At 63.1% G+C, this 57,010-nt stretch carries 52 protein-coding genes and 1 riboswitch (1 of these 53 only partly in view); of the genes, 42 read left to right on the top strand and 10 right to left on the bottom strand.

What is annotated here, in order from left to right; all coding sequences use genetic code 11:
- Positions 1-91 precede the first annotated feature (91 nt).
- A complete protein-coding gene (locus F3G95_RS03540) occupies positions 92-1,138 on the top strand; it encodes a hypothetical protein (RefSeq protein WP_243130257.1) in 1,047 nt (348 codons plus the stop codon).
- A gap of 59 nt (positions 1,139-1,197) precedes the next feature.
- Here F3G95_RS03540 and F3G95_RS03535 read toward each other — a convergent pair whose 3' ends face one another.
- Positions 1,198-2,208, bottom strand: coding sequence for a SpoIID/LytB domain-containing protein (locus F3G95_RS03535; RefSeq protein ID WP_149793839.1), 1,011 nt, complete (start codon positions 2,206-2,208; stop codon positions 1,198-1,200).
- A gap of 165 nt (positions 2,209-2,373) precedes the next feature.
- Here F3G95_RS03535 and F3G95_RS03530 point away from each other — a divergent pair, with 165 nt between their 5' ends.
- The 5 genes from F3G95_RS03530 to gpmI all read left to right on the top strand — a co-directional run bounded on the left by F3G95_RS03530 (position 2,374) and on the right by gpmI (position 8,544).
- On the top strand, positions 2,374-3,156 hold the full coding sequence (locus F3G95_RS03530; protein ID WP_149793838.1) for a hypothetical protein: 783 nt from the start codon (positions 2,374-2,376) through the stop codon (positions 3,154-3,156).
- A 196-nt stretch (positions 3,157-3,352) separates the two neighbouring features.
- Complete coding sequence (gene gap, locus F3G95_RS03525; RefSeq protein ID WP_149793837.1) at positions 3,353-4,384, top strand: type I glyceraldehyde-3-phosphate dehydrogenase; 1,032 nt, start codon at positions 3,353-3,355, stop codon at positions 4,382-4,384.
- A gap of 470 nt (positions 4,385-4,854) precedes the next feature.
- The gene (locus F3G95_RS03520; protein ID WP_015563697.1) at positions 4,855-6,063 is read left to right on the top strand and encodes a phosphoglycerate kinase; all 1,209 of its coding nucleotides are present in this window, start codon (positions 4,855-4,857) and stop codon (positions 6,061-6,063) included.
- 83 nt (positions 6,064-6,146) lie between these two features.
- Positions 6,147-6,917, top strand: coding sequence for a triose-phosphate isomerase (gene tpiA, locus F3G95_RS03515; protein ID WP_015563698.1), 771 nt, complete (start codon positions 6,147-6,149; stop codon positions 6,915-6,917).
- A gap of 100 nt (positions 6,918-7,017) precedes the next feature.
- Positions 7,018-8,544, top strand: coding sequence for a 2,3-bisphosphoglycerate-independent phosphoglycerate mutase (gene gpmI, locus F3G95_RS03510; protein ID WP_149793836.1), 1,527 nt, complete (start codon positions 7,018-7,020; stop codon positions 8,542-8,544).
- A gap of 75 nt (positions 8,545-8,619) precedes the next feature.
- Here gpmI and F3G95_RS03505 read toward each other — a convergent pair whose 3' ends face one another.
- The 3 genes from F3G95_RS03505 to mtaB all read right to left on the bottom strand — a co-directional run bounded on the left by F3G95_RS03505 (position 8,620) and on the right by mtaB (position 12,444).
- Positions 8,620-9,111 carry a pilin gene (locus F3G95_RS03505; protein WP_149793835.1) on the bottom strand — a complete coding sequence of 164 codons (492 nt, stop codon included), beginning with the start codon at positions 9,109-9,111 and terminating at the stop codon, positions 8,620-8,622.
- 238 nt (positions 9,112-9,349) lie between these two features.
- On the bottom strand, positions 9,350-10,903 hold the full coding sequence (locus F3G95_RS03500) for a 4Fe-4S dicluster domain-containing protein (protein WP_149793834.1): 1,554 nt from the start codon (positions 10,901-10,903) through the stop codon (positions 9,350-9,352).
- A gap of 245 nt (positions 10,904-11,148) precedes the next feature.
- Positions 11,149-12,444 carry a tRNA (N(6)-L-threonylcarbamoyladenosine(37)-C(2))-methylthiotransferase MtaB gene (gene mtaB / locus F3G95_RS03495; RefSeq protein ID WP_149793833.1) on the bottom strand — a complete coding sequence of 432 codons (1,296 nt, stop codon included), beginning with the start codon at positions 12,442-12,444 and terminating at the stop codon, positions 11,149-11,151.
- A 267-nt stretch (positions 12,445-12,711) separates the two neighbouring features.
- Here mtaB and F3G95_RS03490 point away from each other — a divergent pair, with 267 nt between their 5' ends.
- The 8 genes from F3G95_RS03490 to plsY all read left to right on the top strand — a co-directional run bounded on the left by F3G95_RS03490 (position 12,712) and on the right by plsY (position 20,492).
- Positions 12,712-13,968, top strand: coding sequence for a D-alanyl-D-alanine carboxypeptidase family protein (locus F3G95_RS03490; RefSeq protein WP_149793832.1), 1,257 nt, complete (start codon positions 12,712-12,714; stop codon positions 13,966-13,968).
- A gap of 220 nt (positions 13,969-14,188) precedes the next feature.
- On the top strand, positions 14,189-15,520 hold the full coding sequence (locus tag F3G95_RS03485) for a glucose-6-phosphate isomerase (protein ID WP_149793831.1): 1,332 nt from the start codon (positions 14,189-14,191) through the stop codon (positions 15,518-15,520).
- Between the two features lie 63 nt (positions 15,521-15,583).
- Positions 15,584-15,988 carry an ATP-binding protein gene (locus F3G95_RS03480; protein WP_149793830.1) on the top strand — a complete coding sequence of 135 codons (405 nt, stop codon included), beginning with the start codon at positions 15,584-15,586 and terminating at the stop codon, positions 15,986-15,988.
- A 147-nt stretch (positions 15,989-16,135) separates the two neighbouring features.
- Positions 16,136-16,636 carry a YceD family protein gene (locus F3G95_RS03475; RefSeq protein ID WP_015563706.1) on the top strand — a complete coding sequence of 167 codons (501 nt, stop codon included), beginning with the start codon at positions 16,136-16,138 and terminating at the stop codon, positions 16,634-16,636.
- Between the two features lie 26 nt (positions 16,637-16,662).
- Positions 16,663-16,842, top strand: a complete 180-nt coding sequence (rpmF, locus tag F3G95_RS03470) for a 50S ribosomal protein L32 (RefSeq protein ID WP_015563707.1) — start codon at positions 16,663-16,665, stop codon at positions 16,840-16,842.
- A gap of 261 nt (positions 16,843-17,103) precedes the next feature.
- Positions 17,104-18,435, top strand: a complete 1,332-nt coding sequence (locus F3G95_RS03465; RefSeq protein ID WP_149793829.1) for a DUF512 domain-containing protein — start codon at positions 17,104-17,106, stop codon at positions 18,433-18,435.
- A 32-nt stretch (positions 18,436-18,467) separates the two neighbouring features.
- On the top strand, positions 18,468-19,811 hold the full coding sequence (der, locus tag F3G95_RS03460) for a ribosome biogenesis GTPase Der (RefSeq protein WP_149793828.1): 1,344 nt from the start codon (positions 18,468-18,470) through the stop codon (positions 19,809-19,811).
- Between the two features lie 18 nt (positions 19,812-19,829).
- A complete protein-coding gene (plsY, locus tag F3G95_RS03455; RefSeq protein ID WP_149793827.1) occupies positions 19,830-20,492 on the top strand; it encodes a glycerol-3-phosphate 1-O-acyltransferase PlsY in 663 nt (220 codons plus the stop codon).
- Positions 20,493-20,557: 65 nt separating this feature from the next.
- Here the strand turns inward: plsY and F3G95_RS03450 are convergent, their stop codons facing one another.
- Both F3G95_RS03450 and F3G95_RS03445 read right to left on the bottom strand, forming a co-directional pair.
- On the bottom strand, positions 20,558-21,148 hold the full coding sequence (locus F3G95_RS03450) for a transporter (protein WP_149793826.1): 591 nt from the start codon (positions 21,146-21,148) through the stop codon (positions 20,558-20,560).
- 201 nt (positions 21,149-21,349) lie between these two features.
- Positions 21,350-21,718, bottom strand: a complete 369-nt coding sequence (locus F3G95_RS03445; RefSeq protein WP_149793890.1) for a RidA family protein — start codon at positions 21,716-21,718, stop codon at positions 21,350-21,352.
- Positions 21,719-22,052: 334 nt separating this feature from the next.
- Between F3G95_RS03445 and F3G95_RS03440 the strand changes: the two genes are divergently transcribed.
- The 23 genes from F3G95_RS03440 to F3G95_RS03330 all read left to right on the top strand — a co-directional run bounded on the left by F3G95_RS03440 (position 22,053) and on the right by F3G95_RS03330 (position 46,066).
- A complete protein-coding gene (locus tag F3G95_RS03440; protein WP_149793825.1) occupies positions 22,053-24,743 on the top strand; it encodes a helicase associated domain-containing protein in 2,691 nt (896 codons plus the stop codon).
- Between the two features lie 41 nt (positions 24,744-24,784).
- Positions 24,785-25,002, top strand: a riboswitch (cobalamin riboswitch).
- Positions 25,003-25,175: 173 nt separating this feature from the next.
- Entirely contained in the window at positions 25,176-26,420 is a 1,245-nt protein-coding gene (locus F3G95_RS03435; protein ID WP_149793824.1) for a sirohydrochlorin cobaltochelatase, read from the top strand.
- Positions 26,421-26,709: 289 nt separating this feature from the next.
- Positions 26,710-27,573: an iron transporter gene (locus F3G95_RS03430; protein WP_149793823.1), complete on the top strand. Its 864-nt coding sequence runs from the start codon at positions 26,710-26,712 to the stop codon at positions 27,571-27,573.
- Positions 27,574-27,575: 2 nt separating this feature from the next.
- Positions 27,576-28,709 (top strand): ABC transporter substrate-binding protein, encoded by a 1,134-nt coding sequence (locus F3G95_RS03425; RefSeq protein WP_149793822.1) that lies wholly within the window; start codon positions 27,576-27,578, stop codon positions 28,707-28,709.
- Positions 28,710-28,722: 13 nt separating this feature from the next.
- On the top strand, positions 28,723-29,742 hold the full coding sequence (locus tag F3G95_RS03420) for an iron ABC transporter permease (protein WP_149793821.1): 1,020 nt from the start codon (positions 28,723-28,725) through the stop codon (positions 29,740-29,742).
- Entirely contained in the window at positions 29,739-31,676 is a 1,938-nt protein-coding gene (cbiD, locus tag F3G95_RS03415) for a cobalt-precorrin-5B (C(1))-methyltransferase CbiD (RefSeq protein ID WP_149793820.1), read from the top strand. Before F3G95_RS03420 ends, cbiD begins: the two co-directional genes overlap by 4 nt.
- Positions 31,661-32,362, top strand: a complete 702-nt coding sequence (gene cobI / locus F3G95_RS03410; RefSeq protein ID WP_149793819.1) for a precorrin-2 C(20)-methyltransferase — start codon at positions 31,661-31,663, stop codon at positions 32,360-32,362. The genes cbiD and cobI overlap by 16 nt, the downstream gene beginning before the upstream one ends.
- A 3-nt stretch (positions 32,363-32,365) precedes the next feature.
- Positions 32,366-33,133 carry a precorrin-4 C(11)-methyltransferase gene (gene cobM / locus F3G95_RS03405; protein ID WP_149793818.1) on the top strand — a complete coding sequence of 256 codons (768 nt, stop codon included), beginning with the start codon at positions 32,366-32,368 and terminating at the stop codon, positions 33,131-33,133.
- Positions 33,130-34,122: a cobalt-precorrin 5A hydrolase gene (locus F3G95_RS03400; RefSeq protein WP_149793817.1), complete on the top strand. Its 993-nt coding sequence runs from the start codon at positions 33,130-33,132 to the stop codon at positions 34,120-34,122. The genes cobM and F3G95_RS03400 overlap by 4 nt, the downstream gene beginning before the upstream one ends.
- The gene (gene cobJ, locus F3G95_RS03395; protein ID WP_149793816.1) at positions 34,119-34,862 is read left to right on the top strand and encodes a precorrin-3B C(17)-methyltransferase; all 744 of its coding nucleotides are present in this window, start codon (positions 34,119-34,121) and stop codon (positions 34,860-34,862) included. Before F3G95_RS03400 ends, cobJ begins: the two co-directional genes overlap by 4 nt.
- Positions 34,859-35,596, top strand: a complete 738-nt coding sequence (gene cobK, locus F3G95_RS03390) for a precorrin-6A reductase (RefSeq protein ID WP_149793815.1) — start codon at positions 34,859-34,861, stop codon at positions 35,594-35,596. Before cobJ ends, cobK begins: the two co-directional genes overlap by 4 nt.
- Positions 35,593-36,786, top strand: coding sequence for a precorrin-6y C5,15-methyltransferase (decarboxylating) subunit CbiE (gene cbiE, locus F3G95_RS03385; RefSeq protein WP_149793814.1), 1,194 nt, complete (start codon positions 35,593-35,595; stop codon positions 36,784-36,786). Before cobK ends, cbiE begins: the two co-directional genes overlap by 4 nt.
- A 1-nt stretch (position 36,787) precedes the next feature.
- The gene (locus tag F3G95_RS03380) at positions 36,788-38,140 is read left to right on the top strand and encodes a cobyrinate a,c-diamide synthase (protein WP_149793813.1); all 1,353 of its coding nucleotides are present in this window, start codon (positions 36,788-36,790) and stop codon (positions 38,138-38,140) included.
- A complete protein-coding gene (cobT, locus tag F3G95_RS03375; protein WP_149793812.1) occupies positions 38,133-39,209 on the top strand; it encodes a nicotinate-nucleotide--dimethylbenzimidazole phosphoribosyltransferase in 1,077 nt (358 codons plus the stop codon). Before F3G95_RS03380 ends, cobT begins: the two co-directional genes overlap by 8 nt.
- Positions 39,203-39,727 carry a bifunctional adenosylcobinamide kinase/adenosylcobinamide-phosphate guanylyltransferase gene (locus tag F3G95_RS03370; protein WP_149793811.1) on the top strand — a complete coding sequence of 175 codons (525 nt, stop codon included), beginning with the start codon at positions 39,203-39,205 and terminating at the stop codon, positions 39,725-39,727. Before cobT ends, F3G95_RS03370 begins: the two co-directional genes overlap by 7 nt.
- Positions 39,724-40,476, top strand: a complete 753-nt coding sequence (locus F3G95_RS03365) for an adenosylcobinamide-GDP ribazoletransferase (RefSeq protein ID WP_149793810.1) — start codon at positions 39,724-39,726, stop codon at positions 40,474-40,476. The genes F3G95_RS03370 and F3G95_RS03365 overlap by 4 nt, the downstream gene beginning before the upstream one ends.
- Positions 40,477-40,803, top strand: coding sequence for a bifunctional adenosylcobinamide kinase/adenosylcobinamide-phosphate guanylyltransferase (locus F3G95_RS03360; RefSeq protein WP_149793809.1), 327 nt, complete (start codon positions 40,477-40,479; stop codon positions 40,801-40,803).
- Positions 40,797-41,402, top strand: coding sequence for a histidine phosphatase family protein (locus F3G95_RS03355; RefSeq protein WP_149793808.1), 606 nt, complete (start codon positions 40,797-40,799; stop codon positions 41,400-41,402). The genes F3G95_RS03360 and F3G95_RS03355 overlap by 7 nt, the downstream gene beginning before the upstream one ends.
- Positions 41,402-42,355 carry an adenosylcobinamide-phosphate synthase CbiB gene (cbiB, locus tag F3G95_RS03350; protein WP_149793889.1) on the top strand — a complete coding sequence of 318 codons (954 nt, stop codon included), beginning with the start codon at positions 41,402-41,404 and terminating at the stop codon, positions 42,353-42,355. Before F3G95_RS03355 ends, cbiB begins: the two co-directional genes overlap by 1 nt.
- Positions 42,352-43,404, top strand: a complete 1,053-nt coding sequence (locus tag F3G95_RS03345; RefSeq protein ID WP_149793807.1) for a histidinol-phosphate transaminase — start codon at positions 42,352-42,354, stop codon at positions 43,402-43,404. The genes cbiB and F3G95_RS03345 overlap by 4 nt, the downstream gene beginning before the upstream one ends.
- Positions 43,401-44,885, top strand: a complete 1,485-nt coding sequence (locus F3G95_RS03340) for a cobyric acid synthase (protein ID WP_149793806.1) — start codon at positions 43,401-43,403, stop codon at positions 44,883-44,885. Before F3G95_RS03345 ends, F3G95_RS03340 begins: the two co-directional genes overlap by 4 nt.
- Positions 44,886-45,398 (top strand): cob(I)yrinic acid a,c-diamide adenosyltransferase, encoded by a 513-nt coding sequence (locus F3G95_RS03335; RefSeq protein WP_149793805.1) that lies wholly within the window; start codon positions 44,886-44,888, stop codon positions 45,396-45,398.
- Positions 45,395-46,066: a precorrin-8X methylmutase gene (locus tag F3G95_RS03330; RefSeq protein ID WP_188117503.1), complete on the top strand. Its 672-nt coding sequence runs from the start codon at positions 45,395-45,397 to the stop codon at positions 46,064-46,066. The genes F3G95_RS03335 and F3G95_RS03330 overlap by 4 nt, the downstream gene beginning before the upstream one ends.
- A gap of 43 nt (positions 46,067-46,109) precedes the next feature.
- Here F3G95_RS03330 and F3G95_RS03325 read toward each other — a convergent pair whose 3' ends face one another.
- From F3G95_RS03325 to F3G95_RS03315, 3 genes are all read right to left on the bottom strand, one after another.
- Complete coding sequence (locus tag F3G95_RS03325) at positions 46,110-46,835, bottom strand: hypothetical protein (protein ID WP_149793803.1); 726 nt, start codon at positions 46,833-46,835, stop codon at positions 46,110-46,112.
- Between the two features lie 226 nt (positions 46,836-47,061).
- Positions 47,062-48,813 (bottom strand): hypothetical protein, encoded by a 1,752-nt coding sequence (locus tag F3G95_RS03320; protein ID WP_149793802.1) that lies wholly within the window; start codon positions 48,811-48,813, stop codon positions 47,062-47,064.
- A gap of 17 nt (positions 48,814-48,830) precedes the next feature.
- Positions 48,831-49,760, bottom strand: a complete 930-nt coding sequence (locus tag F3G95_RS03315; RefSeq protein WP_149793801.1) for a MoxR family ATPase — start codon at positions 49,758-49,760, stop codon at positions 48,831-48,833.
- 252 nt (positions 49,761-50,012) lie between these two features.
- Here F3G95_RS03315 and F3G95_RS03310 point away from each other — a divergent pair, with 252 nt between their 5' ends.
- The 3 genes from F3G95_RS03310 to F3G95_RS03300 all read left to right on the top strand — a co-directional run bounded on the left by F3G95_RS03310 (position 50,013) and on the right by F3G95_RS03300 (position 53,898).
- Positions 50,013-51,413 carry a sodium:alanine symporter family protein gene (locus F3G95_RS03310; protein ID WP_149793800.1) on the top strand — a complete coding sequence of 467 codons (1,401 nt, stop codon included), beginning with the start codon at positions 50,013-50,015 and terminating at the stop codon, positions 51,411-51,413.
- A gap of 219 nt (positions 51,414-51,632) precedes the next feature.
- Positions 51,633-52,781 (top strand): lactaldehyde reductase, encoded by a 1,149-nt coding sequence (gene fucO / locus F3G95_RS03305; RefSeq protein WP_149793799.1) that lies wholly within the window; start codon positions 51,633-51,635, stop codon positions 52,779-52,781.
- Positions 52,782-52,920: 139 nt separating this feature from the next.
- Positions 52,921-53,898, top strand: a complete 978-nt coding sequence (locus F3G95_RS03300) for a Na/Pi symporter (RefSeq protein WP_149793798.1) — start codon at positions 52,921-52,923, stop codon at positions 53,896-53,898.
- 444 nt (positions 53,899-54,342) lie between these two features.
- Here the strand turns inward: F3G95_RS03300 and F3G95_RS03295 are convergent, their stop codons facing one another.
- Positions 54,343-55,674, bottom strand: a complete 1,332-nt coding sequence (locus tag F3G95_RS03295; protein ID WP_149793797.1) for an MATE family efflux transporter — start codon at positions 55,672-55,674, stop codon at positions 54,343-54,345.
- Positions 55,675-56,032: 358 nt separating this feature from the next.
- Between F3G95_RS03295 and yfcE the strand changes: the two genes are divergently transcribed.
- Together yfcE and F3G95_RS03285 are read left to right on the top strand one after the other, a co-directional pair.
- The gene (yfcE, locus tag F3G95_RS03290; protein ID WP_149793796.1) at positions 56,033-56,581 is read left to right on the top strand and encodes a phosphodiesterase; all 549 of its coding nucleotides are present in this window, start codon (positions 56,033-56,035) and stop codon (positions 56,579-56,581) included.
- A gap of 214 nt (positions 56,582-56,795) precedes the next feature.
- Positions 56,796-57,010 carry the 5' portion of a heavy metal-associated domain-containing protein gene (locus F3G95_RS03285; RefSeq protein WP_149793795.1) on the top strand. Its footprint extends 43 nt past the window's final position, so only the first 215 of its 258 coding nucleotides appear in the window; the start codon lies at positions 56,796-56,798; its stop codon lies beyond the right edge, outside the window.

Genomic DNA, 57,010 nt, shown 5'->3' with positions numbered 1-57,010 from the left:
TCTGAGAAAAAAGTCTCCCTGCGGTTTACAAAAGGGTAACAAAATGGTATACTTTACAGCAGTGAATGAAAGCTGAAAGGATGAGTCAAACGTGGAATGTGCGCCGCACCGGATCTGGAAAAAACTGATGGCCCTTGTGCTGTCGCTCGTGCTGATGGCAGTGATGCTGCCGGGAGCGCTGGCGGTGGACCTCAACGTGGACGCAGGATTTTACTTCAAGCAGAGCCGGGGCGGCACCTGCACGCTGGCCTCTGCCGCCATGATGCTCCGCCGCCGCGCTTTTCTGGATGGCCTGACCGACTGGACGGACGTGACCGAGAACAGCGTCCGCGGCAGTGCGTGGGCAGGGGGCCTCTCCCACAGCTTCAACTATAACGCGATGCAGGTGGGCTACTCCACTCTGCCGTCCAACAACGAGGCGAAGAAGGCCGTGCTCATCCAGCTGCTGGCAGAGCACCCCGAGGGCATCGTCCTCTACGACCGCCGCCAGCCCCACGCCGTTCTCCTGACGGACTACACCGACGGCGTGTTCTACTGCTCCGACCCCGCCGGCAGCGTCTCCTCGGGCCGTGTGCCGATCTCGGCAGCCAGCATCTCCATCGCAGGTGCTTCCTGCTACTGGTACATATCTTCCGACCATAACAGCGCCGTCGCAACGCTGGACAGCCTCCGTCTGGAAGGAATGCGCTACCCGGTCAACATCCGCACCGGCAAGGGCATGAGCGTGAGCGGCACTGCCGCCAGCGCATCGGGTGCTGTGCTGAGCAGCGTGGAAGCGGCGATCCTTGATGCCAACGACCAGCCTGTTCAGAGCGCTGAGGCCTCGCCCAATGTGTCCAGCTGGTCTCTGAAGAACTTCGACAGCCAGCTCCGTTTCGGTGAGCTGCCCGAAGGCAGCTACACTTACATGGTGGTGCTGACCGACTCCAACGGCCAGACGCTCTGCTTCATGAGCGACTTCACCGTTTCCGGCAGCGCCAGCAGCACCGCGACCTACTGGACGGTGCAGGACCCCTCCGGCACGAAGCTGGGTCAGCTCGTTCAGGAGACCGAAGAGGCGGTGGCTGAGGCAGTCGAGAGTGAAGCTGAGGCTGTGACCGAGACGAAGAAGGGGCTGTGGAGCTGGCTTCTGGGCTGAGCTTCCCCAAAATAAAAAGACACAGGGTGGTCGGCAATGCTGACCACCCTGTTTTTGTGTCATCGGCAGAGCTGCGTCCCCGGGAAATAGTGGGCGAGGATGGCTTCGTAGGTCCAGCCCTGCTCGGCCAGCGCTTTTGCACCCCACTGGCTCAGGCCCACACCGTGGCCGTAGCCTTTCGTCGTGATGAGGAAGCTGCCGTCCTGATACCGGATGGTGAAGCAGGCGCTCCGCAGCCCCAGAGCCCGCCGGAGGGCCGTGCCGGAGACGGTCTGGCCGCAGACGGGCAGAGAGGCCGCATAGCCCGAGGCTGTCAGGGTCGTCTCACCGAACCAGCGTTCCGGCGCGGCAGAGTCAGCAGAGATGCCCAGTCCTGAGGAAAGAAGCTGCTGCACCTGCGGGGCAGAAAGGGTGAGGGTGACTTCGTAGTTGTCGGCGGAGAGGTCGGTGCTGCTGTCCACCGGGACGAGGTAGGGGAGTGCGCTGCCCCAGACGTTCTCGCTGGCCTCGGTACGGCCATTGGAGATGGCAAAATAGCTCGTCCCTGCCGCCGCACCGTCATGGCAGAGGACATCGCCGAGGACGGCGTCCGCGAGGGCCGAGAGACGGGCATAGTTGGCCTCGTAGTCGGTCCCCCAGTAGCTGTGGAGGACGGCGTCGGTCAGGTAGCCCTGCCGCCGCGCCGGGTCGGCAGAGAGCCAGCTGCCGTTGGCTGCGGAGGCGTGGTCGCGGCAGTAGAGCGCGTAGCTGTGGGCCGCGACGATCTGCGCCTTGAGGGCCTCGTCCGGCCATGTGAGGGGCATTTCAGCCGCTGCGGCTCCGATGAGATAGTCCCGCTTCGGCACCTGCTGCACCTCGCCGGTGCTCAGGTCTTCGATGAGAAAGACGTCTGCGTCGCCCTCGAAAGCGGCGGGCGCGGCTTCCGATACGGTGGAGGTGCTGGACGCCGGGGCAGGGGGAACGTCCGCCCTGCGGCCCAGCACGGCCCGGGCCAGCCGGTAGCCCGCCAGCGGCAGGGCGCTGCCCAGCGCGAGGAGCAGGGCGCAGAGGAGCAGAAAGGCTTTTTTCATGGGGCATATCTCCCTCCCGGACAGACTTTTGGACTCAGTATACCGGCCGCTGTCGGCAAAAAAGCGCACAAGAAGGGAATGCCTTGCATTTCTGCCCAAAACGCGCTATCATACACTTATGAGATTTTCCCCGAAAAAAAGGGGATAAAGATTTGAGGATTACAGATGAACTTCTTTATCATGGTTTCGCTTTTCCTGAGCGCAGCGCTGGGCGTTTTCCGGGGCATCGACCTGGCCCTTCTCACCGACGCGGAAACGGGCCTGTGCATCGTCGGCTCAGTCTGGCTGCGGTACGGTGCGCTGGCCGTGGCCGTCGGTGCCGCCGTGGCGGCGGGTCGCTGCAGTCAGCCGCAGGCCGGCGCGCTGCGGAGCCGCTGCACGCCTTCCGGCGTCGTGGCACTGGCGGCGGCGGTCTGCTATGGAGAGGCTGCTGTGCTGCGCATCCTCTGGATGGGGAGCAGCGTGGTGATGCTCCTGCGCGCAGTGCTGGAGGCGCTGTGCGCGTTCTGGATGGTCTGCCTCGGCCTGAGCTGGCTGCGGAAGGACTGGAAGACCCCCACCCGCAGCCTGACGCCCGCCGTGCTGGGCAGCGCCGTGTTCTACTGGTGCGTGCTGGCCCGCTTTATGGAGAACAGCTCCAGCTGGCACCGGGTGGCCCCCACGGCGATGGTCTGGCAGCTGCTGGCGGGGCTGATGTTCCTCTCGGCACTGGCCCGGGCGCTCTACCTGCCCGGCACGTCGGACGGACGCACCCTCTGCGCCGGCGGGCTGGCGGCGTTTGCCCTCTGCCTGTGCTGGGAGCTGCCCACCGTGCTGCAGACCCTCGTGCAGGAGGGCGGCGGGGCTCTGCTGACGCCGACGCTGCTGTTCCGGCTGGGGCTGTGCTGTGTGGGAGCTTTGGGAGCCTTGAGCGCTGTGCGCTGCACAAGGACTGAGCAGGATGCATAAATGCGTCAGCAGCCGCTTGGTTGAATTGCTCAAAACAGCACCCCATTCCCTGAGAAAATAGTACAAAAGCAAAAAAGTATGAAAACGACTTGTTAATTTTTTGGCAGGCACTTGAAAGTTTGGCCGTTTTGGTCTAAAATAAGAGTACCGTGAATTATCCGAATCAGGGTAAGAACATTTAGGAGGTACTATTAACATGGCTGTTAGAGTTGCTATCAATGGTTTTGGTCGTATTGGCCGTCTGGCTTTCCGTCAGATGTTTGATGCTGAGGGTTACGAGGTCGTCGCGATCAACGACCTGACCAGCCCCAAGATGCTGGCTCACCTGCTGAAGTACGATACCGCTCAGGGTTCCTTCTGCGGCAAGATCGGCGAGGGCAAGCACACCGTCGAGGCTACCGAGGACTCCATCATCGTCGACGGCAAGGAGATCAAGATCTACGCTGTTAAGGACGCAAAGGACGCTCCCTGGGGCGAGCTGAACGTCGATGTCGTTCTGGAGTGCACCGGCTTCTACACCAGCAAGGAGAAGAGCATGGCTCACATCCAGGCTGGCGCTAAGAAGGTCGTCATCTCTGCTCCCGCAGGCAACGACCTGAAGACCATTGTCTACTCCGTCAATGAGAAGACCCTGACCGCTGAGGATCAGGTCATCTCCGCTGCTTCCTGCACCACCAACTGCCTGGCTCCCATGGCCGACACCCTGAACAAGACCTACCCCATCGTCTCCGGCATCATGACCACCGTTCATGCTTACACCGGCGACCAGATGATCCTGGATGGTCCTCAGCGCAAGGGCGACCTGCGCCGTGCTCGTGCTGGCGCACAGAACATCGTCCCCAACAGCACCGGTGCTGCTAAGGCCATCGGCCTGGTCATCCCCGAGCTGAACGGCAAGCTGATCGGCTCTGCTCAGCGTGTGCCTGTTCCCACCGGCTCCACCACCCTGCTGGTCGCAGTCGTCAAGGGCAAGGACGTCACCAAGGAGTCCATCAACGCTGCTATGAAGGCTGCTACTTCTGAGTCCTTCGGCTACAACGAGGATCCGATCGTCTCCTCCGACGTCATCGGTATGCGTTACGGCTCTCTGTTCGACGCTACCCAGACCATGGTCGCTAAGATCGACGACGACACCTATCAGGTTCAGGTCGTGTCCTGGTACGACAACGAGAACTCCTACACCTCTCAGATGGTCCGTACCATTAAGTACTTCGCTGAGAACTGCTAATCACAGCTCTACGCTCAAAAGTACCTGAGGTGTCCTGCTGAATAAGCGGGAAGACTGATCCGTGAGTTTGACACCCTTCCTTCTGCGGTACGCCGCAGGGGAAGGGTGTTTTTGTTTGTTGATACTTGCCACCTCATCCGCTTCATGATACAATAAAGCCAATACCGCAGTTTATTGCATTTGTGTCGTAGGACAAGGTCCACACCCGCGACCTGTTCCGTCGGGATTAAAGTGGATCGTTTCAAGCGCCGCAGGAGGGGAGACCGCCTGCGGCGTTTTGGCAGCCGGCCGGACTACTGTCAAAATAGACACAATTCCCGAATATCACGGGAAAAGTTTGTTAATAAATTATCCATCTCCCGTCCTTGCAATACACACATATTTTGTTTATAATAGTGTCATAGGGGCTAAGACCCCGAGAGTGAGCGAAATTCGATTCCGAAGAACGAATTGAGAGGAGAATAATCACTATGGGTTTAGGTAAAAAGACGATCGACGATCAGAACTACTGCGGCAAGAAGGTCCTTGTCCGCTGTGATTTCAACGTCCCCATGAAGGACGGTGTCATCACCAACGAGAACCGCATCAATGCGGCTCTGCCCACCATCCAGAAGCTGGTCAATGACGGCGCGAAGGTCATTCTGTGCAGCCATCTGGGCAAGCCGAAGAACGGCCCCGAGGCAAAGTTCAGCCTCGCTCCCGTTGCTGTGGCTCTGAGCGCAAAGCTGGGCAAGACCGTTGTCTTTGCTGACGACGACAACGTCGTGGGCGAGAACGCAAAGGCTGCTGTCGCTGCCATGAACAACGGCGACGTCGTCCTGCTGCAGAACACCCGTTTCCGCAAGGAAGAGACCAAGAACCTGCCTGAGTTCTCTCAGGATCTGGCTTCTCTGGCAGACGCATACGTTGACGATGCCTTCGGCAGCTGCCACCGCGCACACTGCTCCACCGCAGGCGTCACCGACTATATCAAGGACACCGCTGTCGGCTACCTGATGGAGAAGGAGATCAAGTACCTCGGCAATGCCGTGAACGATCCCGTCCGTCCCTTCACCGCCATTCTGGGCGGCGCAAAGGTCGCTGACAAGCTGAATGTCATCTCCAACCTGCTGGAGAAGGTCGATACCCTCATCATCGGCGGCGGCATGGCCTACACCTTCATCAAGGCTCAGGGCTATGAGGTCGGCAAGAGCCTGTGCGATGACTCCAAGCTGGACTACTGCAAGGAGATGATGGCAAAGGCTCAGGAGAAGGGCGTCAAGCTGCTCCTGCCCGTCGATACCGCCTGCGTCGAGAACTTCCCCGACCCCATCGACGCTCCTGTCGAGACCACCGTCGTCCCTGTCACCGCTATCCCGGCTGACATGGAAGGCTGCGACATCGGCCCCGAGACCATGAAGCTCTTCGCCGACGCTGTCAAGGCTTCCAAGACCGTCGTCTGGAACGGCCCCATGGGCGTCTTTGAGAACCCGACTCTGGCTGCCGGCACTCTGGCCGTGGCCAAGGCTATGGCTGAGAGCGACGCTACCACCGTCATCGGCGGCGGCGACAGCGCAGCAGCTGTCCAGCAGATGGGCCTGGGCGACAAGATGACCCACATCTCTACCGGCGGCGGCGCTTCTCTGGAGTACCTGGAGGGCAAGGAGCTGCCCGGCATCGCAGTCATCCAGAACGCATAATCACAGCATCATGAACGGTGCGGCGGCTGTTTCGCCGCCGCATCTTTTATTTATAAAGGTAAATAAGGTAAGGAGAACGTATCATGGATAAGGCAAAGCGCAAGGCCATTATTGCTGGCAACTGGAAGATGAACAAGACCGCCTCCGAGGCTGCTGTTCTGGTGGACGAGCTCATCCCCGCCGTCAAGGACGCATCCTGCGAGGTCGTCATCTGCACTCCCTATACCGACCTGGTCACTGCTGTGGCAAAGACCAAGGGTACCAACATCCATGTCGGTGCCGAGAACGTCCATTTCGAGAAGTCCGGCGCATTCACCGGCGAGATCAGCGCGGATATGCTGGTGGATCTGGGCGTCGAGTACGTCATCGTTGGCCACTCCGAGCGCCGTCAGTATTTCGCAGAGACCGACCAGACCGTCAACAAGCGCGCTCTGGCCGCTCTGAACGCCGGCCTGAAGGTCATCATCTGCGTGGGCGAGAGCCTGCAGCAGCGTGAGGAGGGCGTCACCGAGGAGCTGGTCCGGATGCAGACCAAGATCGCCCTGCGCGATGTCACCGCCGAGCAGATGGCAAACGTCGTCATCGCCTACGAGCCCATCTGGGCCATCGGCACCGGCAAGACCGCTACTGCAGACCAGGCTGAGGAAGTCTGCGCTCAGATCCGCAAGGTCATCGGCGAGGTCTACGGCGAAGCCGTGGCCGAGGCTACCACCGTCCAGTACGGCGGCAGCATGAACGCCAAGAACTGCGAGGAGCTGCTGAGCAAGAAGGACGTGGACGGCGGCCTCATCGGCGGTGCTTCCCTGAAGGCTCCTGACTTTGCTGTCATCGTCAACGCTGCCACCAAGGGCTAAGCCCTGAGCGGTAAAATCGTTCTCTCTGCGCCCGGCTGCGCCGCATTTCCGGCAGGGAGCCGGGCGCTGTTTGTTGAATTTTCAAAGGAGATCCTATTTTATGTCCAAGAAACCTGTTCTGCTCTGCATCATGGACGGCTTTGGCTGGACCCCCAACGAGACCTACGGCAACGCCGTGGCTGCAGCCAAGAAGCCTTTCCTTGATTCTCTGATGGCAAAATATCCTATGACCACCATCGAAGCTTCCGGCATGGCTGTAGGCCTGCCCGACGGCCAGATGGGCAACTCTGAGGTGGGTCACACCAATATGGGCGCCGGCCGCATCGTCTACCAGCAGCTGACCCTCATCACCAAGTCCATCCGCGACGGTGAGATGCTCAAGAACCCCGTCCTCGTCAAGAACATGAAGGCTGCTATCGACGCCGGCAAGGCGATCCACCTGATGGGTCTGGTGGGTACCGGCGGTGTCCACAGCCACGCTGACCACTGGTTCGGTGTGCTGGAAATGGCAAAGCAGATGGGGGCAAAGGAAGTCTACCTCCACTGCATCACCGATGGCCGTGACACCGACCCCCACTCCGGCAAGGGCTTCCTTGCCGATCTGCAGGCCAAGCTGGACGAGCTGGGCATCGGCAAGATCGCCAGCGTCTCCGGCCGTTACTACGCCATGGACCGCGACAACAACTGGGACCGCGAGGAGAAGGCTTACGCTGCCTTCGTCTACGGCGAGGGCAACCACGCCGCCAACGCGCAGGAGGCCATCGAGGCATCCTACGCCGACGACAAGACCGACGAGTTCGTTCTGCCCTGCGTCACCTGCGAGGGTGGCCGTGTGCAGGACGGCGACACCGTTATCTTCATGAACTTCCGTCCCGACCGCGCCCGTCAGATGACCCGCATCTTCTGCGACGACGCCTTCACCGGCTTCGAGCGCCGCGGCGGCCGCAAGCAGGTCCACTACGTCTGCATGGCCGAGTATGACGCCACCATGCCCAACTGCGAGGTCGCTTATCCTCCTGTTGAGCTGAAGAACGTCCTGGGCCAGTACCTGTCCGAGAACGGCAAGACCCAGCTGCGCATCGCCGAGACCGAGAAGTACGCTCATGTCACCTTCTTCTTCAACGGCGGTGTTGAGGCTCCCTACGAGGGCGAGGACCGCTGTGTCATCCCCAGCCCGAAGGTCGCCACCTACGACCTTAAGCCTGAGATGAGCGCCCCCGAGGTCGCCGACGAGTGCGTCAAGCGCATCGAGAGCGGCAAGTACGACGTGGTCATCCTGAACTTCGCAAACTGCGATATGGTCGGCCACACCGGCGTTTTTGAGGCTGCTGTCAAGGCCGTTGAGGCTGTGGACGCTGCTGTCGAGAAGGTCGTCACCGCTGTGCTGAACGCTGGCGGCTGCGCTTTCCTGACCGCGGACCACGGCAACGCCGAGAAGATGAAGAACCCTGACGGCACTCCGTTCACCGCCCACACCACCAACGTCGTGCCTTTCGTGGCCATCGGCTGCGGCGATGTGAAGCTGCGCGAGGGCGGCTGCCTGGCCGACATCGCACCCACCATGCTGCCCTATATCGGCCTGCCCGTCCCGGCAGAGATGACCGGCAAGAGCATCATCGCCGAGTAAACCTTTTCTGAAACAACGCAAGCGCCCCGCAGCTCGTAACAGAGCTGCGGGGCGCTTTTTGTGCTGTTTGGCTTTTCAGCGCTCGACCCAGATGGACATCTTCGCACTGGTAGAGATGTCGCCGAGAAGGATGGTGTCCATCTTGATGCTGCAGGTCACGGCCAGCGCTTTGCTGGAATCGCTGCCGGTGAGCACCGAGGCGGGCAGGTTCTTGAGGGTCAGCACGGCGGTGCCGTCGGACAGGTCGCCGCTCAGAGTGCCGTCATAGTTCACCTCGCCGATGGCGATGCCGGTGAGACGGCCGGTCATGTTCATGGAAGAGAGCTGCTTGACCGGAAGCTCGAGAGTGAAGGTGCCGTTGGGCTGGCGGGTAAGGGTAGCTTCGCGGGTGGTGTCCACGGCACTGTCGGCCATCGACTCCTTGTCCCCGGACTCCCGCCAGAACCGGACGCCCACCGTCATCTTGACGGCGGCGGCACTGGCACTGACCGCCAGCGTCAGGAGCAGCAGCAGCGAGACGAGGACCGCCCCGGTGCGTCTGCCCGTATGCTTCAAAGATTTCGTCATATTCAAGAATCGACCTTTCCAGCCGCAGAGACGGCTCTGTGCGTTCCAAAACGGAACGCGAAGGAATTTGTCATCGCAAAAATAACATATTCAGAAGAAAAAGTCAATCCGGCTTGTGAGTCTTTCACAAAAATGTTTCACATAAGACACATCTTATGGAAGAAAAAAATGCAGACTTTGCCGAAGACACAAAAAAGCCGCCTCCCGGCAGACGGGAAGCGGCAGAAGTCAGGAAAACTCAGACCTCAAAGTCGGGGTCGTCCTTCAGCACGTGGATGCTGGTCATGAAGGGGCTCTGCTCGGGGTCCTGGAACGGAGCCTCCTTGACGTACTTGTTCAGCGCGACAGCAGTGCGGGCGGGGTCGGCGATGGTGCCGGCGCCGCCGATGCAGCCGCCGGGGCAGCCCATGCCTTCCAGCAGGTAGCCGTTGTACTTGCCGGCCTTGGCCAGCATCAGCAGCTTCTTGCACTCGGCGAGGCCCTGTGCGGACGCGATCTTGACGTCCATATCGGGGTGCCACTCCTTGACCTTGTCGGCGACAGCCTTGGCGACGCCGCCGGACTGTGCGAAGCCGCGGCCTGCGCCGGAAGCGTGGACCAGATCGATCTCATCGGGGTCGACTTCGAGGTTGGCCACGTCGATGTCCTTGGCCTCGATGATGCCGGCCAGTTCCTCGAAGGTCAGCACGAAGTCCACATCAGAGCGGACGGTGCGGCGGGAAGCTTCCAGCTTCTTGGCGGCGCAGGGTCCGATGAAGCACATACGGGCCTCGGGGTCGGCCTGCTTCATCATGCGGGCGGTAAAGACCATGGGGGTCATGGTCATGGAGATGTTCTTTGCAAGATCCGGGAAGGCGGTCTTTGCCATCATGCTCCATGCCGGGCAGCAGGAAGTAGCCATGAAGTTCAGCTTGTTGGGGACCTCCTCCAGGAAGTCGTGGGCCTCATCCACGGTACACAGGTCGGCACCGATGGCGACCTCCACGACGTCGTAGAAGCCCAGAGCCTTCAGCGCAGCCTTGAGCTTGCCGGTGGAGGCCAGGCCCGGGAACTGGTTGATGAAGGCGGGAGCGACGAGGGCGTAGATGCGGTCGCCGCGGTTGAAGCCCTGAATGAGCTGGTAGATCTGGCCCTTGTCGGCGATGGCACCGAAGGGGCAGTTGACCAGACACTGGCCGCAGGACACGCACTTGCTGTAGTCGATCTCGGCGCGGCCCAGCTCATCGGAGTGGATGGCACCCATGCCGCAGGCAGCGGCGCAGGGACGCTCGGTCTTGACGATGGCGTTGTAGGGGCAGACGCCGACGCAGCGGCCGCACTTGATGCACTTTTCCTGGTCGATGGTGGAACGGCCGCTCTCCCAGGTGATGGCCTTCTTGGGGCAGACTTCCATACAGGGGTGTGCGAGGCAGCCCTGGCACAGGTCGGAGACCTTGACCAGCTTCTCGGGGCAGCGGTTGCAGGCAAACTTGATGACGTTCACCAGCGGGGGGTCATAATACTTATCGGCGATGGAAGCGTCCTCCAGACCGGAGACGACGCTGTTGTGCTCGTCCATGCGGCGGGTGGGCAGGCCCATGGCCAGACGAACGCGCTCCTCGACGATGGCGCGCTCGAGGAAGATGTCCTTGCGGAGCTTGCCTTCCTCACCGGGGATGATGGTGTAAGGGATCTTGCGCATCAGGTGGTTGGCCTGCTCGCCCTTGACGTTGGCGTAGGCCATCCGTGCCACCTCGGTAAAGACCTGGCGGCGGATCTGGATGACCGTGGTGTTGATTCCTCTGAAACTCATTCCAATCTCTCCTTGCTTTGAAACAACAGAACAAAAAACCGCTCTGACGCGGCTTTTCTCCGGGGCCTTTGATACTGGGCTGCTGCAAACAGCCGGATGCCCCGAATAATCCACTTTTATTGTAGCATAAACCCTTCGGGAAGAAAAGGGAAAAGCCTAAAATTTGTTATGAAATTCACAACTGATATATCTTGCACAAATGCGAACAAATGGATTTGTACAAAACGGCAAAGAAACGGCTAAGATTACACCATCTCGGCCCGGACACGCTCGCCGTCGTAGCTGCCCAGCCGGACATGGATGATCTCGCCGCTCTTATGGCCCGGGGCCGAGACCACGACGGGAACATACAGCCGGGTGTAGCCGGTGAAGAGGGTGCCGGAGAGGGGGGTCTCCAGCAGAACGTCGTCCTCGCTGCCCTCGCAGCCGGCCAGCACCTCGCGGCGGATGTCCTCCGCGATGGCGTTCATCTCCCGGCTGCGGGCCTGCTTTTCGCGCTCATGGACCTGGTCGGGGAAGTCGTAGGCGGGGGTGCCGCTGCGGCGGGAGTAGGGGAAGACGTGGACTTTCAGGAAGCCGATCTCCTTCAGGAACGCGCAGCTCTCCCGGAAATCTTCCTCCGTCTCGCCGGGGAAACCGCAGATGCAGTCGGTGGTGAAGCTGACCGGGCGGTCACCGTAGGCGGCGCGGAGCTGGCGGACCACCTCGGCGTACTGCTCGGCGGTATAGACGCGGCGCATCCGGCGCAGGGTGGCGCTGCAGCCGCTCTGCAGGCTCAGATGGTACTGGGGGCAGAGCTTGTTCACTGCCGCCAGCCGGGTGATGTACTCGGGGGTCAGCATATCGGGGTCAAGGCTGCCCAGCCGGATGCGCTCGATGCCCTCCACCCGGGCGCACTTCTCCACCAGCTCCACAAGGTTGGTGCCGGTGTCGAGGCCGTAGCTGGGCAGGGAGATGGCGCTGAGCACCACTTCCCGGTAGCCGGAAGCGGCCAGCTGGCGCAGCTCGGCGAGAATGCTCTCTTCCGAGCGGCTGCGCACCGGGCCGCGGGCGCGGGGGATGACGCAGTAGGCGCACTGACGGTTGCAGCCGTCCTCTACTTTGATAAAGGCGCGGGTGTGGGTCTCGAACCGCTCCACCGGCAGCTCTTCGAACCGCTCGCCCTTCGCGTGGGGGGCGATGGCGACGATGCGCTCGTGGCCGTCCAGCAGCTTGAGCACGTTGTCGAGGATGGCTTTCCGGTCGCCGTTGCCGCAGACCAGGTCGGCCTCCATGAACTGGGCCGCTTCCTCGGGGAAAGCCTGCGGGTAGCAGCCGGTGAGGACGGTGACGGCGCCGGGGTTCTCGCGCTTGGCCCGGCGGAGCCACTTGCGGCTCTTCTGGTCGCCGAAGTTGGTGACGGTGCAGCTGTTCACCACAAAGACGTCGGCCTCTTCGCCCTCCGGCACGATGGTGAAACCGGCGGAGCGGAACATCTGTTCCAGCGCACCGGTCTCATTTAAGTTGACCTTGCAGCCAAGAGTATAAAAACAAACTCGCATGGGGTGTCCTTTCTGAAACCTCTCCGTCATTGCTTCGCAATGCCACCTCCCCTATCGAGGGGAGGCCTTGGCAGTTCGTAAAGCTTTCTCTCCTCGCCAGAGGCTCTCCTCGGTAGGAAAGCTGTCAGGCGTCAGCAAAACGGAGAGGTTATTACCTTATAATAAACCATCCTATTATAGCAGATTTTTCCCGGGGAGAAAAGAGCATTCCGGCCTCTTTTTTTGCATAGAATGCAATCAGACAGACATTGCGGGGAGGGACAAGGGATGGAACGAAAGAATTTTGCGGTGCTCTGCGCAGCCGTGCTCTGCTTCTGGCTGTTTGCACTGGCCCTTGGGACGGCGGAGGGCGTGGGCCTGCGGGCTGTCATGCACCCGGAAGAGCGGGCCGTCAGCGCCGACGTCGAGGAAGCGGCAGAAGGAATTCTGCTGCCGGCCGCAGCCGCCGCGCCTCAGCTCGACCTCAACTGCCGCGCTGCCATCCTCATTGAGCAGGGGAGCGGACGGGTCCTCTACGAGAAGAACGCCGACGAGCGGGTCCCCATCGCCTCCATCACCAAGGTGATGACCCTGCTGCTTGCCTTCGAGGCTGTCCATGACGGGCGGCTGACCATGGAGACGCCGGTGCCGGTGAGTGAGCACGCCTACCACATGGGCGGCAGTCAGATCTGGCTGGAGCCGGGGGAGCACTTTACATTGGACGAGATGATAAAGGCCATCTGCGTTTCCTCCGCCAACGACGCGGCAGTGGCCGTGGCCGAGTTGGTGGGCGGCAGTGAGCCGGCCTTCGTGGAGCAGATGAACGCCCGAGCCGCCTCGCTGGGGATGGAGCAGACGTCTTTCCGCAACGCCTGCGGGCTGGACGCCGAAGGCCATCTCTCCACGGCCCGGGACGTGGCCGTCATGAGCCGCACCATCCTGAACACCTGCCCCGAGGTGCTGCACTACACCGGCATCTGGACGGATACCCTCCGGGGCGGGGCGACCCAGCTGATCAATACGAATAAGCTCCTCCGCCGGTATGAGGGGATCACCGGCCTCAAGACCGGCACCACCGGCGGCGCGGGCATCTGCATCTCGGCCAGCGCCACCCGGAACGGCCTCTCCCTCATCGCGGTGATACTGGGCGCACCGTCCAGCGCCGACCGCTTCGACGCCGCCACGACCCTGCTGGACTACGGCTTCGGGGCCTATGAGGCCGCGCCGCTGCCAAAACTCGAGGCACAGCCGCTCCAGATCACGGTCAAAGGCAGCGCGGCGGGCAGCGTCCCGCTGGATTACGCGGCCCTGCCGGAGACGGTGCTGGTGGAGAAGGGGAGCGGGGCGTCCCTGCATACCGAATTGACCCTGCCCGAGGAGCTGGAAGCTCCGGTGGAGCAGGGCCAGACGCTGGGCAAAGCCGCCGTCTATCAGGGCGAAAAGCTTCTGGAAGAGTACGAAGTGCGTGCTGCCGCCGATGCGCCGAGGATGACCGTCCGGGATGCCATCGGTCTGCTGTGGCAGAGCCTCACCGGCGCGGCATGACCGAAAACTGCGCACTACCGGTCAAAAACGGTCAGTGAGGGCAAAGAATGGCTTGGACGTTTGTATAAAAGATGTAAGAGCATACAAAACAACACTATTAAAATTGTATGAAAAGCGAGGATTTTGGCCTTGACTTTGCCCGGCGGGAACGGTACACTTATACCAAGAAAAACCCTCGCCGGGCAAAGAGCCCGTAAAATGTTTTGGAGGTTTTGATAGAATGAGTCTCGCTCTGAATACAAAGCACCTCTCCAGTTTCATCAACGAAGAGGAATACAAGGCCATCTACCCCCAGGTAGAGGCCGCGCACAAGACGCTGGAAGCCAAGAACGGCCCCGGCAGCGATTTCCTGGGCTGGATGTATCTGCCCCGTGATTATGATAAGGAAGAGTTCGAGCGCATCAAGGCAGCTGCTGCCAAGATCCGTGAGGATTCCGACGTTCTGGTGGTCGCCGGCATCGGCGGCAGCTATCTGGGCGCACGCGCCGTCATCGAAGCCGTCAAGGGTATGTACCACAACGAGCTGGACAACGGCCTGAAGATCTACTTCTGCGGCAACAGCATCAGCCCCACCTATCTGAATGACATCATCGCGCTGTGCAAGGGCAAGCGTTTCTCCATCAACGTCATCTCCAAGTCCGGCACCACCACCGAGACCTCTCTGGCCTTCCGTGTGCTGCGCAGACTGCTGGAAGACGAGATGGGCGTGGAAGAGGCCAACAAGCGCATCTACGCCACCACCGACCGCGCCAAGGGTACCCTCAAGCAGCTGGCTGACGCCCAGGGCTGGCCCACCTTCGTCGTCCCCGACGATGTCGGCGGCCGCTACTCCGTCCTTTCCGCTGTGGGCCTGCTGCCCATCGCTGCTGCCGGCATCAGCATCGACGACGTCATGAAGGGCGCAGCCGACGCGATGGAGCGCTTCTCCGTGCTCAGCCCCGACAACGACGCCTACAAGTATGCGGCCATCCGCAACATCCTGTACCGCAAGGGCAAGAGCATCGAGATCCTCGAGTGCTATGAGCCGAACTTCACCCTCATGAACGAGTGGTACAAGCAGCTGTTCGGTGAGAGCGAGGGCAAGGACAACAAGGGTCTGTTCCCCGCAAGCTGCATCTTCTCCACCGATCTGCACTCCATGGGTCAGTTCATCCAGGAAGGCTCCCGCACCATGTTCGAGACCATCGTGGATGTCAAGAAGCCCGCACAGGACCTCTTCATCGACAAGCTGGAGGGCAACTTCGACGGCCTGAACTTCCTGGCTGACCAGAACATGAGCGTGGTCAACCGCAAGGCCATGGAAGGCACCATCCTCGCCCACACCGACGGCGGCGTGCCGGAGGTGGTCATCGAGGTGGACGACCTGTCCGCTTATAATGTGGGCTACCTCATCTACTTCTTCTGGCGTGCCTGTGCCTGCAGCGGCTACCTGCTGAGCGTCAACCCCTTCAACCAGCCGGGCGTCGAGAGCTATAAGAAGAACATGTTCGCTCTGCTGGGCAAGCCGGGTTACGAGAACCTGACCGCCGAGCTGGAAGCAAAGCTGAAGTAAGAGCAAGCGGAACAAAAAACGATCTCCCGCCGTGAGGCGTGGAAAATACAGGAGGACAGAACTATGATTAAACTGATTGTTGGCACCAAAGGCTCCGGTAAGACCAAGGCTATGATCGACATGATCAATGATTCGGTCAAGACCTCCAAGGGCAACGTCGTTGTCGTCGAGAAGGGCATGAAGCTGACCTATGAGGTCCCCAACGCCGCCCGTCTCATCGACCTGGACGAGTACAAGATCGCCGGCGGCGAGATGCTGTACGGCTTCGTGGCCGGCCTGCTGGCAAGCAATTATGACATCACTGACCTGTACATCGACGGCATCCTGAAGGTGCTGGATCACGACATCAACCGTCTGGGCGTCGTTCTGGACGAGATCGCTGCTGCCGCCGGCGACTCCGTCAAGGTCACCGTCACTGTCAGCGCTGATGAGGCTGCTCTGCCCCACGATGTGAAGAAGTACCTGTAACATAACTCTGAAATTTCTGATTTGAAGCATCCCAGACAGGCAGGAAACCGGAGAATTTGAAATTTTTTCGGTTTTCTGCCTGTTTTGGTGTTGACAAAGGGCTGTGTTGGCGCTATACTAACAAAGCAGCCTTTTATGAGGTGTACTATGCAATTTGACCTGAGAAAGTTTATCGTATCCGGCACGAAACCTTACGCCGCAGAGTTTCAGTGTGATTTGTCTGCAAAGGATTTTGCCGGTGCAAGGATCGAGCAGCCTGTGACGGCCCGCTTTGAGGCGGTGCCGGATGGCGAGGAGATCCGGATGACGCTGCGGGCAAACGCATTGGTGCACGGAGAGTGCGCCCGCTGCCTCGACCCCGTCGAACGGGAAGAGACGGTGCAAGCAGAGTGGACGGTCAGGGAGCGCGATCTGGACGACCCGGATTTCGACCTGCCCCTCAACGAAAAAGGACATCTGGATGTGGACGAATGGCTCTGTCAGGAATTCATGTTCCAGATACCGACGGTGCTGCTTTGCAGCGCTGACTGCCCGGGCTTGTGTCCCCGGTGCGGGAAGAAGATGGCCGAATGTACCTGCCCTCCGGCAGAAGCTGAGGCCGAACCCGCAGACGCAAGGCTAGCGATACTCAAATCACTGCTGAACTGAGAAACCCATCAAGGAGGTGCAAAAATATGGCAGTACCTAAGAGACATCTTTCCAAGGCCCGCCGCGACAAGCGTCGCAGCAATGTTTGGAAGCTGGAGGCCCCCGCACTGGTCAAGTGCAGCAACTGCGGCTCTCTGAAGCTCCCCCACCAGGCATGTGGCAACTGCGGTTACTACAAGGGCGAGGAAGTCATCAAGAAGGGCTAATTTGCGCAGAATTGGTGGCACATTGGTGTTATGTACAGAAGGGGAGGGCGCAATGCCTTCCCCTTCTTGCTGTTTATGGGACGGATGAAACCTCTCCGTCATCCCTTCGGGATGCCACCTCCCCTAACGAGGGGAGGCTTTGGCAGCCGGGTGAAGCTTGCTGGATACGCCAGAGGCTCCCCTACTAGGGGAGCTGGCGGGCGCAAGCCCGACTGAGAGGTTGTACGAAGGCGAACCTATCGGAAAGCAGGTGAAGTGAAAGTGTCTATTAAAATCGACCGCGTGGACGCGGGCAGCGAGGCGGAAGCCCTCGGCCTCGCCGGCGGCGACGAGCTGCTGAGCGTGGACGGCAACGAGCTGAACGACACGCTGGACTATGATTTTTATACCGACAGCAAGAGCTTCCACCTCAAAGCAAAGGTGGCGGACGGCATCCGGGAGTGGGACGTCCGGCGGGAAGAGCGCGGCCCCTTCGGCTGCGACTTCTCCACCTATCTGGGCGACCAGAAGCACTCCTGCTCCAACCACTGCATGTTCTGCTTCATCGACCAGCTGCCCCCGGGGATGCGTGAGAGCCTCTACTTCAAGGACGACGACGAGCGCCTGTCCTTTTTGTTCGGCAACTATATCACCATGACCAACATGCAGGACCACGAGATCGACCGCATCATCAAGATGCATATCTCGCCCATCAACATTTCGGTCCACACCACCAATCCCCAGCTCCGCGTGCGGATGCTGGCGAATAAACGGGGCGGCGAGGTGCTGAAGTACCTGCCCCGCCTGGTGGAGGGCGGCATCGCCGTCAACTGCCAGCTGGTGCTCTGCCGGGGCATCAACGACGGCGACGAGCTCCGCCGCACCCTCACCGACCTGCTGGAGCTGACCCCGATGGTGCAGAGCGTGGCGGCAGTCCCCTGCGGCGTGACGGACTACCGCCAGAACCTCTTCAAGCAGACGCCCTACGACGCCGAGACCAGCGCCGCCGTCATCGACATCATGGAAGAGTTCGGCGACGAGTGCAAGCGCCGCCACGGCAAGCGCATCATCTACCCCAGCGATGAGTGGTACCTCAAGGCCGGCCGCCCCATCCCGGAGCCGGAGTTCTATGAGGACTACGACCAGCTGGAAAATGGCGTGGGCATGATGAGCCTCTTCCGGGAGGAATTTCTGGCCGAGCTGGAAAAGCCCCACCGCATCTATGGCACCAAAAAGATGGATGTCGTCACCGGCACCATGGCCGCGCCCCTCATCACCGAGATGATGGACGAGCTCCACCGCCAGTACCCCATGATAGAAGTAAACGTGCATCCCATCAAAAACAACTTCTTCGGCGGCAACGTCGGCGTGGCGGGCCTCGTCACGGCGACCGACATCATCGCTCAGTGCGAGGGTCGGCTGTCCAGCGGCACCCTGGGCGTGCCTGCCGTGATGCTGCGGGAGGAGAAGGACACCTTCCTCGATGATATGACCATCGAGCAGTTGGGCCAGCGGCTCGGCGTAAAGGTGGAAGTCCTGCCCACCGGCGGCGGCGACGAGGCCAAGGCCCTGCTGCGCAGCGGCCTGCATATCGCCCGCCGGAGAAGACCGTAATTTTACCCCTTTTGTGAAAGGAGGAACCCCCTATGAGCAAACCGATCGTTGCTGTGGTGGGCCGCCCCAACGTGGGCAAGTCCACCCTGTTCAATAAGCTCTGCGGCCAGCGTCTGGCCATCGTGGAGGATACCCCGGGCATCACCCGCGACCGCATCTTCGCCAACTGCGAGTGGAGCGGCCACGAGTTCCTGCTGGTGGATACCGGTGGCATCGAGCCCAAGGCCACCGAGGGCATTCTGGCCCACATGCGCGAGCAGGCCCAGATCGCCATCGATACCGCCGACTGCATCATCATGGTGGTGGACGTGCGCAACGGCCTGACCGCCGCCGACGAGGACGTGGCCCATATGCTGCGCCGCAGCCACAAGCCCATCATCCTCGCCGTCAACAAATGCGACAACGTGGGCGAGCCCCCCATGGAGCTCTACGAGTTCTATAACCTCGGCTTCGACGAAGTCATGCCCATCTCGTCCGTCCACGGCCACGGCACCGGCGACCTGCTGGACGCCGTCTGCGCCCACCTCGATTTCAGTGAGACCGTCGTGGAGGAAGACCGCATCCCCGTCGCCATCATCGGCCGCCCCAACGTGGGCAAGTCCAGCCTGACCAACCGCATCCTCGGTGAGAACCGCATGATCGTGGCCAACGAGGCCGGCACCACCCGCGACGCCATCGACACCCCCGTGGACAACGCTTACGGCAAGTTCATCTTCACCGATACCGCCGGTCTGCGCAAGCGCAGCAACATCACCGACGGCCTCGAGCGCTACATGGTCGTCCGCGCACTGGCTGCCGTCGAGCGCAGCCGCGTGGCACTCATCCTCGTGGACGCCACCGTCGGCTTCACCGAGCAGGACAGCAAGGTGGCCGGCTACGCCCACGACCAGGGCAAGGCCTGCATCATCGTCGTCAACAAGTGGGACGCCGTGGAGGGCAAGGAGACCAACACCATGGAACTGCAGCGCCGGGGCTATGCCGAGTGCTTCAGCTTCATGGGCTATGCTCCCATCATCTTCATCTCGGCCCAGACCGGCTACAACGTCAACAAGCTGATGCAGCTCATCCGCGACGTGGACAGCCAGAACGGCGCCCGCGTGCCCACCGGTGTGCTGAATGAGATGCTGGCCCGCGCCACCGCCCGGATGCAGCCGCCCAGCGACAAGGGCCGCCGCCTGAAGATCTTCTACCTGACCCAGGCTTCCACCCGGCCTCCGACGTTCGTGGCCTTTGTCAACGCCAAGCACCTGTTCCACTTCAGCTATCAGCGGTATATCATCAACCAGATCCGCGAGAACTTCGGTCTGGAGCACACCCCCATCCGCCTTGTCGTGCGTGAGCGCGGCTCCGGCGAGGTGGGCGCGAAGGACGTATAAGGAAGGGAGACTGGTTCTATGACCGCATTTCTCATTGTGCTGGCGGTCGCTGCCGAAGCCTATCTGCTGGGCAGCGTGGACACCGGCATCCTCGTCAGCAAGTATCTGTACCATGACGACGTCCGCACCCACGGCTCGGGCGCTGCCGGTATGACCAACATGCTGCGCACCTTCGGCAAGAAGGCCGCTGCCCTCACGGCGGTGGGCGATGTGCTCAAGGGCGTCGTGGCCGTCTGCCTTGGCCGGTGGCTGTTTGGCCATCTGCCCGCCGATGCTGCCGTCTCGCCCTATCTGGGCGTCTACCTCGCCGCCATCCTCGCCGTGGTGGGCCACTCCAAGCCCATCTATTTCGGCTTCAAGGGCGGCAAGGGCGTGCTGGTGGCTGCCGGTGCCATTCTGGCAGTCCAGCCGGTGCTGCTGCCGGTGCTGGCACTCATCTTCCTCGTCTGCCTGGTCCCCACCGGCATGGTGTCGCTGGGCAGCATCACCATGGCCGCAGCCTACCCGGTGCTGACGCTGGTGTACAGCTTTATGCGCGGCCTGCCGACCCGGGACGTGGTGGTCTGCACCGTCGGCGCTGCCATCATGGGCGGCATGGTCATCTGGATGCACCGTTCCAACATCCAGCGCATCCGGGACGGCAAGGAGTACCGTTTCGGCCAGAAGCACAAGAGCAACTAAGCATAAAAAATGCCCCGCAGGCAGCTCTCGACGAGCGTCCTGCGGGGCATTTTACGTTGTCAGGCTCATTTCGGGTCTGCTTCCAGCAGCGTGTCGGTGTTGTCCTCGTACTTGGGGTCTTCGATGGCGACTTCAAGCTCCGTGTCGGTGTCATTATGATGCAGGTGCTTGCGCAGCCGGGAGGCGAATTCCTCTGACGGGATGCCGCTCTGGCTGGGGGAAAGGTCGGGCGCGGGGTGGCCGTCGGGCAGATGAGCGCCGAAGGCCGGCACGAAGAAGAACCTCCGCACGATGAAGATGAGGGCGATGGCGCTCACGCTCAGCAGGTTCTCCATGGCGGACTCGTGACCCACCACCATATGGCGGGCGATGGCGTAGAGCAGCACTTCAAGGCTGGAACCGGGGCTGTGCTTGGCCAGCATCTTGATGAACTCGATGCCGATGACGATGTCCAGCGCCCGCTGTAAGAAGATGCTCACCTCGACGTCGTTGCCGTCGAACAGCAGGCCGGGCATCCACTGCAGCAGCGGCACCATCGACAGCAGCAGGCCGATGAGGACGAGGCCGGACAACAGGATCTCGAGCAGGGTGGCTGCGCTGATGATCTTGTTGCGCAATTCGGCGCGGCTGTGGCTTTCAACACGGGAATTGGACATGGGCAGGGACCTCTCTTTCAAATTTGACCGGAAATCTTTTACAACAGTTCGATTCTATTGTAACAAAAGCGAAAAACGAAGTCAATTTCTCCGGCTAAGAAAGCTAGTCAGCATGAAAAACTGGAATCGAAGACAGACAAAAGGGGCCGTCCGCACCCGGAATGGAGTGCAGACGGCCCCTCTTTGTGCTGAAAAGGCGGCTTAGGCCTCAGCGATGGCTTCGATCTCGCAGAGCACGCCCTTGGGCAGGTCTTTCACGGCCACGCAGCTGCGGGCGGGCTTGGAGATGAAATATTTGGCGTACACCTCGTTGAAAGCGGCAAAGTCGGCGATGTCGGCCAGGAAGCAGGTGGTCTTGACCACCTTGTCGAAGCCCACGCCGGCAGCTTCGAGGATAGCGCCCACATTGCGGCAGCTCTGGTCAGCCTGTGCGGCGATGCCCTCGGCGACTGCGCCGGTGGCGGGGTCTACCGGGATCTGGCCGGAGGTGAAGACGAGACCGCCCACGGTGTAGCCCTGAGAGTAGGGGCCGATGGCGCCGGGAGCTTTTTCGGTGCTGATGATGTTCATATCGATTACCTCACATATCATAAATAGGGGAGTCTCCCGCCAAAAGGGGAGCCGATGAAAAAAGTCTACCACCAACTGTCCCCGCCGTCAACGGCCAGCAGGGAACGGTCCCGGAATTTCCGGAAAAAGGGAATGTAAAATTATTTGGAAAAATCTACGCAAATCATCTTGACAAGAAATAAACTTTTATGATAAAAATAGAGCATGAAAGTAACATTTTTGCAGAAAAACGCAGGCGCAGCGCAGGCAGGAAAGCCAGCTTTGCGCAGGCGCGTTTCTTTTTTGCAGAAAAAGCGAATTTCTGAACCCTCGGAAGGGGCAGAAAGGATAAGATATGTCGATTTTGGTAGATGATTCAAATAAAACAGCCTGCCGTGCAGCGGAGGCTGGACTGCAGCAGAAAAACTGTGCTGCGCTGGTGCGCCCGGCGGGTACGGGCAAGGGCTGCATCGTGTGGGAGCTGCTGGACGCCCACCCCGAGATGCGCGTGCTCTGGGTGGTGTCCTGCGCTGCCCGTCTGGAGCTGCGCCGCGCCCTGACAAAGCGGCTGGGCCGGACGCTGGGCGGCCGGGTGCGGCTGATGAGCTGCGAGCAGCTGGCCGTGCAGAATGCACTGGGCTGGGTGGCGCTGGCTGAGTTCCGGCCCGGCCTGCTGGTGCTGGACGGCTGGAGGGAGATGAGCGCAAAGGACTGGACTGACTGTGTCCAGCCCCTGTTCCGCCTCTGCCCGGGGGCAAAGCTGCTGGCTCTGGGAGAGCCGGACGCCCCGGGCGACAGCTGCCGCGCTGCCGAAGAGATGCTGGCCGACGCCATCGTGGAGCCGCTGGCGCTGGGCGGGGCGATGGCCAATGGCCTGCTGCCCATGCCGGCCTCCTATACGGCCCTGCTCTGGCCGCTGGAAGATGCGATGGCCCGCCTCCGTGCCGAGGTGAAAAACCTCCATCTGCCGGGCTGCCCTGACCCCAACGCCGAGAAATATCAGGCTCTGAGCCTCGCCGTAGAGAAGCTTCCGCCGGTGGAACAGCTGCTGGCGCAGTGGCTCCCGGATGCTGCCGGGCGGTATCTTGTCCTCTGCGAGGATGATGCAGCGGCGGCGCAGACCGCAGAGCAGGCCGAGAAGCTGTTTGGTGCAGGAACACATATTTATAAGGATGCAGAAGGCTTTGTGGCCGACGAAGCGGCCACCCTCCGGCTGCTGGTCTGTGCCAACGGCCCGGCGGTGCAGTCACCTCTGGCCGGGATCTCGGGCGTGGTGCTGGTGCGCCGCAGCGCTGGACCGGCCGCATACCGGCAGATGCTGGCACGCGCCCTTGCAGCCTGCGGCAGTGTGCCGGTGGCAGAGCTGAGTGCGGCCTTTGAGGCGCTGACCTGTGTACAGCAGCTGCGGAAGGAGTGCAGCGCGGCGGGGGCAGAAGCCTTCCCGCTGGAAGAGCCTCTCTCTGCCTGCCGCCGGGCTTACCGGCAGCTCCGCCGCGCGCTGGACTCCGACTGGGAGCGCTATTATGCCGCCGCAAAGCAGATGACGGCAGAGGGAAAGACGCTGGACGTGCCTCGCTCCTACCGCTTCGGGGGCGTGGCCGTGGGCCGCTGGCTGGAAAACCAGCGCCTTGTCCGGGCCGGAAAGAAAAAGGGCCGCCTCACCGCCGAGCAGGCCGCCCGGCTGGACAAAATCGGCATGAACTGGAAAAAGCGGCTCGAGCTGGCGTGGGAGAACGGCTGTGCTTCGGCCCAGAGGTACCGCGGCAGCCACAGCGACCTGCTGGTGCCGGTCCATTATAAGGATAAGGACGGCTTTGCGCTGGGCGAGTGGATCGTCTACAACCGCCAGCGCTATCTGAGCGGGAACCTGCCGTCAGACCGCGTCGAGCGCCTCGAGGCACTGGGCATGGTGTGGGACACCGGCAGCATCCTCTGGGAGAAGAGCTATGCTGCCGCCGTCCAGTATTATCTGGAAAATCACACGCTGGAAATTCCCGTCAAGTATGTCACACCGGACGGTATGGCGCTGGGCGTCTGGCTGGGCAGTCAGCGTGCCGCTTATAAAGAAGGTGTGCTGACCGACGCCCAGATCGAAAAGCTGGAAGCGCTGGGAGTGGACTGGACGAACCGGAACGACCGCAAGTGGCAGACCGCCTACGAGGCCGCCGTGAAGTACCACGCCGCCCACGGGAACCTCGACGTCCCCACCGAGTACACCGACGAAGACGGCATCCTGCTGGGCAAGTGGGTGTCCCGCCAGCGGTACGCATGGCAGAACCCCGAGCGCAGCAGCGCCCGGGTGACGCCGGAGCGGAAAGCCCTGCTGGACGAGCTGGGCATGAACTGGGAAAAGACCGACTCGTGGCAGCACCGCTACGAGCTGGCCGTGGAATACAAAAAGGAGCACGGCAGTCTGGCCGTTCCGGCCCAGTACCGGACGGAGGACGGCATCTGGCTGGGCAGCTGGCTGTCCCGTCAGAAGCAGATGCTGCGGGAGGGCAAAAAGCTCTCCGCCGCGCGCCGCGCGGCCCTGAAAGAGCTGTTCAAGGGCGAAAAAGGCCGACGCCTCAGCGCCCCGGTGCCGCCCGCGTACAGCGTGCGGGAGCAGAACTGGCTGGACAACTACCAGAGCGCCAGGCTCTACGCCGAGAAGAAGGGCAGCCTCCTCGTGCCTGCCGGATACGTGGACGAGAACGGCTTCCGTCTGGGCGTCTGGATCTCGAACCTCCGGGCTGCCCGCAAGGCCCGGCCCGGCTCGTTCCAGGTGACGCCGGAGCATATCGCTCTGCTGGACGCCATCGGGATGCAGTGGGACGCCCGGGAGGCCAAGTGGGCCGGGGCGTTCCGCCGTGCCGAAGAGTACTGCGCCGCCCACGGCGATCTGCTGGTGCCGGTGAACTATAAGACCGAAGACGGCTTCTGCCTCGGCGACTGGGTCCGCCGGATGCGCGAAAACTACGCCTGTGCCGAGAAAAAGCTGACGGCGGAGCGCATCGCAAAGCTCGAAGCGCTGGGCATGGTCTGGACCGTGCCGCAGGAGGGCTGAGATATTGCATTTTAGGGCGGAGTGTGGTATACTTCACCTCGTCTGAATAGAAAACAGCAGGTGCCTGCCGCCGGAGCTTCGTCCCCGGCCGGGAGGGTAAAAGGGAAGCGGGTGCGAGTCCCGCGCGATCTCGTCACTGTGATAAGGGAGTCCGCTGCCTTGGCGCTCAGCGCCGGTCACTGGAGGCTTTGCCTCTGGGAAGGCGGCAGCGGGCGGTGAGCTTTCAGTCAGGAAACCTGCCCGCTGTTGGTACAGGAGCGTCCGGCTCCGGATCACGAGGAATTGGTCGTACCAAAAAGCCCGAACATTCAAAGGGTCTTTTTGCTGTGCCTTCCGCGCGGTGAAAAGGCTCTTTTTTCGTTTGAGCTGGCCCCCGTTTCGTACCCTTTCTATCGGAAACGTACATTCCACACAACAGAAAGGACTCAAACAATGCGTAAGGCAACCAACAAGAACTGGCAGCGCGTCACCGCCGCTGCCGCCGCACTGGCCCTGTGTGCCGGTGTCCTCACCGGCTGCGGTGCATCTTCTTCCACTGCCGCCAGCAGCACCGCCGCAAGCTCTGCCGCCGCCAGCGAAGTGAGCAGCGAGGAGGCCGATGAAATGGCAGCAAAGAACGTGGCAGACCTCATCGACGCCATCTATGTGCAGGAGCGCAACGAGAACACCGACGCTCAGTGTGAGGCCGCAAAGGCCGCATGGGACGCCCTGACCGACGCCCAGAAGGAGATGGTCGAGGGCGAAGAGGCTGACCCCGATTACTTTGGCCGCGACACCGGCGACGCCTCCAAGGACGACGCCCGCAACCAGGACAACATCGGCGACAACGAGATCCTGGTCGTCAGCTTCGGCACCTCCTTCAACAACAGCCGCGCAGCGGACATCAAGGGCATCGAGGACGCCATCCAGGCCGCATATCCCGACTGGTCTGTCCGCCGCGCCTTCACCGCACAGATCATCATCAACCATGTCCAGGCCCGTGACGGCGAGAAGATCGACAACATGGAGCAGGCTCTGGAGCGCGCTGTTGCCAACGGCGTGAAGGATCTGGTCGTCCAGCCCACCCACCTGATGCATGGCGCGGAGTACGACGAGATGATGGAGATGGTGGACAGCTACCGCGATCAGTTCGAGTCCGTCGCCATCGCCGAGCCTCTGCTGGGCGAGGTGGGCAGCGATGCCACCGTCATCAACGCCGACAAGGAAGCTGTCGCCAAGGCCATCACCGCCGAGGCCGTCAAGACCGCCGGTTTCGACAGTCTGGACGCCGCTGCTAAGGACGGCACCGCCTTCGTCTTCATGGGCCACGGAACCTCTCACACCGCAAAGGTGAGCTACACCCAGATGCAGTCTCAGATGAACGCTCTGGGCTACAAGAACGTCTTCATCGGCACCGTCGAGGGCGAGCCGGAGGAGACTGCCTGCGAGAATGTCATCGAGGCTGTCAAGGCCGCCGGTTACACCAAGGTCGTCCTGCGTCCCCTGATGGTCGTTGCAGGTGACCACGCCAACAACGATATGGCTGGCGACGACGAGGATTCCTGGAAGAGCCAGTTCGAGGCATCCGGCGAATTCGACTCTGTCGAGTGCCAGATCGCCGGTCTGGGCGAGGTCGCTGACATCCAGCAGCTCTACGTCGCACACACCAAGGCCGCTGTCGATTCCCTGAACGGCTGAGCTAGGAAGCCGTTTTCGTAATCATTGCACACCGCCCGGGCGGTCTTTTTGCTCGCATACTGCGTTGCTTTCCCTTGCAATCCGCCCAGGATTGCTGCGGAAAATCGCCTTGTCTGCGGGCAAAAATCCTCGCCGTTTGGTGCACCCTGCTTGCGAAAGCAGCTTCCGATTCTATGATTGCCCGGAAAGGAGTGCCTTTTCGGGCAATTTCTTTTTCGGCCTGCTTTGAATTCGGGCCATTGCGTGTTATAATCTTTTCTGTAAAATAGATACTTCGAGGTATATCATCATGAAACTGAACCATAAATTTGCTCTTCTGCTGGCCGGCGCTGTGCTGGCTGGTTCTCTCACTGGCTGCGGCGCATCCGGCACCCCGGCCAGCTCTGCCGCTTCCTCCGAGGCTGCGGCCTCCTCTGCCGTGAGCGAGGCTGCTTCTGTCTCCGCTGAGTCGGCTCTGCCCGACGGCGTCTATACCGCCGACTTTGACACCGACAGCTCCATGTTCCATGCCAACGAGGCCAACGACGGCAAGGGGACCCTGACTGTGAAGGACGGTCAGATGACCTTCCACGTCAGCCTCGCCTCCAAGAAGATCGTCAACCTCTACGTCGGCATGGCCGCTGACGCCGAGGCCCACGAGGGGGACTGGCTCCAGCCCACCACCGACACCGTCACCTACTCCGACGGCCTGTCCGATGAGGTCTACGGCTTCGACATCCCGGTGGAGGCTCTGGATGAGGACTTCCAGCTGGCCATCCTCGGCACCAAGGGCAAGTGGTACGACCATACCGTCCGTGTCGCCAACGCCCAGCCTGCTGCGGCGGAAGCACCTGCCGACGGCACCTACACCTGTGACGTGACCCTCGAGGGCGGCTCCGGCCGCGCCACCGTGGAAAGCCCTGCGGCCCTGACCGTGGCCGACGGCAGGATGACCGCCACCATCGTCTGGTCCAGCCCCAACTACGACTATATGCTGGTGGACGGCGAGAAGTATCTGCCCACCAACACCGAGGGCAACTCTACCTTCGAGATCCCCGTCACTGCTCTCGACACCCCGCTGGATGTGGTGGGCGATACCGTCGCCATGAGCACCCCGCATGAGATCGAGTATACGCTGACCTTCGTCTCTGCATCCCTGATCGAGGCAAAGTAACGATGAAACGCCGCAATTTTCTGAAAGCCCTGCCTGCCGCCGCCCTCACCCTTGCGGGCTGCGGGCAGCACAGGACCGCCCCGGCCAATACAGCATCCCTCGTGTTCGACCACAGCTATCCGCTGGACTATGCCACCCAGTTTTCCGCCGACTGCTATGAGGGCGGCTATGTGATGATCGACATCCCGGACGCCGGGCGGTTCCTCGTCGTCCCCGAGGGGGCCGCCGAGGTGGACGACCTGCCCGAGGACGTCGTTCTGCTGCGCCAGCCGCTGGATCATATTTATCTCGTCTCCACCTCGGTGATGGACCTCTTCGTCCATCTGGACGCATTGGACAGCATCGCCCTCTCCGGCACCAAGGCCGAGGGCTGGTATGTGGAAGAGGCCAAACAGGCCATGCAGGAGGGCCGCATCGCCTACGCGGGCAAGTACAGCGCCCCGGACTATGAGCGCATCCTTGCCGCCGGCTGCACCCTCGCCATCGAGAACACTATGGTGCTCCACGACCCCGAGGTCAAGGAGCAGCTGGAAAAGTTCGGCGTGCCGGTCCTCGTGGAGCGCTCGAGCTACGAGAGCGGCCCGCTGGCCCGGATGGAGTGGCTCAAGCTCTACGGCATCCTGCTGAATAAGACTGAGATGGCGGAAGAGGTCTTTCGCCAGAAGGTGGAGCAGGTGGCCCCCATCCTCGAGCAGGAGAACACGGGCAAGACCGCGGCCTTCTTCTCCATCACCACCAACAACCTCATCACCGTCCGCCGCACCAGCGACTATGTGGCCCAGATGGTGGAGATGGCCGGCGGCGTCTACATCTTCGACGACCTCGAGGGGGAGACGTCGGCCCAGTCCACCATCAAACTGCCGCTGGAGACGTTTTACGCCCGGGCCAAAGACGCCGATGTCCTCATCTACAACAGCACCATCGAGGGCGTGATGGAGACCCGTGACCAGCTCATCGAAAAATGCCCGATGCTGGCAGATTTCAAGGCCGTCCAGTCCGGCGACTGCTGGTGTACGGCCCAGAGCCTCTTCCAGCAGAGCATGGAGCTGGCCGACCTCATCTCGGATATGAACCTCGTCTTCACCGAGGGCTCGCCCGACCCGGCGTCCCTCCGTTTCTTACAGCGCATCGTATAAAAGGAGCTTTGTCATGACCACCACCCGCCGCCTCAGCCTCGCGTACCTCGCCCTCACGGCGGGGGTCGCGGTGCTGTTTGCACTCAACCTGTTCTGGGGCAGTGTGTCCCTGACGCCCGGCGCGGTGGCGGCGGCTCTGCTGGGCCGGGGCGAAGATGCGCTGGCCGTGGGCATCGTGCTCCAGCTCCGTCTGCCCCGGGCGGTCATGGTCGTGCTGCTGGGCGCGGCCCTCTCGGCGGCAGGCTACCTCCTGCAGACCTTCTTCGCCAACCCCATCGCCGGCCCCTTCGTCATGGGCGTGTCCAGCGGCGCAAAGCTGGCAGTGGCCCTGACGATGGTGGTGTTTTTACAGCAGGGGCTGCTCACCGGCTCGGCCACCCTCATCATCGCCGCCTTTGCAGGCTCGATGGCGGCGATGGCCTTCGTGCTGGTGGTGGCCCGGCGGGTGCCGCGGATGAGCATCCTCGTCATCTGCGGCATCATGATCGGTTATATCTGCTCGGCTGTCACCGACATCGTGGTGACCTTCGCTCAGGACTCCAACATCGTCAATCTCCACAACTGGTCGATGGGCAGCTTTTCCGGCATGACTTGGGCCAACGTGGGTGCAGCGGCCTGCGTGGTGCTGCCCGCGCTGGCGGCGGCGTTCCTGCTCTCGAAGCCCATGGCGGCCTACCAGATGGGCGAGAGCTACGCCAAAAGCGTCGGCGTACCGGTGCGGGCCTTCTCGACGGCCCTCGTGCTGCTTTCCAGCCTGCTTTCCGCCTGCGTGACGGCCTTTGCAGGCCCCATCTCCTTTGTGGGCATCGCGGTGCCGCATCTGGTCAAGAACCTGCTGGGCAGCGCAAAACCCCTTTATGTCCTGCCGGGCTGCTGTCTGGGCGGGGCAGCGTTCTGCCTGCTCTGCGACCTCATCGCCCGCAGCCTGTTCGCGCCCACTGAGCTGTCCATCAGCTCGGTGACGGCAGTTTTCGGTGCGCCGGTGGTCATCTGGCTGTTGGTGCGCCGCCAGACACAGGAGGGCCGGGAATGAGCGATCCGAAATTCTACTGCCGCGCCGAGGACCTTGCCATCGGCTACGGCAAAACGCCCCTGATGGAGCACATCGGCCTCGGCGTCGGGAAGGGGACCGTCCTCACCCTCATCGGCCCCAACGGTGCGGGAAAATCCACCCTGCTCAAGACGCTGGCAGCGCAGCTGGCCCCCCAGGGGGGCGCTGTCCTGCTGGACGGCAAAAGTCTCGCGGACTGCTCCGGCACGGAGCGCGCCCGCAAAATGGCCCTGATGGTGCCCCACACCCGCCGCACCGAGCTGACCACCTGCTTCGAGATGGCGTCCGCCGGGCGCTACCCCTACACGGGACGGCTGGGCGTCCTCTCGGCAGAAGATAAGCGCCAGGTCCACGCCGCGCTGGCCCTCGTGGGGGCCGAGGCGCTGGCGGGCCGGGACTTCAACTGCATCAGCGACGGCCAGCGCCAGCGCGTCCTGCTGGCCCGGGCCATCTGCCAGCAGCCGGAGCTGATATTATTGGACGAGCCTACGTCTTTCCTCGACATCAAGGGCAAGGCCGAATTGCTGGCCATCCTGAAAAGCCTCGCCCGCGACAAGAAGATGGCCGTCATCCTGAGCCTCCACGAGCTGGAGCTGGCGCAGAAAGTTTCCGACAAGGTCGTCTGCGTCTCGGCGGCGGGCGTCTCGGACGTCATGACGCCGGAAAAGGCCTTTGCCCGGGAAAACATCTGCAAAATTTATGCTCTGACCGATGAGCAGTACGCATTCCTCTACGGCGAAGAAAAAGCGCCGGAGGAAAAGCGCCCGCTCTTTGAGCACTACGTCCGCAGCGGCCAGAAGCTCCTGCGCTGCGGCTATACCACCGGCACCTGTGCGGCGCTGGGCGCGGCGGGCGCGGCACGGCTGCTGCTCACCGGCCGCACCCCCGAGACGGTGGCCCTCCGCACCCCGAAGGGCATCGTGGTGGAGGTAGAGCCCATCTTCTGCCGCCTGTCCGGCGAGGGGGCCGAGTGCGCTATCCGGAAGGACGGCGGCGACGATGTAGACGTGACCACCGGCCTGCCGGTCATCGCCAGTGTCGCCCTCCGGCCCGAGCTGTCCGGCGAGGTGCGCATCCACGGCGGTGAGGGCGTGGGCCGGGTGACAAAGCCCGGTCTCGACCAGCCCGTGGGCGAAGCTGCCATCAACCACGTCCCCCGGGCCATGATAAAGGAAGCGCTGGAAAAAGAGGCCGAATCTGCCGGGTACGCGGGCGGCTTTGACGTCACCATCTCCATCGAGGGCGGGGCCGAAACGGCGAAGCGCACCTTCAACCCCCACATGGGCGTGGAAGGGGGCCTCAGCGTCCTCGGCACCAGCGGCATCGTCGAGCCCATGAGCCAGCAGGCCATCCTCGACACCATCCAGCTGGAAATGGGGCAGGCGGCGCTCCGGGCGGTCAGCCCCCGGCGGCTCATCCTCGCCCCGGGCAACTACGGCCTCGACTATCTCCACGAGAAGATGCCCGCCCTAAAGAATATCCCGGTGGTCAAGACCTCGAACTTCATCGGGGATACGATGGATATGGCGGCGGCATCCCACTTCGAAGAGGTGGTGCTGGTGGGCCACATCGGCAAGCTGGTCAAGCTGGCGGGCGGCGTCATGAACACCCACTCCCGCACGGCCGACTGCCGCACCGAGCTGCTCTGCGCCCACGCCGCCCTCTGCGGTGCGTCCCGGGACGTCTGCGCGGCCCTGATGAACGCGGCCACCACCGACGCCTGCATGGAGATCTTAGACAAAGCAGAGATGAGAGAGCCGGTGCTGTCCAGCCTGCTGGACGCCATCCAGCTCCACCTCGACCGCCGTGCCGCCGGGGCGTTCCGGGTGGGCGCGGTGCTCTTCTCGAACCAATACGGCCCGCTGGGCCAGACCAAGACTGCAAAGGAGCTGCTGGACGAATGGAAAAACGGATAGGCACTTTTTACGGCGTCAGCGTCGGCCCGGGCGACCCGGAGCTCATGACCCTGCAGGCTGTCCGCTGCCTCGAAAACTGCCCGGTCATCGCCGCGCCCCAGACCCCAAAGGGCGGGATGCTGGCGCTGGACATCGCAAAAGGTGCGGTGGATCTGAGCGGCAAGACCATCCTGCCGCTGCGCTTCGCCATGAGCCTTGACCCGGCGGTGCAGAAAGCCGCCCACATCGAGGCGGCCCGGGCCGTGAAAGAATATCTCGACGCCGGGCAGGATGTCGCCATGCTCAACCTCGGCGACCTGTCCGTCTACGCCACCTTCGGCTACCTGCAGGAGATCTTGGAGGCCGAGGGTTACAAGACCGTGATGCTCCCCGGCGTGACGAGCTTCTGCGCCGCTGCGGCCCGGCTGGGCCAGTCCCTGACGGGCGGCATGGAGCAGCCGCTGACCATCGCCCCGGGGCGCTGCGCCGCTGAGGTGCTGGCCGCACCGGGCGCGAAAGTGCTGATGAAATCGGGCCGTCAGCTGCCCGAGACGCTGGCCGCGCTGGCCGACGCCGGGCTTCTGAGCCGGAGCGCGATGGTCTGTAACTGCGGCCTGCCGAACGAGGAGGTCTGGCCCGACCTGACCGATTACGACCCGGCCCGGTCGGCGGGCTATTTCGCAACGATTTTGGTGAAGGAGGGGTAAGATATGGTCCATTTTGTAGGAGCCGGGCCGGGCGCGCCCGACCTCATCACCCGGCGGGGGGCGGCCCTGCTGGCCGATGCCGACTGCATCATCTACGCGGGCAGTCTCGTCAACCCGGCCCTGCTGGGGCTGGCGAAGCCCGGCTGTGCCATCTATAACAGCGCCGAGATGACGCTGGAACAGGTGCTGGACACCATCCGTGCCGCCGAAAAGGCCGGCGGAACCACGGTCCGCCTCCACACCGGCGACCCCTGCCTCTACGGGGCCATCCGGGAGCAGATGGACGCGCTGGACGCCGACGGCATCCCTTATGACGACACCCCGGGCGTGTCCAGCTTCTGCGGCGCGGCGGCGGCACTCTGTGCCGAGTACACCCTGCCCAACGTGAGCCAGACCGTCATCATCACCCGGATGGAGGGCCGCACTCCTGTCCCTGAGGCCGAACAGCTGGCAAAGCTGGCCGCTCATGGGGCTACCATGGTCATCTTCCTCTCCATCGGGCTGGTGGACAAAGTCCAGCAGGCCCTTCTCGAGAGCGGCGGCTACCGCCCCGATACCCCTGCCGCTGTGGTCTATAAGGCCACCTGGCCCGAGCAGAAGGTGGTGCGCTGCACCGTCTCCACACTGGCCGAGGAGACCCGCAAAAACGGCATCACCAAGACCGCCCTCATCGTCGTGGGCGACTTTCTGGGCGAAAACTACGAGCGCAGCAAGCTCTATGACCCCGCCTTTACCACCGAGTTCCGGCAGGGGACGGAGGCCGGGCAGTGAGCCGGGCATATCTGGCCTTCACCGCAAAGGGCGAGGCGCTGGCCCATCGGCTGGCGGAAGCTCTGCCCGGCAGCGTGAGCCGCTGCGGCGGAGACGTGACCCTGAAAGGCTGGACGGCGGAGCATTTTGCACAGGATGAGGCCCTGATCTTTGTAGGAGCTGTGGGCATCGCGGTGCGGGCCATCGCGCCCCACTGCAGGAGCAAGGCCGCCGACCCGGCGGTAGTGGTCGTGGACGAGGGCGGGAACTTCGCCGTGCCGCTCCTGTCGGGCCATCTGGGCGGTGCCAACGCGCTGGCCCGGGCGCTGGCAAAAGCGTGCGGCGCGGTGCCGGTCATCACGACGGCCACCGACGTCAACGGCCTCTTCGCCGTGGACCTCTGGGCCAAGGCCCAGAACTGCGCTGTCCTTGAGCCGGAGCGCATCAAGCGGGTCAGCGGCGCCCTGCTGGCCGGGCAGACGGTCCGGTACTGGTCGCCGTGGCCGGTGGCGGGGGAGACCCCCGCCGGCGTGGAAAAGACTGACGCACCCAAAGCCGCCGACTTCGCCCTGACCCTCACGCCCCAGGGCGGGGCGCTCCACCTCGTCCCCCGCATCGGGGTGCTGGGGGTGGGGTGCCGCCGCGGCACGACGGCCCAGCAGCTGGAAGAAGCCTTCGCGGCGTTCTGTGCCGCGTCCGGCCTCAGCCCGGCGGCGGTCTGCGCCGCCGCCAGCATCGACCTGAAAAAAGATGAGCCGGGGCTTGCAGCGTTCTGCAAAGCCCACGGCTGGCCCATCACGTTCTATCCGGCCGACGAACTGCGGGCGGTGCCGGGACAGTTCACCCCGTCGGCCTTTGTGGCAAGTGTCACCGGCGTGGACAACGTCTGTGAGCGCTCGGCGGTAAAAGCCTCGGGCGGGATGCTCCTTCTGCCCAAAACGGCAGGCGGCGGCGCGACGCCGGCGCTGGCCGTCCGCCCCTTTGCACCCGATTGGCGGGCAGAGCAATGAGTGAGAGTAAAAAGACCGTGTTCGTCGTGGGGCTTGGCCCCGGCGGCGGACAGTTTCTGACCGTGCAGGCGCAGAGCGCCTTGCAGCAGGCCGAGGTGTTGTGCGGCTATACGGTCTACATCGACCTTGTGCGCCCCCTCTACCCGGAAAAAGAGTGCTACACCACCGGCATGACCCGGGAGATCGACCGCTGCCGCTGGGCGCTGGATACCGCCCGGGCGGGCCGGGACGTGGCGCTGGTCTGCTCCGGCGACGCCGGGGTCTACGGCATGGCCAGCCCGCTGCTGGAGCTGGCCGAAGAGTACCCGGACGTCAATGTGGAGGTCGTCCCCGGCCTGACCGCCGCCCTCAGCGGCGGGGCGGTGCTGGGTGCGCCGCTGGCCCACGATTTCTGCGTCATCTCGCTGTCGGACCGTCTCACGCCGTGGGAGGTCATCGAAAAGCGTCTGGCCTGTGCCGCCCAGGGCGATTTCGCACTGGCGCTGTACAATCCCTCCTCCAAGGGCCGCCCGGACTATCTGCGCCGGGCTGTGGACGTCCTGCTGGCAAACGGCAAAGCCCCGGACACCCTCTGCGGTTCTGTGCGGAACATCGGCCGGGAAGGGCAGGAAAAGCACATCCTGCCCCTCAGCCAGCTCCGGGACACTGAGGTGGATATGTTCACCACCGTCTTTGTGGGCAACGCCGCCACCCGCGCGCTGAGCGGGCGGATGGTCACGCCGAGGGGGTACCGCCGATGAACGTCGTCGTTTTCAGCGGCACCACCGAGGGGCGGGAGCTTTCCCGTCAGCTGGCGGCGCTGGGCATCGAAGTCACCGTCAGCGTGGCCACCCCGCTGGGGCAGGAAGAGCAGGGGAGCACCCCCGGCGTCACCGTCCGGTGCGGGCGGCTCCTGCCCGATGAGATGGCCGCGCTCTTGGGAGATGCCGCCCTCTGCATCGACGCCACCCACCCTTACGCAGTGGAGGCGACCAAAAACATCAAAGCAGCGGCAGAGAAGGCCGGGGTGGAATACCTCCGCCTGCTGCGCCCGGCCAGTCCGCTGCCGGAAAACTGTCTCGTCTTTGAGAGCGCAAAGCAGGCGGCCGAGGCGCTGGCTGCAGAAGAGGGGAATCTTCTGCTGGCCACCGGGGCCAAGGAGCTGGCGCAGTTTGCGGCCATCTCGCCCGAGCGGCTCTACCCCCGCGTCCTGCCCACGCTGGAAAGCATCGCGGCCTGTGAGGCGGCGAACATCCCCCACCGCAACATCATCGCCATGCAGGGCCCCTTCAGCTTTGCCCTTAATCAGGCCATGATGGAGCAGTTCCATATCCGCTGGCTCGTCACAAAGGACGGCGGCGCGGCCGGAGGCTTCGACGAAAAAGCCGCCGCCGCCTCTGCCGCCGGGGCGCAGCTGGTGGTCATCCGCCGCCCGCCCGAGCAGGGCGAGACGGCTTCCGAGGTGCTGAAACGCTGCAAGGAGATGATAAGATGAACGTGACACTCATCGGCATGGGCTCCGGTCGGCCGGAGAACCTGACCCTTCAGGGCCTGGCCGCACTGCGGCAGGCCGACCTCATCCTGGGCGCACGGCGTCTGCTGGCAGTTCTGCCTGCCGGCTGCACCGAGAACCGCGCCGCCGCCTACCGCCCCGACGAGGTGGCAGAGCTGCTGCAGACTTCCGGCGCAGAGAACGCCGTGCTGGTCTACAGCGGCGACACCGGCTTTTACTCCGGCGCGTCCTCTATGATGGAAAAGCTGGAGGCCCTCGGCGTCCGCGCCCGGGTGCTGCCCGGCCTTTCCAGCATCCAGCTGCTGGCGGCGGCGCTGGGCCGTCCGTGGCAGGGGTGGAACCTTGTTTCGGCCCATGGCCGCACCTGTGACCCGGTGGCCGAGTGTATGCAGGGCAGACCCACCTTCTTTCTCACCGGCGGCAGCGAAGACCCCGCCACCCTCTGCGCCCAGCTGGCGGCAGAGGGCTTCGGGGACGTGCAGGCCGTCGTGGGCCAGTGCCTCGGCACGCCGGAAGAAAAGCTCTTCCGCGGCAGCGTCAAAGAGCTGGCCGCAGGCCGCTTCAACAGCCTGAGCGTCCTTCTCGTGGAGGCGGTGGAGGGACTGCCCCGCCGCACCCCGGGCCTGCCGGACGAAGCCTTCGAGCGGGGCGACGTTCCCATGACCAAGCAGGAAGTCCGGGCCGCTGTGCTGGCGAAGCTGGCCGTCCGCCCGGAAGACATCCTGTGGGACGTGGGGGCCGGGACGGGCAGCGTCAGCGTGGAGCTGGCATTGGCCGCGCCCCGGGGCCGGGTCTACGCAGTGGAGTGCAGGCCGGAGGGCTGTGCGCTCATCAAAGCCAACCGCGAAAAATTCAGGACCCGGAACCTCGTCCTCGTGGAGGGGCTTGCCCCCGCCGCCCTTTCGGACCTGCCCGCGCCGGACGCTGTTTTCATCGGTGGCAGCAAGGGCAGCCTTGCCGCCATCGTGGACGCCGCGCTGGATAAGAACCCCGACGCCCGCATCTGCGTGTCGGCCATCGCCCTTGAGAGCCTTTCGGCGGCGGTGGCCGCGCTGACGGCCAAAGGCCGGACTGTGCAGGTGAGCCAGATCGCCGTCAGCCGGGCAAAAGCTGTGGGCGGGCTGCATCTGATGATGGCCCAGAACCCCATCTACCTCATCACAGGAGAATGACATGATACAGTTTCTGCTGGCGGCGCCCCGCTCGGGCAGCGGCAAGACCACCATGACCTGCGCCCTGCTCATGGCCCTCAAGCGGCGGGGCTGTGCGCCCTGCGCCTTCAAGAGCGGGCCGGACTACATCGACCCCATGTTCCACCGGGCCGTGCTGGGGGTGGAGAGCCGCAGCCTCGACCTCTTTTTCTCTGCACCCGAGACGGTGCGCACCCTCTACGCGAGGGGTGCCGCCGGACACGGTGCGGCGGTGTGCGAGGGGGCCATGGGCTTTTATGACGGCCTCGGCGGCGTCAGCGACAGGGCCAGCGCGTGGCATCTGGCCGACACGCTGGGCCTGCCGGTGCTGCTGGTGGCAGAGCCAAAGGGTCAGAGCCTGACGCTGGCCGCAGAGCTGAAGGGGCTCGTAAACTTCCGCACTCCCAGTCACATCGCAGGCATCCTGCTGAACAACTGCACGGCCCGGATGCACGCTCTGCTGGCCCCGATGCTGGAAAAAGAGACGGGCCTGCCGGTGCTGGGCTTTCTGCCGAAACTCCCGGAGGCCGTCATCGGTTCCCGCCATCTGGGCCTCTACACGGCGGCGGAAGTGGAAAATTTACAGCAGAAGCTGGCTCTTCTGGCCGACGCGGCGGAGGAGCACATCGACTGGCCCCGCCTGCTGGCCCTCTGCGAAAAGGAGCCGCCCGCCCTGCCTGCGCGGGCGGAGACGCCTCCGGCCCGCGTCCGCATCGCCGTGGCGCAGGACGAGGCGTTCTGCTTTATCTACGCCGAGACGCTGGAAGCCTTCCGGGACGCCGGGGCAGAGGTGGTCTTTTTCAGCCCTCTCCGCGACACGGCCCTTCCGGAAAACATCGGCGGGCTGTATCTGCCCGGCGGCTACCCGGAACTTCACGCAAGAGAATTGAGTGGAAATGCCTCGCTTCTGCGCGAGATAAAGCAAAAAATCGAGTCCGGTCTGCCCACAGCGGCCGAGTGCGGAGGCTTCCTCTATCTGGGGCAGAGCCTCACGGACGCCGAGGGGCAGAGCTGGCCGATGGCGGGCGTTCTGCCGGGCGAAGCAAAAGATGCCGGACGTCTCGTCCGTTTCGGCTACGCCGCGCTGAGCGCAGACTCGGACAGTATGCTCTTCCGGGCCGGGGAGAGCTTTCCCATCCACGAATTCCACCACTGGGATTCCACCGCCAACGGCGTGGCTCTCGCGGCAAAAAAGCCGGTGGGCGGCGCGGCGTGGCGGTGCGGATTTATAAACGAGCATTTCTATGCGGGCTTCCCGCATTTGTACTGGGCGGGTACGCCCCTGCCGCAGCGCTTTGCCGCCGCGGCTGAAAATTACAGGAGAGACCATGACTGAGACAGAACTCGCCGCCCTCTGTGCGGCCATCACGCCGCCGGACGAAGCAGCCCGGGCGGCGGCGCACGCCCACTGGGCCAGCCTTGCAAAGCCGCTGGGCGGGCTGGGCGGATTGGAAACGACCATCGAGGATGCCGCCGCCCTCACCGGCAGCGCAAAGCTGGATATTTCCCGCCGGGCGGTGCTGGTGCTCTGCGCCGATAACGGTGTGGTGGCCCAGGGCGTCAGCCAGACCGACAGCAGCGTGACCCGCGCCGTGGCTGAGAACCTCGCCGCCCGCCGCACCAGCGTCTGCCGGATGGCACAGACCGCCCGGTGCGAGGTGGTGCCGGTGGATATGGGCATCGCGGGCGACCCGGTCCCGGGCGTCCTCGACTGCCGCATCGCCCCCGGCACAGCGGATTTCACCCTCGGCCCGGCTATGAGCAGGGCTGAAGCTGTGGAGGCCATCGGCAGGGGCATCCGGCTGGTGCAGGAGCAGAAGAAAGCGGGCGTCGGCCTGCTGGCTACCGGTGAGATGGGCATCGGCAACACCACGACCTCCAGCGCCGTGGCCGCTGTGCTGCTGGGCCAGCCCGTCGAAGTGATGACGGGCCGGGGCGCGGGCCTTTCGGACGAGGGACTTGCCCGGAAGATCGACGCCATCCATCGCGGCATCGCAAAAAATCAGCCCGACTCTGCCGATGCACTGGACGTGCTGGCAAAGCTGGGCGGTTTCGATCTTGCCGGGCTCTGCGGCGTCTTCCTCGGCGGTGCGCTGGAAGGTGTGCCGGTGCTGGCCGACGGTTTCATCAGCTGTGTGGCGGCGCTCTGCGCTGTCCGGCTCTGCCCGGCAGCGGCCAAGGCCGTTTTTGCAAGCCACTGCTCCACTGAACCGGCCGCAAAACTGGTGCTGGACGCTCTGAACAAAAAAGCCCTCATCACGGCGGGCCTGCATCTGGGCGAAGGCACCGGCGCGGTGGCCGCTATCCCGCTGTGGGACATGGCGCTGGCCGTCTACGATGGCTGTTATTCCTTTGAAGAGGGCGGCATCGAAGCCTACACGCCGCAGGGGGGTGTGGGATGCTGACGCTGGTGCTCGGCGGCGCGGCCAGCGGCAAAAGCGCCTGCGCCGAGAGCCTTGTGCTTAAGACCGGCCTGCCCCGCTATTACCTGGCCACCATGCAGGTCTGGGATGCCGAGTGCGCCGCCCGGGTGGAAAAGCACCGGAAAATGCGGGCGCAAAAGCAGTTCGAAACGCTGGAATGCCCGCTCCACCTCGACCGTCTGGCTCTGCCCGGCCGGGGGACCGTCCTGCTGGAAGACCTCGGCAACCTCGTCGCCAACGAGCTTTACAGCCCTGGCGGGGCAGGAAAGCACACCGCCGAGGCCGTTTTGGCCGGGCTGGAACGCCTCGCCGCCGGGTGCGATGACCTCATCGTCGTATCGAACGAGGTGTTCAGCGGCGGTGCCGACTACGCAGGCGACACCGACCAGTATCTGCTGGCGCTGGCGCAGGTGAACAACGCCTTCGCCGCCCGGGCGGACAACGTCTGCCGGGTGGTCTGCGGCCTGCCGGTGTACTACAAAGGGGGAGAAAAGCTGTGACTGTTTTGCAGACCATCGCGGTGGCCTTTGCGATGTTTTCGGCCCTGCCGGTGCCGCAGTTCGAGTGGAACGAAAAAAATATGCGGTACGCCATGTGCGCCTTCCCCCTCATCGGGCTGGTGTGCGGCGGGCTGTGGTGTCTCTGCGGCGTCCTGCCCCTGCCGGAACTGGCCCGGGCGGCGGCGTTCTGCCTCGTGCCGGTGGCCGTCACCGGCGGCATCCATCTCGACGGCTACGCCGACACTTCGGATGCCCTCTCGAGCTACGGCGACCGGGAAAAAAAGCTTGAGATTCTGAAAGACTCCCACTGTGGGGCCTTCGCTGTCATCCGGCTGTGCTGCTACTTTGTGGCCTACTTCGGCCTCTGCGGCAGTGTGCGGTTCACGCCCCGGGCGGGCCTGTGCTGGACGCTGGCGCTGGTGCTGGAGCGGGCGCTGTCGGGCTTTGCCGTGGCGGCGTTCCCGCTGGCGAAGGACACCGGCCTCGCCCATACTTTTGCCACAGCGGCCGACAAGCAGACCGTCCGCCGCTTCCTCTGCGGCCTGTCGGCTCTGCTCGTCTTGGCGCTGACGGCGCTGGGCGGCGGCGGGCTGGCGGCAGCAGCGCTTCTGGCGCTGTGGCGCTATGATTTCGTGGCAAAAAAGCAGTTTGGCGGCATCACCGGCGACCTGGCCGGGTGGTTTTTACAGCGGGCCGAGCTGTGGATGCTGGCGGCGCTGGCCGTCAGCCAGTGGGGAGGAGTGCTGTAAATGATGTTTATCACAGGGCCGCTCTACAGCGGCAAGCGCACCTTTGCGCGGAACTTCCGGGGCAGCGTCATTGCCGATGTGCAGGACGCCGCCGCCGAGACTCAGACCCCGGAGCAGCTCGAAACGCTGGCCCGGGAGCTGGTGGAATATGATATTGTCATCGCCACCGAGGTCGGCGGCGGTGTTGTCCCGATGGATGCTGAGGAACGCGCCGGGCGGGAGGCCGCCGGACGGCTGGCCTGCCTGCTGGCAGAGCGCGCCGACTGCGTGGTGCAGATGTTCTGCGGCATCCCGACGGTATTGAAAGGAGAATTACCCCAATGTTGATCTATCTGCTGCGTCACGGCCTGACCGAATACAACGCCCAGAAGCGCTATCAGGGCCAGCGCGACATCCCGCTCTCGGCGGAGGGCCTGAGCCAGCTGCGCCGGGCCGACATCGACCCGAAGGTGGTCTATATCACCCCGCTGCAGCGGACGGCCCAGACGGCCCGGGTGCTCTTCCCGGAGGCAGAGCTCGTGGTCGTGAAGGACCTGCAGGAGATGTGCTTCGGCAGCTTCGAGGGCAAAAACTACGTCGAGATGGAGCACGACGCCGATTATCAGGCGTGGGTGCAGGCCAACTGCGAGAGCAAATGCCCCGACGGTGAGCGGAAGGACGACTTCTCGAACCGCATCTGCAATGCCTTCTCTGCTCTGGTGGACAAGGCGCTGGCCGACGGCGAAGAGCTGCTGGTCATCCTGGCCCACGGCGGCACCCAGATGGCGGCCATGGAGCGGTACGCCCTGCCCAGGCGCGATTATTATGCGTGGTGCGGCCCCAACGCGGGCGGCTATGTGCTGGATGCCGCCGACTGGGCCGAGAAGCGCCAGCTCCGCCTCGTGAAGACCGTGCAGTACACGAAAGACGCGGAGGCCGGCGTATGATGACCGCCTGGGCTGTGCTGGGAGGCTTCGTGCTGGATGCCATTTTCGGCGACCCGGCATGGCTGCCCCACCCGGTGGTGTACATGGGCAAAGCCATCTCCCGGCTGGAAAAATTCCTCCGCGCCCGCCTGCCCAAAACGCCTCAGGGCGAGCTGCTGGGCGGTGCGGTGGTGGCGTTCTGCCTGTCGGTGGGGACGCTGCTGTTCACGGGCCTTGTCTGCTGGGGCGCGGCGATGCTTCACCCGCTGCTGGGGCTTGCCGTCCAGATGTTCTGGTGCGGGCAGGCGCTGGCCGCAAAGGGACTGGTGCAGGAGAGCACGAATGTCTATGTCGAGCTGAAAAAAGGCAGCCTGCCCGCTGCCCGGAAGGCGGTGAGCCGCATCGTGGGCCGTGACACGGAAGCGCTGACTGCTGAGGGCGTGACCAAAGCGGCGGTGGAGACGGTGGCCGAGAACGCCAGCGACGGCGTCATTGCGCCTTTGCTTTATATGCTGCTGGGCGGTGCGCCGCTGGCCCTGACCTACAAGGCCATCAACACCATGGACAGTATGCTGGGCTACAAAAACGAAAAATATCTCTACTTTGGCCGTGCCGCTGCAAAACTGGACGACGTGGCGAACTATATCCCGAGCCGTCTGGCGGCGCTGCTCTGGATCATGGCGGCGGCGTTCACCCGCAATGACGCCAAGGGCGCGTGGCGTATCTGGCGGCGGGACCGCCGCAATCACGCCAGCCCCAACAGCGCCCAGACTGAGAGCGCCTGCGCGGGCGCGCTGGGAGTCCAGCTGGCCGGGCCGGCCTACTATTTCGGGGAGTACTACCCGAAGCCCACCATCGGCGACCCGCTGCGGCCCATCGAGCCGGAGGATATTCTGCGGGCCGATCGGATGATGTATGCAGCCAGCGGGTTTGCGCTGGCGTGGGGATGTGCGATACGGGGGTTCTTGGGATGAAACAACTGGTCCACGGCGGTGACTGGATGGGCTACCGCGAACGCTTTGGCCGCGACGCGCTGGATTTTTCGGCGAACGTCAGCCCACTCGGTCTGCCCGAAGGGGTGGCGCAGGCCATCCGGGACGCTCTGCCTCTGGCCGACCGCTACCCCGACCCCCTCTGCCGCACCCTGCGGGCGGCGCTGAGCCGGGCCGAGGGTGTGCCGCAGGAGCAGATCCTCTGCGGCAACGGCGCGGCGGACCTCATCTTCCGGCTGGTCTGGGCCGCAAAGCCCCATAAAGCGCTGGTGACAGCCCCGACTTTTGCCGAGTACGCCTCTGCATTGGATACGGTGGGGTGCGAAGTGAAACGCTTCTTCCTCGATGAAGCGAATGATTTCGCCCCGACGGACGCCCTCGTGGACGCCGTGGACGAGAGCATCGACCTGGTGTTCCTCTGCCAGCCGAACAACCCGACGGGGCAGCTGGCCTCACCCGAACTGGTGAAAAAGCTGCTGCGCCGGTGCGGGGAGTGCCGCACGATTTTGGCCGTAGATGAGTGCTTTCTGGACTTTCTGCCCGACGCCGACGGGTGGACCGCGAAGCCTCTGCTGGAAAGTGGGGACCTCGTCATCCTGAAAGCTTTCACCAAGCTCTACGGCATGGCCGGCGTCCGGCTGGGTTACTGCCTCTGCGGCGACGAAACGCTTCTGGAAAAAATGCAGACAGCGGGCCAGCCGTGGGCCGTGTCCAGTCTGGCCCAGGCGGCAGGCGTCGCGGCCCTGAAAGAAAGCGCTTATGTGGACGAGGTGCGCGCGCTTATCGCCCGGCAGCGGCCCGTTCTGACGGCGGGTCTGCGGTCGCTGGGTCTGCGGGTCATCGACGGAAAGGCGAACTATCTGCTCTTCCGCGCGCCCGCCGACCTGAACGAGAGGCTTCGCCCGCTGGGAACACAGGTGCGCAGCTGCGCGAATTATCCGGGCCTCGGGCCGGAGTGGTACCGCACGGCGGTGCGCACGGCCCCCGAGAACGCCCGGCTGCTGGAACTTATGAAAGAGGTGCTGGGATGAGCAGGGCAAAATGCATCATGGTGCAGGGTACGATGAGCGGTGCAGGCAAAAGCCTGCTCTGCGCGGCGCTCTGCCGCATCTTTGCGCAGGACGGCCTGCGCGCCGTGCCGTTCAAGAGCCAGAACATGGCTCTGAACAGCTTCGTCACCAAAGACGGCCTCGAGATGGGCCGGGCGCAGGTGGTGCAGGCGCAGGCCGCCGGTGTCGAGCCGGACGTGCGGATGAACCCCATCCTCCTGAAGCCCAGCAGTGACGTGGGCAGTCAGGTCATCGTCAACGGCGAGGTGCGGGGCCAGATGAAAGCGTCGGAGTATTTCCGCACGAAACGGCAGCTGGTGCCGGACATCCTGAAGGCGTATGACAGCCTCGCCGAGGAGGCTGACGTCATTGTCATCGAGGGCGCGGGCAGCCCGGCAGAGATCAACCTCAAGAGCGAGGACATCGTGAACATGGGCCTCGCCGAGATGGTGGACGCGCCGGTGCTTCTGGTGGGCGACATCGACCGGGGCGGCGTGTTCGCCCAGCTATACGGCACGGTGGAGCTGCTGGAAGAAAAAGAACGCCGGCGCATCAAGGGGCTCGTCATCAATAAATTCCGTGGAGACGTAGAAATTCTGCGCCCCGGCCTTTCGATGCTGGAAGAAAAGACCCATCTGCCCGTGGTGGGCGTCGTACCGTACCTGAAGGTGGACATCGAGGACGAGGACTCCCTGAGCCAGCGCCTCGAGATGCGGGACGGCAAAAAGCCGCTGGATGCGGCGATCATCCGTCTGCCGCATCTGTCCAATTTTACGGACTTCATGCCGCTGGAACAGCACCCGCTGCTGGGCGTGCGGTATGTTTCGAACGCTCATGAGCTGGGCGCACCCGACCTCATCCTGCTGCCGGGGACGAAAAACACGGTGGATGACCTGCTCTGGCTGCGGCAGTGCGGGCTGGAAACGGCTCTGCTCAAGCTGGCCGCGAAAGGCACACCGGTGCTGGGCGTCTGCGGCGGCTACCAGATGCTGGGCCAGACCCTCGACGACCCCACCGGCAGCGAGAGCGGCCGGCAGCAGACTCTGCGGGGGCTGGGTCTGCTGCCCACCCGGACCGTGTTCAGCGAGCAGAAGCGCCGCGCACAGGTCAAAGCGACCGTCGCCGCCCCCTTTGCGGGTGCAGAGCTGGAAGGCTACGAGATACACACCGGCGTGACCGAGGCGGAGGGCGAACCCTTCGCCCACTACCCCGACGGGGGCCGGGAGGGCTGTGTGCAGGGCAATGTGTTCGGCACCTACCTCCATGGCCTGTTCGACACCGGCACGCTGACTGAGGCGCTGGCGGGCTGGCTCTGCCGCCGGAAGGGCATCGACCCCTCCGACGCAGCCCTCATCCCGATGGAAGAGTACCGCCGCCAGCAGTTCGACATCCTGGCCGACGGCGTGCGCGGGGCGCTGGATATGGACGCGGTGTATGCCGCGATGGGAATGGAGAGGCGCTGAATGGAACAGGGACTTTTGCATCTGTACTGGGGCGACGGAAAGGGAAAGACCACTGCTGCAATGGGTCTTGCGCTCCGTGCGCTGGGGTCCGGGAAGCGGGTGGTCATCGTCCAGTTTTTGAAGGGCGGGAACAGCGGCGAGATCCCGCTTCTGGCCCAGCTTGGCGCGGAGCTCTACCGGGGCAAGGCCGGGCAGAAATTCGTCTTCCAGATGACGCCGGAGGAAAAGGCCGCGACCCGGGAACTGCAAAACCAGAACCTCGCCGCCGCCATGGCACAGCCTGCCGACCTGCTGATACTGGACGAAGCCGGGAGCGCAGAAGAGCTGGATATGGTGGACGTCGATCTATTAAAAAAGGCCGTTCTGGAACGGCCTGCCGGGTGTGAGTGCGTCCTGACGGCCCACACGCCGCCCCAGTGGATGCTGGACGCCGCCGACTACTCCACCGAGATGAAATGCCGCCGCCACCCCTACCAGAAGGGGATAAAAGCACGAAAGGGGATAGAATATTGACGCCGCAGCATCATCTGCCCGCCGACATTGAGCGGACGAGCTTCCACATCATCACCGAAGAGCTGGAAATGATGGGCCTGACCCCGCCGCCCGAGCACGAAGCCGTGGTCAAGCGGGTCATCCACACCACCGCCGACTTCGACTATGCGCGGAATCTCCACTTCACCCCCTGCGCGGTGGAGCAGGCCGTCAAGGCCCTCCACGCCGGGGCCGTCATCGTGACCGATACGAACATGGCGCTGGCTGGCATCACCAAGCCCGGTCTGGCGAAGCTGGGCGGTACGGCCTGCTGTTATATGGCTGACCCCGAGGTGGCCGCCGCCGCCAAAGAGGCTGGCACCACCCGGGCCGTCGCAGCGATGAAAAAGGCAGCGCAGGAGCATCCCGGGGCCATCCTCGCCGTCGGCAACGCGCCCACGGCTCTGCTGACGATTGCAGAACAAATCGAAAGCGGCCTGCGGCCCGCACTGGTCATCGGTGTGCCGGTGGGCTTTGTGAACGTGGTGGAGAGCAAAGAGCGGCTCTTCGCCGTCTGCGAAAAGCATGATGTACCGGCCATCGTGGCGATGGGCCGCAAGGGCGGCAGCAACGTCGCTGCGGCCATCTGCAATGCCCTCATCTACTCCGCCGCCGAAATGCTCGACCCCTCGGCCAGAGGATGGAAATAAGAGTTATGACTGTAAAGGCTTCCCTTCGCGGGAAGCTTTTCTTTTACACCGTCGCCAGCACGGCGAGGATGCTCTGCCAGCGCTTGTTCTCGACCACAGGCGCACGGCGGACGGGCCGGGACTGTACAGGCTGAGGCCGCTGAGCCGTCTGGGGCAGGGGAGTGAAAAGCGCGGCCTGCCATGCGGCGGCAAGCTGCATGGCCTCCGGGCAGCTCTGCAGGGTGCGGCGCTCGGCCCCGGCGAGGTAGTCGCCCAGCCAGCAGAGGATGGCCGCGATGTTCAGCTGTTCGGCGGCGCGGGTGCTCCAATAGCTCCAATGGGCGGGACGGCCCACGAACCGCTCCACCGTGATGAGCGCACCCTCCCGGGCGGCAGAGGGGGCGACGGCCCCACAACCACCGGCAGTATGGGCCAGAACGTCCAGAATGCGCGCCATCCGGCCGCTGTCGAGGGCGTCGTCCCGGACAAAAGCAGAGAAATCCGTCTGGGCCAGCAGACCGTCGGCGGTGGCGGGGAAGCGCCCCGTCAGCTCGCCCGAGGCGTTGTGGCAGCTCTGCCAGCCTTTGCGGACGAGCTGGAAGTTCAGCTTCTGACGTCCCATCGTGGAATAGAACACCCGGGCCTTGCCGCTGACCGGCTCCTGTCGCAGCTCGAGATAAGCGTCTGCGCCTCCGAGGTCTTGGACCTTGACGCTGAGCACAAGGCGGTACTCAGGCTTCTGGCTGGACATGGCAAGATGCATCTCTTCAAAATAACGTGCGGCATCCATAGCGGTTCTCCTTCCTGTGGGCTCGGGGTGATGTGTAGGTGTGCGGCCCTTCGTTGGTTGTAGTATATCATAAATTACGCCAGAATACAACTATAAGTTTGCAAATAAACCAAAAAACTTTTTGATTCTTCAGCAATGCAAAACAAGATGGTTGTGAATGACAACAAAAATACGGGGCCGCTGGCAGCAGATACAACTGCACAGCGGTCCCGTACATTATTATGATTCAGTCGCCCAGCTCCCGTATCTCGTTCTGGATGAGTCGGCCTGCGGCCCGGGCCAACTGGTCCATGCCCCGGATGCGGGCCATGTTCTTGCCGTAGATGCGGGAGGCGTCGGCGGCGCTGGCGTCTTCGCCCATAAAGACGGCGGAGACCCGCAGACCCTTCCGCTGCAGCGCCCGGACCTCGGCGGCGGCGTCCTCCACGCCCGCGCTGCCGCCGTAGTCGCGGCCCAGCGGGTCATCGGGGGAGGGCGGGATGCGGCGGCTGTCGTTGGGGGAGGCGTCCGTCAGGAGAATAAGCAGATGCCGCGCGGCGGGGCCGGGGTCGAAGTCGATGAGGTCGCCTGCTGCCCGCAGAGCCAGACCGTCCCGGTTCCAGCCCGAGGCGAAATACTGGCAGATGCCCTGTAAGCTCTTCTCCTTGAAGCCCTTGAGCACCCGCAGGACGGTGTAGCCCCGCAGGCTGGAAAAGCAGCTCACTCGCACCGGGATGCCGCAGGCCGCGAGGCTCTGGGCGAGGATAGAACCCTGCGCCGCGATGACCTCCTGACAGTGGAGGCGGGAAGCCGAAGCGTCCAGCAGCAGGTCAACGGTGAAGGACGGGTGGTTCTCTTCATCGGCACAGCGGAACACCCGGTCGTCGTCCATGACGGTGCGCCAGACCCGCTCCGGGTCGAGGTTACCGCTGCGGGCGACCCGGGCGTTGGGCTGCTGGTGGACGAGGATGCAGTTCCGTATCTGCTCGGTCAGCCGCAGCACGACGCTGCGGTGAAGCTCGAGATTTTTCGAATAGTATGCCCGGTTCCGCTCAGCCTGAAGCTGGGCCTGTTCGGCCAGGTGCTTTGCCTCGGGGGTAGGGGCCTGCTCCGGGCTGGGGACGCCGGAGGCAAACCAGAGGTGACAGCCCAGATGCTCCCCGGTGCAAAGCTCCTGCTCGGCCTTCCGCAGCCGTTCGGGCGGGTAGAGCGATCGGCCAAAGCAGCTTTCGATGTAGGCGCGGTCTTCCTCGGCGCGCTGGCGCAGGGTGATGTGGGCCAGCCGCTTGTCGGCATGGATGCCGCCGCCGGAGGCGTCCACCGAGCCGGAATGCTCCACCGTCACCCGGTCGGTCTTTATCATCTGGGTGGGCATGGTGCGGGTCATGAGGGACGCCAGCAGACCGTCCAGATGGAGATGCAGCCCGGCCTTCTGATGCACGGTGCCATTGAACAGCTCGAATTTGGCGTAGACGGCCAGCAGTGCGGCTTTCAGCTCGTCCGGCTTGGGGGGCGTCTCGGGACTGAGGGCGGCGTCGAGACCCTTTTCGTAGGGGGTCATGACCGGCGGTGTGCGCCCCTGCACGGCCCGCCAGCGCGCGGCCTGCATGGAGTAGACCAGCTGGTTCTTCGCCATCCACTCCTGCCGCGAGAGCTTGTACTGGATGCCGAAAAAGTAGTCCGCATGGGCGCGGCGGAGGGCCGAAAGCACCGGGCGGCGGGGCAGTTCCAGCGCGTAGACCGCGCTCTCGAGGTAGAGCCAGGTCAGATCGTCCAGCATGGTCTGCCGGATGTCGCCCTCCCATGCGTCAAAGAGGCTGCGCACCAGCTCGTCGCCGTAGTATTTGTGGACCAGCCCCACGACGCAGTTCATGTAAAAATCAATGGTGCCGTCGGTGTTCCGGGCGAGGAACAGCGGCTCGAAGCCGTAGGCTCCTGCCGCCGCCCACACCTGATTGGCGGCCCGCCGCTCTTCGGCGGTGTAGCTCTGCGCTTCCATAAAAACGCCCCTTTTTTTTAATCGAAGAGCTTTGCGGCGGTGAGCTGGGCCGGGATGCGGGCGGCAATAGCGTCCCGGATGAGGCCCTGTTCGTAGGAGTCGAAGGCTTTGTTGGCGATGCCCATGTCCAGCGCAGCCCCGGCAGCGACGCCCCGGCGCATCAGGCGCAGAGCGTCCAGCATACCGCGCAGGTCGAGAGCTTTGGTGGAAATTTCCGCGCTGTCGCACTTTTTCTGCAAATCGAGGAAGAGCAGGGCGAACTGCCTGACATACTTGCTGTTCAAATCGGGGAACTGGGTGCGCAGGAGCTTTTCGAGGTTCTCCTCGGTGATGGTGGGCATCTGGATGACCACGAAGCGGGAGGTGAGGGCCTCGTTCAGCTCACGGGTGCCGGCGTAGCCGTAGTTCATGGTGGCGATGAAGCGGGTCTCCTCGGCCAGCGGGATGCGCTCGTAGCCCGGCACATCGATGGCGCGGCGGAAATCCAGCACCGCGTGCAGGACGGCCAGCGCCTCGTTTTTGGCCATGTTGATCTCGTCCAGAACGCCGAAGCCGCCGCTCTGGGCGCAACGGTAGACCGGGCCGGGGCGGAACTTGACCTGTCCGCCCTCAAAGGTGTCCATGCCGATGAGGGACGCCGCGTCCATATTGACGTGGAACGAGATGTCCCACGCGGGGCGTCCGAAGGCGGCGGCGAGGTTTTCGGCCAGCACGTTCTTGCCGGTGGCCTTGCCGCCCGCCAGCAGCAGATTTTCGCCGCAGAGCAGGGCGGCCAGCGCCTGTTCCCACACCTCTCTGCCGTAGTAGACGAAGGCAGGGGAGGGGATGCGGGGGCGCAGGGCCTCCGCCAGCGGGTGGGCGGTACGGTATTCTTCCACAGCGCGCAGCAGGTCGGGGGAGACCCCTTCCTGCCGCAGCGTATCCATCAGAGCAGATGTTTCAGACATCTATGACATCTCCTTGCGGTTGGCAGTGCCAAACCGAAATTTCACCCTTATCATAGCACAACCCGCGCGGTTTGTGTAGGGCTTTGGCGGGCAAAAAAGCGGCAAAGAAGCAGAGAAAATAAAGGTGAAGCTATTTTAACAAACTTTCAGTCGGGACGTGCAGATTTCACGTTCAAAGTAAATTGACAGGCCGCTTAAAATACGATAAAATAATTTTCGTTGTGTCAAAGTGAAAAAGAAAGGCGTAAAAGTATGCTCGAAACCATCACGGCCGTCAATCAGGCGGTCAACAGCTTTATCTGGGGCATCCCGGCGATGGTCTGCATCATCGGCGTGGGCCTGCTGCTCAGTGTGCGGACAGGCTTTTTGCAGCTCCGGAAATTCCCCTATGCCATCAAAACGACCATTGGCCGCATCTTCCGCAAAAAGGATGCCTCCGACGGCGCGATGACTCCGTTCCAGGCAGTGTGTACGGCGCTGGCCGCTACCGTCGGCACCGGCAACATCGCCGGTGTGGCGGGCGCGATCGCCATCGGCGGGCCGGGCGCGGTGTTCTGGATGTGGTGCTCGGCCCTGCTGGGCATGTGTACCAAATTCTCCGAAGTGACGCTGGCCGTGCATTTCCGCGAGCGGAACAAAAACGGCGAGCTGGTGGGCGGCCCCATGTACTATATTAAAAACGGCCTCGGCAGCCGGTGGCAGTTCCTCGCGGTGCTGTACTCGCTGTTCGGCGTGCTGACGGTCTTCGGCACCGGCAACGCCACCCAGGTCAACACCATCGTCACAGCCATCGACTCGGCCCTGCTGGCCTACGGCAGCAGCCTGAACAGCATCCTGCCCACGGTCAACCTCGTCGTGGGCGTGGTGGTGGCCATGATGGTGGCTATGGTGCTGCTGGGCGGCGTCAAGCGCATCGGCAGTGTCACCGAAAAGCTGGTGCCGTTCATGGCGCTGTTCTACGTCGTGCTGGCGCTGGGTGTCGTGGTCATCAACTACCGGCGCTTCCCGGCGGTGCTGGCCTCCATCGTCGGCGGTGCATTTGACCCGCAGGCCTTCACCGGCGGTGCCATCGGCAGCATCTTCCTCAGTATGCAGAAGGGCGTTTCCCGCGGCATCTTCTCCAATGAGGCCGGCCTCGGCACCGGCTCCATCGCCCACGCCTGCGCCGATACCCACAAGCCGGTCAAGCAGGGGATGTTCGGCATCTTCGAGGTCTTCGCTGATACCATCGTCATCTGCACCCTGACCGCCATGGTCATCCTGTGCAGCGGCGTGCCGGTGGGCTACGGCAGTGCGGCAGGCGCAGAGCTGACCATCTCCGGCTTCACGGCCACCTACGGCGGCTGGTCGTCCATCTTTACGGCGGTGGCGCTCTGCAGCTTTGCATTCTCCACCATCATCGGCTGGGGCCTCTACGGCTCCCGGTGCATCGAGTTCCTGTTCCACACCGACAAGGTGGTCGGCCCCTTCCTCGTGGTCTACTCCTTCGTGTCCATTCTGGGCGCGACGGTCGATCTGGGCCTGCTGTGGAGCATCGCCGACACCTTCAACGGACTGATGAGCATCCCGAACCTCATGGCCCTGCTCCTGCTGTCCGGCACGGTGGCAAAGCTCACGAAGGAGTTCTTTGCGGGCGAGGGCGCAGGAAAGTAAAGAATGATTCAAAGCGCCCTCCGGCCCGCGCCGGAGGGCGCTTTGCTGTCAGCAACCCTTTGATTTTGTCTACTTTCTCTGCAAAAACTCAAAAAAGTATAAAAATTTCATGGAAATCATAAGAATTGATATTGAACAAATTTTAACAAAGTGGTAAAGTAGAAGCAAAGAGAGTCGTACCCGCCGCCCGGCGGGGCGCAAAATCAGGAGGTTTTACCAATGGCTGATCGTATCGTTCTGAATACTATTTCTTATCATGGCCACGGCGCCATCGAGAACATCGTTCCCGAGCTGACCGCCCGCGGCTACAAGAAGGCTTTCGTCTGCTCTGACCCCGACCTTCTCAAGTTCGGCGTCACCAAGAAGGTCACCGACCTGCTGGACGCTGCAGGCTTCGCCTACACCGTCTACAGCGAGATCAAGCCAAACCCCACCATCGCCAATGTGCAGGACGGCGTGGCCGCTTTCAAGGCCGCAGAGGCTGACTGCATCGTGACCATCGGCGGCGGTTCTTCCATGGACACCGCAAAGGCCATCGGCATCATCATCAACAATCCCGAGTTCGCCGATGTGCGCTCTCTGGAAGGCGTCGCTCCCACCAAGAAGCACGCCGTCTTTACCATCGCAGTCCCCACCACTGCCGGTACTGCCGCTGAAGTCACCATCAACTACGTCATCACCGACGTGGAGAAGAAGCGCAAGTTCGTCTGCGTCGATACCAACGACATCCCCGAGATCGCTGTGGTTGACCCCGATATGATGGCCTCCATGCCCAAGGGCCTGACTGCCGCCACCGGTATGGATGCTCTGACCCACGCCATCGAGGGCTACATCACCAAGGGCCACTGCACCATCTCCGATATGTTCCATCTGGAAGCCATCAAGCTCATCAGTGAGAACCTGCGCGGCGCTGTCCAGAACACTCCGGAAGGCCGCGAGGGCATGGCTCTGGGCCAGTACATCGCCGGCATGGGCTTCTCCAACGTGGGTCTGGGCATCGTCCACTCCATGGCACACGGCCTGTCCGCTCTGTATGACACTCCCCACGGCGTGGCCTGCGCGATCCTGCTGCCGGTGGGTCTGGAGTACAACAAGACCGTCGCCGGTGAGCGCTATCGTGCCGTCGGCAAGGCTATGGGCGTGAAGGGCATCGACGAGATGAACGACGCACAGGCCGCAGATGCCACCATCGCCGCTGTCAAGCAGCTGAGCGCTGACGTGGGCATCCCCGCAAACCTGAACGGCATCCTGAAGGAAGAGGACATCCAGTTCCTCGCCGAGTCCGCATATGCTGACGCCTGCCGTCCCGGCAACCCCCGCGACACCAGCGTGGAGGAGATCGTGGAGCTGTACAAGAGCCAGCTGTGATCTGAGTCGGAGCGCTTTGCCCTTATAAAAAATACAGGCTGCTGTAAAATAATCTCTCAGTCTCGCATTCGCTCGCCAGAGGCTTCCCGTCATACTGCCCGTCCACCCCTCATACACTGACGGACAAGGGGGTGTGCGGATGGAGCAGGGGATGGAGATGCTCTTTGCGCTGTTCGGCGGGCTGGCGATGTTCCTCTACGGGATGGACAGGATGAGCCGCGCCCTGCAGCGGGCGGCGGGTGACGCCATGAAGCGGCTGCTGGCCCGGCTGACGGCCACGCCGCTGCTGGGCGTCCTCACCGGGCTGGCCGTGACGGCGGTGCTCCAAAGCAGCTCTGCGGCGACGGTGATGGTCATCGGCTTTGTCAGCGCCGGGCTGCTGGAACTGCCCCGGGCGGTGGCCGTCATCTACGGCATCAACATCGGCACCACCATGACGGCACAGCTCATCGCCTTCGATGTCCAGACGCTGGTATACCCGGTGCTGTTTCTGGGCTTTCTCCTCGACTTTGTGGCCCGCAGGCCCCGCTGGCAGGCCGTGGGAGAGGCGGTGTTCTCCTTCGGGCTGCTTTTCGAGGGCATCGACATCCTGGGCCGGGCTTTGCAGCCGCTGGCCGGGCAGACGGTCTTTCTCGACTGGATGACCCGGGTGAAGGAGTCGCCGCTTCTGGGCATCCTGCTGGGCCTCTGTATGACCATGGTGGTGCAGAGCAGTTCGGCCACCATCGCGCTGCTGCAGAACGTGGCCCGGCAGGCCGGGCCGGACGGCATCCACAGCGTGCTGGGCCTTGCCGGGGCGGTGCCGGTCCTTCTGGGCGACAACATCGGCACGACGGTCACGGCCCTGCTGGCCTGCATCGGGCAGGGAAAGAACGCCGCCCGCGCCGCACTGGCCCACAGCTGCTTCAACCTCAGCGGGAGCCTGCTGGCGGCGGTGCTGCTGCCCTGGTTCGTCCGGCTGGTGGAGCTTATCTCCCCCAAAGGCCCGGAGCTGGAAGTCATTTCCCGGCAGATCGCCAATGCCCACACCGCCTTCAACGTCTGCTGCGCCCTGCTCTGGCTGCCGTTTTTGCCGTGGATGGTGCGGCTGGTGTGTGCGCTGGTGCCGGAAGAGTAGCCCTCTCAGTCACGCCGTAGGCGTGACAGCTCCCCCAAGGGGGGAGCCTCTGGCGAGCCGGACAGGCTTCGTCTGAATGAACAAAGTTTAATCTATCATAAACAGTAGTGCCCTGCTACAGAGACTCACAACAGCTTGACATGGGACATTGTTCCGTAGCTGCTGCCCTCTGTAGCAGGGCACTATTATTTTATGCCATATTGAGCTTTCAGCGGTCAGTTCAGAGTTGACCGGCCTGCCAATGGCTCTCCCTTTGGGAGAGCTGGCGCGTCAGCGACTGAGAGGGCAAGGATGCTGACGGAAAAGCGCAGACACGGCGATGGCATCGCTCTGACAAAAGCCAATGCTTATCGCTGTGTGGATTCTCTTGGAAAACGGGCTTGCCCTCTCCGGCTGCTTCGCAGCCACCTCTCCCAAAGGGAGAGGCTTTCGCCTATGGGCAGGTTACTTCTTAACAACGCTCTTCCGATACACCGCAAAGGCGATGACAGCCGACAGCACTTCCGTGACCCAGAAGGCGTGCCAGACGCCGGTGGGGCCGAGCTGGCGGCAGAGCAGCCACGCCAGCGGCATGATGAAGATGACGTACCGGCAGAGGGAGATGACCAGCGAGGCCGCACCCTTGCCCAGACCTTCCAGCGCGCCGGAAGAGGTGGTGGACACCGCCGACACCACAAAGCCGAGGCAGATGATGCGCAGGGCGGTCTGGCCGATGGCGATGGTCTCGGGGTTGGAGGAGAACAGGCCGATGAGGGGCGCGGAAGCGGCCATACAGATGACGGTGCCTGCCGCCATGATGACGGCGCTCATGCCGAGGGTGAGCTGGTAGAGCTTTGCCACCCGGGCGTGCTCTTTTGCACCGTAGTTGTAGCCGATGAGGGGGCGCATTCCCTGCACGATGCCGTTGGCGGGCAGATAGAGGAAAGTCTGGAGCTTATAGTAGATGCCCAGCACCACCACATAGCTTTCGGAGAAGGCCGCCAGCAGGCCGTTGAGGAAGGTGACCAGCAGGGAGGGCAGGGCCAGATTCAGGATGGCAGGCACACCGATGGCGTAGAGACGGCCTTCGAGAGAGAGGTCAGGCCGCAGGGCCTTCCGGCGCAGATGGACGGGCGACTCGGTGGTGCTGTAGACCACGAGGTAGATGACGAGAGCGACGGCCTGTCCGATGCCGGTAGCCAGCGCCGCGCCGGCAATGCCCATGGCAGGCACCGGGCCAAGGCCGAAGATGAGGACGGGGTCCAGCAGGATGTTGCAGACACAGCCCGAGATGAGGGCGATCATGGTGAGCTTCATCCGGCCCACGGCCTGAAAGAGCTTCTCAAAGGCGAGGCTGGCCATGTTCACGGTAGCGAACAGGAAGACGATGGTGGAGTAGGTCACGCCCATAGAGACGATGGTGCCGTCGGCGGTGAACCGGGCCAGGAAGCCGGGCATGACAGCGGTAGCTGCCAGCGTGCAGAGGATGCCGTGGAGCACCGAGAGGGCCATGCCGTGGGTGGCGGCGGTGTCCGCTCTGTCGTGGTCGCCTGCGCCCCGGTAGAGGGCGACAAGGGCGTTGATGCCTATGCCGAAGCCGATGGCGACGGCGTTCACGAAGTTCTGGATGGGGAACACGAGGGAGAGGGCCGTCATGGCCTGCTCGTTGATCTGGGCCACGAAGAGGCTGTCCACGATGTTGTACAGCGAGTTCACCAGCATGGAGATGACGTTGGGCAGAGCCATCGACACCAGCAGCGGGAACACCGGCTTCGTCTTCATAAAAGTATCGTTCATGGGGAAAAAGCTTCCTTTCCTGAAATTTCCGCACAAGAAAAGCCACACAACGGCGGCTTGAAGCGGGCCATTGTGTGGCGAAAAGTAGCAAACATCTATGCTGTAAAAATCCACACGGGTTTTATTGAAGTGCTGAGAAATACGGTGCATCGCAAAAGCGGCGTTACGGGACGCCGCCGGACGGCACCGGGATGCGGGCCGGAAAGGGCAGCACGGGAGGTGCCTTTCTGACCGGCCTGCGATAGGATACCACGAAACGGGTGGATTGTCAAGTGAAAAGTATGACTTTTCACAAAAGGCTTTTCAAGCGGCCATTTCGTGATACAATAAAGCCAGACAGAAACGGAGGAAAAGCGCCATGAAATGGATGATCGCGTCCGACCTGCACGGGTCGGCTTACTACTGCAAAAAGATGGTGGAGGCCTTTGAGCGGGAGGGGGCTGACCGGCTGCTGATGCTGGGCGACCTGCTTTACCACGGCCCCCGGAACGACCTGCCCCGGGACTACGCGCCGAAAGAGGTCATCCCGATGCTGAACGGCCTGAAAAACAAACTCTGCTGCGTCCGGGGCAACTGCGAGGCCGAGGTGGACCAGATGGTGCTGGATCTCCCGGTGATGGCGGATTACTGCATCCTCCCGGCGGGCGAAAAGCTCATTTATGCCACCCACGGGCATATCTATAATGGAAAGAACCCGCCGCCGCTGGCCGAAGGGGACATCCTGCTCCACGGCCACACCCACGTCCCGGCGTGGACGGAGTTCGGGCAGAGGAACGTCTGCCTCAACCCCGGCTCCCTGAGCATCCCGAAGGAAAACAGTCCCCACAGCTATATGATCCTGGAAAACGGCGTCTTCTACTGGAAAGACGTAGAGACGGGAGAAATATACCACACCCGTGTACTGTGAGGAACCGGCACTTGCAATTACCATACCGGTGTGGTATGATGAAGACGGAAACAGAAAAAACAGGGTCTTTTGTCTCGGGCGCGGAGGGGTGCGCGGGGCCGACGGCCTTTTGTTTCCCATAAAAAGTTAGGCAAAACTAACAAAATGACGAAAAACACACGGGCGGCTTGTGCAGTCTGCCCAGTGGATAACGATTTTTAGGAGGTGCTGACCAATGGTTCAGACGACGCTGAAAGTAGACGGCATGATGTGCGGCATGTGCGAGAGCCATGTCAACGAGGTGGTGCGCAAGACTGCGCAGGTGGAGAAGGTGACTTCCTCCCACACGAAGGGAGAGACGGTCATCGTCTCGGTCCAGCCGCTGGACATCGAGGCCCTGAAGGCTGCCATTGCCGACACGGGCTATACCGTGACCGGCGCAGAGGAAAA

Source organism: Faecalibacterium sp. Marseille-P9312 (genome assembly GCF_902497445.1).
Classification (GTDB): Bacteria; Bacillota; Clostridia; order Oscillospirales; family Ruminococcaceae; genus Faecalibacterium; species Faecalibacterium longum.
This window is presented reverse-complemented; position numbering and strand designations above follow the sequence as displayed.

Coding starts and splice junctions, on each gene's coding strand:
- F3G95_RS03535 (WP_149793839.1), bottom strand. CDS start 2,208: ATGAAAAAAGCCTTTCTGCTCCTCTGCGCCCTGCTCCTCGCGCTGGGC.
- F3G95_RS03530 (WP_149793838.1), top strand. CDS start 2,374: ATGAACTTCTTTATCATGGTTTCGCTTTTCCTGAGCGCAGCGCTGGGC.
- gap (WP_149793837.1), top strand. CDS start 3,353: ATGGCTGTTAGAGTTGCTATCAATGGTTTTGGTCGTATTGGCCGTCTG.
- F3G95_RS03520 (WP_015563697.1), top strand. CDS start 4,855: ATGGGTTTAGGTAAAAAGACGATCGACGATCAGAACTACTGCGGCAAG.
- tpiA (WP_015563698.1), top strand. CDS start 6,147: ATGGATAAGGCAAAGCGCAAGGCCATTATTGCTGGCAACTGGAAGATG.
- gpmI (WP_149793836.1), top strand. CDS start 7,018: ATGTCCAAGAAACCTGTTCTGCTCTGCATCATGGACGGCTTTGGCTGG.
- F3G95_RS03505 (WP_149793835.1), bottom strand. CDS start 9,111: ATGACGAAATCTTTGAAGCATACGGGCAGACGCACCGGGGCGGTCCTC.
- F3G95_RS03500 (WP_149793834.1), bottom strand. CDS start 10,903: ATGAGTTTCAGAGGAATCAACACCACGGTCATCCAGATCCGCCGCCAG.
- mtaB (WP_149793833.1), bottom strand. CDS start 12,444: ATGCGAGTTTGTTTTTATACTCTTGGCTGCAAGGTCAACTTAAATGAG.
- F3G95_RS03490 (WP_149793832.1), top strand. CDS start 12,712: ATGGAACGAAAGAATTTTGCGGTGCTCTGCGCAGCCGTGCTCTGCTTC.
- F3G95_RS03485 (WP_149793831.1), top strand. CDS start 14,189: ATGAGTCTCGCTCTGAATACAAAGCACCTCTCCAGTTTCATCAACGAA.
- F3G95_RS03480 (WP_149793830.1), top strand. CDS start 15,584: ATGATTAAACTGATTGTTGGCACCAAAGGCTCCGGTAAGACCAAGGCT.
- F3G95_RS03475 (WP_015563706.1), top strand. CDS start 16,136: ATGCAATTTGACCTGAGAAAGTTTATCGTATCCGGCACGAAACCTTAC.
- rpmF (WP_015563707.1), top strand. CDS start 16,663: ATGGCAGTACCTAAGAGACATCTTTCCAAGGCCCGCCGCGACAAGCGT.
- der (WP_149793828.1), top strand. CDS start 18,468: ATGAGCAAACCGATCGTTGCTGTGGTGGGCCGCCCCAACGTGGGCAAG.
- plsY (WP_149793827.1), top strand. CDS start 19,830: ATGACCGCATTTCTCATTGTGCTGGCGGTCGCTGCCGAAGCCTATCTG.
- F3G95_RS03450 (WP_149793826.1), bottom strand. CDS start 21,148: ATGTCCAATTCCCGTGTTGAAAGCCACAGCCGCGCCGAATTGCGCAAC.
- F3G95_RS03445 (WP_149793890.1), bottom strand. CDS start 21,718: ATGAACATCATCAGCACCGAAAAAGCTCCCGGCGCCATCGGCCCCTAC.
- F3G95_RS03440 (WP_149793825.1), top strand. CDS start 22,053: ATGTCGATTTTGGTAGATGATTCAAATAAAACAGCCTGCCGTGCAGCG.
- F3G95_RS03435 (WP_149793824.1), top strand. CDS start 25,176: ATGCGTAAGGCAACCAACAAGAACTGGCAGCGCGTCACCGCCGCTGCC.
- F3G95_RS03430 (WP_149793823.1), top strand. CDS start 26,710: ATGAAACTGAACCATAAATTTGCTCTTCTGCTGGCCGGCGCTGTGCTG.
- F3G95_RS03425 (WP_149793822.1), top strand. CDS start 27,576: ATGAAACGCCGCAATTTTCTGAAAGCCCTGCCTGCCGCCGCCCTCACC.
- F3G95_RS03420 (WP_149793821.1), top strand. CDS start 28,723: ATGACCACCACCCGCCGCCTCAGCCTCGCGTACCTCGCCCTCACGGCG.
- cbiD (WP_149793820.1), top strand. CDS start 29,739: ATGAGCGATCCGAAATTCTACTGCCGCGCCGAGGACCTTGCCATCGGC.
- cobI (WP_149793819.1), top strand. CDS start 31,661: ATGGAAAAACGGATAGGCACTTTTTACGGCGTCAGCGTCGGCCCGGGC.
- cobM (WP_149793818.1), top strand. CDS start 32,366: ATGGTCCATTTTGTAGGAGCCGGGCCGGGCGCGCCCGACCTCATCACC.
- cobJ (WP_149793816.1), top strand. CDS start 34,119: ATGAGTGAGAGTAAAAAGACCGTGTTCGTCGTGGGGCTTGGCCCCGGC.
- cobK (WP_149793815.1), top strand. CDS start 34,859: ATGAACGTCGTCGTTTTCAGCGGCACCACCGAGGGGCGGGAGCTTTCC.
- cbiE (WP_149793814.1), top strand. CDS start 35,593: ATGAACGTGACACTCATCGGCATGGGCTCCGGTCGGCCGGAGAACCTG.
- F3G95_RS03380 (WP_149793813.1), top strand. CDS start 36,788: ATGATACAGTTTCTGCTGGCGGCGCCCCGCTCGGGCAGCGGCAAGACC.
- cobT (WP_149793812.1), top strand. CDS start 38,133: ATGACTGAGACAGAACTCGCCGCCCTCTGTGCGGCCATCACGCCGCCG.
- F3G95_RS03370 (WP_149793811.1), top strand. CDS start 39,203: ATGCTGACGCTGGTGCTCGGCGGCGCGGCCAGCGGCAAAAGCGCCTGC.
- F3G95_RS03360 (WP_149793809.1), top strand. CDS start 40,477: ATGATGTTTATCACAGGGCCGCTCTACAGCGGCAAGCGCACCTTTGCG.
- F3G95_RS03355 (WP_149793808.1), top strand. CDS start 40,797: ATGTTGATCTATCTGCTGCGTCACGGCCTGACCGAATACAACGCCCAG.
- cbiB (WP_149793889.1), top strand. CDS start 41,402: ATGACCGCCTGGGCTGTGCTGGGAGGCTTCGTGCTGGATGCCATTTTC.
- F3G95_RS03345 (WP_149793807.1), top strand. CDS start 42,352: ATGAAACAACTGGTCCACGGCGGTGACTGGATGGGCTACCGCGAACGC.
- F3G95_RS03340 (WP_149793806.1), top strand. CDS start 43,401: ATGAGCAGGGCAAAATGCATCATGGTGCAGGGTACGATGAGCGGTGCA.
- F3G95_RS03335 (WP_149793805.1), top strand. CDS start 44,886: ATGGAACAGGGACTTTTGCATCTGTACTGGGGCGACGGAAAGGGAAAG.
- F3G95_RS03325 (WP_149793803.1), bottom strand. CDS start 46,835: ATGGATGCCGCACGTTATTTTGAAGAGATGCATCTTGCCATGTCCAGC.
- F3G95_RS03320 (WP_149793802.1), bottom strand. CDS start 48,813: ATGGAAGCGCAGAGCTACACCGCCGAAGAGCGGCGGGCCGCCAATCAG.
- F3G95_RS03315 (WP_149793801.1), bottom strand. CDS start 49,760: ATGTCTGAAACATCTGCTCTGATGGATACGCTGCGGCAGGAAGGGGTC.
- F3G95_RS03310 (WP_149793800.1), top strand. CDS start 50,013: ATGCTCGAAACCATCACGGCCGTCAATCAGGCGGTCAACAGCTTTATC.
- fucO (WP_149793799.1), top strand. CDS start 51,633: ATGGCTGATCGTATCGTTCTGAATACTATTTCTTATCATGGCCACGGC.
- F3G95_RS03300 (WP_149793798.1), top strand. CDS start 52,921: ATGGAGCAGGGGATGGAGATGCTCTTTGCGCTGTTCGGCGGGCTGGCG.
- F3G95_RS03295 (WP_149793797.1), bottom strand. CDS start 55,674: ATGAACGATACTTTTATGAAGACGAAGCCGGTGTTCCCGCTGCTGGTG.
- yfcE (WP_149793796.1), top strand. CDS start 56,033: ATGAAATGGATGATCGCGTCCGACCTGCACGGGTCGGCTTACTACTGC.